Origin of the sequence: Bacillus sp. GMa5/1, from assembly GCF_050172015.1 — a bacterium.
Lineage (GTDB): Bacteria > Bacillota > Bacilli > Bacillales > Bacillaceae_G > Bacillus_A > Bacillus_A cereus.
Genome location: NZ_JBNLYC010000023.1, coordinates 1 through 48,904, shown reverse-complemented (window position 1 = coordinate 48,904; position 48,904 = coordinate 1). Strand labels below are relative to the sequence as shown.

Genomic DNA, 48,904 nt, shown 5'->3' with positions numbered 1-48,904 from the left:
CAAATAATCACTTCTAACTCTTTTTTAATTAACATTTTGATATAAAATAAACCTCTCACTAATTTTACATTAGATTAAAAGTTGAAAACTATTCTTATAATCATAAAATGTTAAATTTTTGTCCAATGAGATAGTAATACCCCTCCTAAAAACCTGCTTATTTCCCTAGGTCGGTCTTCTTAAATTCTTCAGCATCATGAAATCCTAAATCGAACGAATACAACGTTTCTAATGTCTCTGAAGCTCCAATATATTTCAAAATACTCTCTATATCTTTGTATGATTGAAAATATAAAATTTTTGCTTTTGGTATTTTCCCGTCAGTTTGTAATTTTTTCTTCTTAATACCTAATTCTTCAAACATAAAATTATTTAAATGCTCCAAGATATCTTCAGACCCATGAATACGAAAGCGTGGTCTAACATAAATTTTATTTTCAGATCGTTTAACTTTTATCGTGCCAAGTTCATGCCTCAATAAAACATATTTTTTAATGAATATTTTTTTATTAAACTCACCTTTAGGAAATAACCTAGATTTTCCTCGTATCGGTGTCCAACCAAATTCTTTTACCTTTGTAATAAATGGATGGTCACTATTCATAGACATATTCCATTCCACATACCCTTTATCTTCACAATATCTTGATCTTGTTTCTTTCCCAAAGAAATCAGCAAACTTTTTTACTATCACTTGTGACTTATGAGTGAATTGAAAATAACCTCCTGATTCATAACCATTACGCCATACCATACCTAAAGCCTCTGAAAATACATCTGTTTTAATAAAATCATCTATCCAATTCTTCTCTATAAGATTATTAGTCATAAAATATTCCCCTTAAATTTTATCCTTCTAATCAATTGTAAAATAATACTTAATTTCTATAAACAAGAAATTAACCTTATAAATTTCACGTACTATATCCGATGTGTAAAACCAAATCTTGCAATAAAACTTATTCTACCATCCGTCCCCTTATCCTCTAACCAAAAAAGTAGTAAATCCTCTATTTATTCCTCTATCTTAGTGATTCATTCCCCCATAAGTTAAACACTCTCATATTTTTCTGCTTTTCTTCGTAATTAAGCTTGACTGAAGGTCTTGAGGGTTTTTATCATGTGGGAACGATTATGGAATACGGCTGGAAGGCAGATTTATCCCCTACTTTGAAAGATCACAAAAAAGTAATCGATCAAAATAGATGGATAAGCGTCTTGTTTTCGCCATGCGGTCACTTATAAGGTATCCGTATGTATAGACCCTGTTCACTCAGCGATTTTCACCGCATACATCCTTTTTCTATGGCTTGTCCTTGTAATATCGTCCCTACACGACAAACTGAATGTATTCCCTAGCACCGTAATGCTAACGATAACCACCCGAACCTTTTAGGGATTCGTCCCTGGGCACGTTCTCGCCCACCCTCATCAGAAGAACAGGATTCCAATGAGAGGTGCTGTTTTTGTAGGCGCATACTCTGTACCCCCTGCACGACCAACAGCTAGCCACGCACGTAACACGTTCCCTCTATATAGAAGCACGGAATTACGGCTTATCAGTTTTTATTTACGTGGTATCAGGCAATTCCACGCGAACAAAAACAAAAAGGCATCCCAAGTTCCTAAATGGCCTGTAGATCCACAAGACTTCTAGGTTTAGAGATGCCCGCTATATATCTTTTGACTACAAAAAATACAATTCTAGCATTTACTAGTTGAATTTTAGTCAAACAATAGATAAAATGGGTATATCAAAGAAGCCTCGTGAAAAGGCATAGTTGTTTAAGGTTAGTGGTGGTACACTTCTTAAACGTTAACACTGTGGTTGAATACAGCTAATTTCTAGTCAAGTGGTGGTACACTTGCTAGAGCAAGTCATTCCCGCTAAAGGTTGGTAGCCATTAGCATATGGGAGTGGCTTTTTGTTTTGTGTTCATATTCAATTGTTCTATCGATCTTCGTATATGTAAAATATCAAATTATGTTTTGTTTTGTAGAATGTTGCTTGTTGTGTACTACGTTACAACAAGCTTTTTTGTTTGTAAACAGCGAAATGACAACTTAAAACTACGCACAAGTAGAAAAATATACCTACGAAAAAGTGTAAAAGTATACTTTTCTACCATACTTTTAAATTTGGTATACTGTTTCTAACTTACGCATAAGTAGAAATGTATACTTAAAGCCTCATATTTATAATTTATTCCTGCTTTAAAATTGCGATTAACCCTTTATTAACGGTATATATATATAACACCTCTAAACTACGCATAAGTAGAAATGTATACTTTTACACCTTTGAAATCACCTACTCTATAAACTACGTATAAGTAGAAAAGTAGAAAAGTATACTAAAAAATCTTACGCTTTAGTATACTTTTCTACTCTTTCGATAAATTTGTTAGAAAAACATAAACTTTTCTTCGGTATACTGTTGCGAATATTGTATATAGATGTTACATTTTACTCAAAGGTATACTTATTCGGAGTTTTATGGAGGAATGTCGAAAATGACTAGACAAGCAACTACATACGTAATCGGTAACTTTAAAGGCGGAGTTGGAAAAACTAAAACAGCTACAATGTTGGCTTATGAAGCAGCTACTGTATTTAATGAGAAATGTCTATTAGTGGATATGGATCCTCAGGGGAATGCTACAAGAGTCCTTGCTAAAACAGGTGACATTGAACAAATAGACAAGTCTATTACAGATGCATTTTTAAATCAAAATTTAGAGAATGAGATTATCCCAGTTATCGAGAATTTGGATATCGTTCCATCTAATACTTCATTTAGAAAACTTTCAAAAATCCTCTTTGATATGTTCCCAGAGGATGAACTTGCACAAATTACATATTTAAAGAAGTTACTAGAACCATTAAAAGATAAATATGATCGTATCTACATTGACGTACCACCAACAATCAGTGACTACTCAGATAACGCTATGATAGCAGCTGATTATTGTATCATCGTTCTACAAACACAAGAGTTATCTTTAGAAGGTGCTCAAACATACATCGCTTATATGCAGTTCTTAGCAGAAACATATGATGCAGACCTACAAGTTTTAGGCATTATCCCAATGATGTTACATCAAGGAAAACGAGTGGATAATAAAGTATTACAACAAGCCCAAGAAATGTATGGTGGAAACGTTCTAAATACAATCGTCAGATATCAAGAGCGCCTAAAAGTATACGATATTGAAGGTATTCATAAAAACGTAAACGTTAGCGGTAATATTGATATGTGGGATGAAAAAGCTCACCAACTATTCATCGATGTTCTTAGTGAACTTAATGAACATGAAAATTATTTTGCTACTATTAACGCTTAAGGAGGAAGTTCATAATGTCTAAAGCGCCATTTCAGCCTATAGTCACAAAACCTGGAAACACTTTAAATGACAAAGGTGTACAGATAAAAGGAACTAACGATTTTGGCCGTAATAGTGAGCCTGTTAAAAAACAAGTTATTAAGCCTATTATCAATAAAGGAAAAGTAGCAGCTCCTGAGAAGCCTGATCAACGTTTAGTTCCATCTAAAACGGCTAAAATTTCACCAGCTGTTTTATTAAAGCTAAATACACTTAAACCATTTATAAAAGAACAAGAAAGCATGGATAAAGCATCGATTAATAGTATTATTGATATGCTTCTTGAAAGTTATGTAAATACTAAACTAACAACGAGACAATCTGAAGGTTATAAAGGGATGTACAAGCACCTTTATGAAATGCTGGAAAAGAAATAACACGTGAAAAGTTTAAATAGGAGTGGTACCTGTGGAAAATAAAAATAATTCATTTGTAGTAACAGTTACGCCTATTACCAACAACTTAGATTTAAACACAGACAAGAATTTACAGGCGCCCGAGAAAAAGAAGTTTAAAAACCAACAAGGAAGTATTAAGGTTTCTAATGAATCGAAAGTAGAACTTGAAGCACTTATGAAAATTACCAACAAGAAATTCGCTCATGAAATAATCAATCTACTTATAGATAATTATGTAGAAAAAGAATTAACTGCAGAGCAGAAAATGAAATTCAAATTATTGACTGGAATATAAAAAGAAGTATCCCTGAATCTAATTAGGGATACTTCTTTTTTATGAGGTACCTTCAGTATTTCAGAAAAAAACAACGCTAAGAGTATACATAAATTTATACAATTTTTCGAGTAATCCAGTAACAAACAATAACCCTAAAAGCGCGCTAGAATAGGAATGTATAAGAAAATGTATAGATCCATAGAACAAAAAAAGGCGGATTCCCTGTGAGAGTAAGGGTCCGCCTTTTTCCTTGCTACCGATAATGATGAGTTATGTTAACCTGACGTGTATAGGATATACATAATGCATGACTATAATAATTTATTGTCATTTAAGAATTTAATGGTAAACTTAAACTAAGAGATGAGCGAAAGGGGAATTTATACTTTATGGCAACTAACCTATAATAATCGACTAATTAGATACGAAAAAATCCCATTTTTGAATACGGGATAAGTGTGTCTTTTTTACAATATTATAGGGATACAAGGTATAAAAGTTGATAAAGCCCTTTTGGTTAATTTAATATCATCTCTATTCACATATGCTGTTGTGTCTCTCCAAATTGGAGGAATAAAGTATGAAACCCTTATATAGAAAAATAGCTGTTGTAACAGGTGTTAGCCGTTCAACAGGAATTGGAACAGCAATTTGTCTTTCACTTGCGGATGCAGGAGCAGATATATTTTTTACACATTGGACACCTTTTGATAAGGTAGAAGGTAAAGGTGCAGAAGAATATTGGCCCAAGATTTTAAGGGGAAAGCTTGAAAAATTAGGGGTTCGCGTAGGTCATATGCAAATAGATTTAGAAGACGAGAAATCCCCTTCTAAACTTCTTGATATAGTTGAAAATAAGTTTGGAACTCCAAGTATATTAATAAATAATGCAACATATGAGTCACCATCAAACTTTCATTCATTAAATGCTGATATTTTAGATAAACATTATAAAATAAATAATCGGGGAACCATTATGCTTAGCCTAGAGTTTGCTCGAAGATTTGAGAAAAGATTTCCTGAGGGTAAGAATGGCCGGATTATAAATCTCGTTTCAGGAGGACCAGATCCTAATAATCTTGCTTATATAGCTACAAAGGGATTGCTTATATCTATAACTGAACCACTTGCAGTTGCCTTAGCACCTATTGGTATAACTGTCAATTGTGTAAATCCCGGTCCAACTGATTCAGGGTGGATGAATGATCCTATTAAAAAGCTTTTGCTTCCACTTTTCCCTACGGGACGTATTGGAATGCCAGAAGATGCAGCAAAGATCATTAAATTTTTAGCAAGTGAAGAATCTGGCTGGATTACAGGACAACTCATTCGATCTGATGGTGGTTTCATTGGTAGATAGAATAGCTTTTTAAACTTATAATCATCACTGATATAAAACCCAGTCAAAACATTGTATTACCGTTTTAGACTGGGTTTTTATTTATAATTACATGCCAAAATAAAACAAAAAACAACTTCCAATAACGATAATTATGTAAATAAGCTGCCTATATGGACAGCTTATTTTTTGCTTAGCGTTGTTTTTTCGAAATGCTGACTATACCCATTTATGTTAAAAATATAATAATAAATACATCTTCCAACAAAGTAGAAAAGTAGAAATGTATACTTTTCTACTTTTGCGTAGTTTATTCTAAATCCTTTACTAGAACCTCCACCACGGCTTTTTCTTCTCTTTCGATGCAGCAATCTCATCCCGTACTTCCAATGGTTTCCCCACTAGCACATTTACATAATTATCGATAGAGGAAATAGTTTTAAGCATCAGGTAACACAAATTCCATTTGCCGACTCTGTGTTTTAAATCCAAGTTTTTCGTAGAATCGTATAGCCTTCTTGTTAAATTCTAAAACATTTAATTCTACACTTGTTGCTTGTATTTCTTTAGCATACTCAAATACTTTTTGTACTAATATTTTTCCTATTCCTGTTCCTTGACATATTTCACTTACACCAATATTGCGGATAAAGATTACTTTTCGCTCAACTAACTTTGGATTTTCGGCTGGTTCTTTAATATCTAAGATTAAATAAGCAAGAATCTCTTTATTATTGTCCTCTACTACAAATATCTCTATGTTTTTATCATTAAGCCACTCTTCGTATGCATTGTGATCCAAAGAAGCTGAAGTATCAGAGTAAATATCTGGTCTTCCCTCTATATGTAACTGTTGAACTTGCTTGTTTATATTTGATATATTCCAAAAATCTTCTGGAGTAGCTAGTCTTACTGTGAAAGGCAAAACTTCATTAGACATAAGTCCATTCCTCCAAATGTTTTATTTAAATTGGTTTTAACAAAGCGCATCATTATCCGTAGCGAAGACAAAGAGGAACCTTACTCTCACAAGGGAACCGCCTTGTTTTCACCAGAACTTCCACCACGGCTTCCTCTCTTTCGCTGCAGCAACCTCATTTCGAAATTCTTGCATCACTCTCTTCGTTTCCTGCATTTCTCGTAATGTCTTCATCAAAGTCTCATCACGCGCTTCCAATCGTTTTTCCACTCGTTCATTATGTGCTTCTACGCTTGCTTTAATTTCTTCATTACTTTGCTTAGCCTGCTCACTTAATCGTTTCTCCATCGCTAACATATTCTGATTCATTTCTTGCGCCATAACGCTGTACTGTTCCTGTAGTTGCTGTTTAATATGGAATGGCACTAAATCCGTTTCCTCAGCCTCTTCTTGAATCAGATCAGGATTAACTTTCTCTATTTGCTGCGCAATCATCTTCGCCGCCTTCTCTAGCGTCATACCGTCATGCTTACTCAGTTCAATTAATTTCTCAATCACCATAATGTCATTGTCTGTGTACTGGCGTCTGCCACGGTTATCCTTCTTTACTGCGAATCCCTCACGTGACAATACTTCCATGTACTTTCTAAGGGTGCTATCGGAAATTTCTAGTCGTTTGTATACTTCACTAGCGGAATAGACAATTTCGTCCGTCATAACGTCACAACACCTCCTAGTGACAGTATTCCATGATGGGAAGGGAATTCCTGCAAAAAACCTCCTATAAATACAGGAGGTTCTACTCATTATTTATTACTCTTAAATTCACAATACCAAAACCAGCTTGCTCTTTCCCTTCAATTCCAGTTACATACCCCTCAGATATTGTAACTTCATTTTCAATTGCCTGTTCTTTGTTACCTGTTAACCAATTTCCATAATTCTTCATACCATCTCTGGTATTTTTGTACACAAGTTGTAAGTCAATTAGACCATGACCTGCTTGTTCTTTAGTCCTAATTCCAATTACTATTTCTTGCTCAGAAACATCATCTTGTCTTACCCAATTCACATTTTCATTATTAGTCAACCATCCTGTTTCACCAGCATCACCTGAATTAAAATCGCGATAAGAAAGACGTAGATCAATAATTCCATAGCCCGCTTGTTCTCTTACTTCAATCCTAGATATAACTTTCCCTTGAGGTACAAATATTGGCCCACGATCTTCCCCGGCTGGATTCGTACTAACCCAATCAGACTTACTCATATTAACCATCTCCTTTTAGTGTTTCAAATACCAATATTATTTTGAGGCTAAATAAGAAATCTTATTCAACTTTATATTTAGAATCAACAATGGAATTGCCTTCACATTAAAAATATCCTTGCAATATCTATAATTTTAAAACTAAATAGCTTTAGCAATCTCTACTAGCAGCCTCCTAAACAACGGAATCATTTGAACTACAATATACCCAATCCCTGCACGACTTATTAACGAGAATCCTCGTTCCTGACTACCAAACATAATGAACAAACCACCGCATAACGCTATAACGGATACAATTCCCACTAATAAAACTCTCCTTATTATGCTTTTACAGCAAGACTATCCATGAAATTGCTAATTGAAGACGCTTGAAAGATTCGTAAGTTAGGAGAATTAATATCATACTGTTTATCAGTAATAATAAGGATTGACGGGAAGTATTTAGTTCCTTTCGGTTGCCACGATTCGTTATGCCATTCCTGGCTGTGGAAATATAACTCATATCTGTTTACCTTATCTTGCATAATCTTTTTACTGTAAACTGACTTCTGGACTTCAATGAAGAATGGAGATCGGCGCCATATTGTAAATGCATCAGGTTCCATGAATTCTTTTCCGTATTTCGGTTCAACTTTAAATAGTTTCGGTTTTTCATAATGGATAAGCTGTTTATATACATCTACAATTCCAAGGAAGTGGGGAATCTTTTGGCTAGTTTTACGGAGTGTACTAGGTTGAGGAAAATATATAAATGGCTGCTGTGTGATATTGGCATCCACATGACCGTCTCTCCTTAATCGTTTCATCACCGTGTTACAGCAAGTAACCGCGTTTTTAACTCCTTGAAAATGCAAATCGATAATATCATCCCTAGACATACATCTGAAACGTTTCAAATCACCCAATATCGCTTTGTCTCTACTCTTCATAATCTAACACCCCAAACAGTTTAATATCTTCTTGTGGAGGATTCTGAAGCTTCATATCCTCTTTAGGAATGCGATAAGGTTCAACACTTTGTTTCGCTTTGCTTAATTCTAAATAAGGAGCTTGCACTTTCTTTAATCCATTCAATTTTAAAATCATTTGGCCTGACTGTTCCAAGTGTTCTGAACCAGGTGTACCCATGATATTACTGTTAATCGTACTATCACATTTAAAACCCATTCTTACCGTCATGTTGAGTTTTAACTTACCATCTAATACTTTTGCATCTGGGCGTTGCATGGAAAGCATGAGGAAGACTCCTAGCGCCCTGCCGACTGCTGATATCTTTTCAACTGTAGACATACATTCCTTTTCATCTTGCAACATAGCTACTTCATCTATAGCAAGTAAGATATACGGTTTCTGATTATCAGGATTCATTTTGTTGTATTCATCAATATGGTCTACTTCATACTCTTCCATTAATTTTCTACGTTCGCGTATTTCCTTCCACACTTTCTGCAGCATTATCTTCATTTCGATTTCTTCCATGCAAACCTCTTTTACGTGTTTGACTCTTCTCAAGAAATGAAACTCTGAATTCTTTAAATCTCCCAGGTACAAGTGTAATTTATCTGGGGACATGTATTGAATGAGTGTAGATAGAACACCACGTACCATGCTACTTTTACCGCTCCCTGTTTCTCCAGCTATGAGTAAATGAGGTGTATTCGAATCAACCATGTCATACGTAATCGTGTTTCCAAATTGGTCACGACCTACCACAACAGGTAGACGATGCTGTTTTAGTAACGGCTGCCATTTCTTATAACTGTAATTGTATGGTTGTAATCCGGCATCCGAATGAAACACATTGAGGACAAACTTTTTGATATCACCCTCAATTGCTACATTCCGTCCTAATATTTGTTGAAAGCAAAACCATTTCTTTTCAATTGTCTTTGGATCCAGACCGTTTGGAATGGTAAATACATATCGAATATTTTCTTTTGATGAGGAAATGGCATGTATCTTCGGATAGATTGGTACTTTCCCACCTCTCGTTTGATGGTCCACATATAAACCCGCTTTTCCAAATACCTCTATAAGTTGATGCTTCAAACTTTGTTTATGCAGCCAATCCTTTACAATCCCCATATGTTCACCCCTCAAAACATAATTACGAGCCTGATAAATACATAACCAATTAGACAAACTCCGCCTATTCGTGTTCCGTGATAAATCCCTTCACTTACAAGTTTAGCTGCGGATACATGGTCATTTTTCACTAGGTATTTTTCCAGCACTACTGCCCCAATTAAAACTGTTCCCATAATTCCGAGCGCAAGGTAAGTATTTATCATTTGGTCTGACATATGAAGAAACGCTAATGGACTAACAGAATTGTATTTTCTTATTTTTGGTGCTTTATCTTTGTATGAACCATCCATAAATGAACGAAAAGGGATTACTTGTTTTCTTGTAAACATAAATCCACCATCCTTTTATTATTTATCACATTCTGCACAAGACTCTGAACAATACTTCTTTCCATTCAGTCTCCAAAACAACCAATCGGATAAAAGGCATTTACAATACTCACAAGTTTCTTCTGATGACATCTTGATGTTCATTGTATTCTCCCCTTTATAAACAGAATTTAAAATCCTGATGATACTTAGGTTTATTGATTGAAAACCTTGGTATCGTTACTTTGATAGCTAACTTGATAGCTACTTTGATAGTACAAATCATTTTTACCTTGATAGCAATTAGGCTATTTACTTTGGTAGCTGCTTTGATAATAAGTTTAATAACTACTTTGGTAGCGACCTTGATAAAGCATATTGTGAACGGCTTGGACAATATTCAAACTTTCGTGAAGTTTAAAAAGTTTAATTTTTGTACAGACTTGTTACCAATCAAGCAAGCGAGGGAGAGAGGAAAGATGTTCGGACTAGGAAAACCACGTTCACGTTTTGGTAAATTTCTTGATAAAAATAATCTTTCACAACAGGATATAGTGAAGGAAAGTGGTGTTAACAGAGGAACGATAAGTCGAATATGCCAGGGAGATGCATTTCAACCTTCATTGAAGAATGGGAATAAGATTATAAGAGCTTTAAAAAAGTTAACAGGGAAAAATGTTGATTATAATGATTTTTGGATGTAGCTTCACTTAAACGAGTGAGGCTATTTTTATTTTTTTATAAAAACCTCTTCATAAAAGAACATACATTCGTATATAATAAGAACTAATGTTCTGTTATTTAGGGGGAATAACGGTGTATGACTATTCAATATTGCCAAATCGAATTGTTTTATGTGTAGATCTTCGTAGCTTCTATGCTTCAGTCAGTTGCATCAAGATGGGATTAGACCCACTCCATACTAAATTAGCTGTAGTCGGTGATGTGAATAGGAGTGGTTCAATTGTTTTGGCTGCAACACCACCATTAAAAGCGTTGGGTGTTAAGAAAATGGCAAGACTATACGAAATACCACGTCGCAAAGATATCCTTGTAGTAAACCCAATTATGAGCACTTATATAAAATGTTCTAATTTCATCACTAAGTTGGCTCTACAATACGTGCCTATTGAGGATTTTCACCAATATTCCATTGATGAGTTTTTTATGGATATTACGGATAGTATTCATTTGTTTGCTAATGATCCATACGACTTCGCATTAAAATTCAAACGTGAAATTTATGCAAAGACACGAATCGAATGCACGATAGGAATTGGTCCTAATCCTTTAATGAGCAAAGTAGCTTTAGATGTGGAAGCAAAGAAAACGAAAGATTGCATAGCATACTGGAAGTACGAAGATGTACCCATAAAATTATGGCCAATACGACCACTTAGTAAGTTTTGGGGGGGTTCGGGTAAAACAGAAGCGAAGTTAAACCGAAAAGGAATTCATTCAATCGGAGACTTGGCGCAATATCCACTCAAATACTTAAAGCAAAACTTCGGGGTTATTGGCGAAGAATTACACTTACATAGCAACGGCATAGATTTTAGCCGTATATCAGAGAAATACGTTCCAGTAACAACGTCTATTGGTAAGAGTCAAATACTTATGCGTGATTACACCATAGAAGAATTCCCAATTATTCTACTGGAGCATATTGAAGAAGTTTGTTATCGAATGCGAAGGCAAAACAAACTAGCTCAAACCATCCATTTTTCCATTGGTTACAGTAAAAATTACGCTGGTGGTTTCAGAAAAACTCACACTATGAACCGACCGACCAATTTAACAATGGATATATATAAGATTTGTACATATTTTTTACACGAGTTTTACACTGGAGAACCCATTAGATCCATCAATGTTTCTTTAACTAACTTAATCAATGAAGGCGAAGAACAAATCTCACTATTCGATAATGTAATACAACGAGAAAAAGAAATGCAATTAACTAAAGTAATGGATGAAATACGCACTAAATTTGGTAAGAACAGCATATTAAGAGGAATTTCGTATACAAATAGTGCAACAGCAAGATACAGAAACACATTGTTAGGGGGACATAAAGCATGAACAACGCTAATATGCCAAAAGGAAGAGGAATGGTTAAATGGACTCCGTTCGCAGCGATGCCGGAACAATTCGCAGGTATCCGTGAGATTATTAAAGACAAAACAAAAGTAGAACGCCCTACATTAACCCAGGATGAACAAGAACGTATTGAGAATACGCTATTATGTTCGCTACTTTCTGAAGAAGAAATATTGATTACATATTATGAAGATGGATTTTTACTTACTAGCTATATGACCGTCATTGATATTGATCCGTTGAATAAATCTATAATTTGTACGGATGCATTTTATAATAAAATAACGTTGAAATTTATTGATATTATTGATGCTAAATAAAAAATATTTTTACATTTCCCTCCTTAAATTGGTATGATTTACTTGTTTAAAAAAGGGGGGGAGATTTTTGAGTTTAAATATGTATTTAGGGGAAGTGCATACACAAACACAAGATATGAATGCTGTATGTACCGCTACCATTCAAGGTATGGAACAAGTTATTCAGTCGATTGATGCTTTTGCAATTGATACTGTTCTACAAGGACAAACATATAGTAGTGCCAAAGCATTTTTTGTACAAACCTTCCGTCCCTTAGCCCAAGGGATTATTTACTTGTGTGAAGAACTAATTCATCAGAATGATGCCTTTCCAAGTCAATTTCAATCACAGGTCGCTTCAACTGATGTAATTGAACAAGAAATATTAGAACAAATTCGAGAAATTGACCGAATGAAGGCAAGTATGGAAGCTATCAGTCAAGCTATGCCGATGCCAAGTATGGACGCTATGGCGAATCTTTTTACTGTCATGAGACACAAACTTCAAGAAAAGTTAAATCACCTATATGAATTTAATCAAGCGTCTAGCAATAACTATGCTACAGCACTTCAACTAGCTACGAGTATCGCACAAGGTCTTGCGGAAGTGCAAAGTGGCAAAGGATTTAGTCCTGCAAGCGGAACATTTAGTACGCAAGTGTTGAATATGGAGTGGACTACTTCTATTCAAGCGATTGAAGAAGATAGGAAGCGTCAGGCTGACAAATCAATCGAAGAAGATGCAATGTGTGGTAAACTTTCTTCGGAGGAAAAAGGATTTGATGGTAAAAAATTAGCTAGAGATATTGCTGGTGAAATAAGTGGTGAATACGATGTTCGTCGTGCTTGGGACGGTATCGATCCATCTACTGGCGAAAAACTTTCCACTTGGGAAAGGGTTTTTGCTGGAGGAATGGCTGTAGCTGGTCTTACACCAGTCGGAAAAATTGCCAAAGTTGGCAAAGGGGTAAAAATGACTGCGAATGCAGTTGAAGCTGCTAATACTATTAAAAAAGCTGATCGTGCCTCAGACATAAAAAAATATGCTACAAGTATCGATCATCAAGTAACTGAAATAGAAAAAGCGAATTTACCACCTTGGATTGGAGATTCATTTACAGATGGAGTATTTAGAACTGTAAAAACTAATGAAGAGGTAACATTATATCGTACATTTGGGCATAGTGCTGATGCAGGCGGTGGTTTCGCTACAACTGTCCCCGCTCAAAATCGAATACAAGCGAAACTAGATACAGCTCTTTTACCGGAATGGAAAAATAGTAGAATGTATGAGGCTACGATTAAAGTTCCGGAAGGCGAAACTCTTAATCTTGGAAAAGTAGCTGAACAATACACAATGAGCGGGACTACGTTGAAAGGTGGTGGAGATCAAGTTTTACTTCCACAAAACTGGCCTTTAGAATGGATTTCAGATGTACGAAAAGTACCAAATAAGTAATTGAAATGAAAATGGAGGTATTTAAATGCTTACACAGGACCAAAATATTACTGAATTAAAAAAACAAATGAATAACATCATTCAAACTCTTGAAAAAGAAAATCAAGTAAAAGGCAAAAGAATGATTGATGATATAATTAAACGCTATAAATCAGCTGTAACCATTTTAGAAACTAAAGAACATACTTCACTATCTAGAGTGGATTTCAAAATTTTTGGTGGAGTAAGAGCATATCTTGATTGTTCAAGTGACTATGACAACCCTGTATTAGGTGAAATGCATAAGGTAGAACAATCACTTCAAAGTATATTAAACGAAAGTAAATAATATTAGACCGCCCTTCCCGAAAAAAGGGCGGTCTTTTTCTTCTCACTTCACATACACATAGGCTTCATTTGCAGTAATATAGTATGTTTTCCCTTTGCTATTGTGAACTTTATATTGTGGTGATCCATTGACAAAAAAGGCCCCCCATTAAGGACAGCCTTTGTTTTTTACCAAACTATTCTTTCATTTTATTTCTTAATATACTCGTAAAACCATTTCCCTTCAGGTCTAGTATCCATCCACCAAGTAATTTTATCTAATTCAGAATTAGGTAATACCTCAGTTTGTAAGTACGCTATACCAGTTGATGGATCAGAGATAACTTGTCCTTTAGTTCCGCGTTCAGTCATAGCGTTTAACACTTCCGGAACCAATGAAACGCCAAATCCGCCAGATTTAACATATTGATAACCGCCATTAGAAACAGTTTGCTCTGGCTGCTTTTCTTCTGTAAACCAAGATAAAGATTTGCTACCAATCAATTCATTTAAATCACATTTACCAATACCAGGTACATTTCCTGTTTCAGTGTATTGCCAAATATCACACGGATAAGCTGGTTTATTTCCTCCATAACGAGGAATCCATACAAAGTCAGCTTTTACATTAGCCATGCCAAACGGAGCATACATATGATGGCCAACATATAAACCAACTTTTTGAGCACCTAATCTGCGTAATTCATCAATAAACGCTTGTGCACCGGCTCTCATATCATTCATTGTTTTCACTTCAACATCTGCAACCCAGACTTTCGCACTCTTGTCTCCGCGATTCCAAAAGTCTCTAGCTTCTATACGTGCATCATTTTCAGAAACGAAACGACAGAATGCATAGTTCCCAAAAGGAATACCGTGCTGCTTCATAGCTTGTACATACCCCTTATATAATGGATCTACATAATTCGAACCATCTTGTACACGAGCGATTATGAAATCAATGTGTTGTTTTGCTACAGGCCAATTAATATTACCATTCCATTTTGAAATATCTACAATGTACCCCATTATTGAACATCTCCCTTTTTCTCTTCTTGTTTTTGTTTACCACCTAAAATTTCAATTGCATTTGTCAAAGCTTGTGGCAACGGAATACCCATTCGACCAGCATTTTCTAAAAGTGAAAGTAATTCATTACCCATGAAGAAGAAAATTGTTGCTTCTCGAATAGCACTATTGCTTCCAAGTGCCACATCTAGCTGGGTCGCCACTCCAACCAAAAGAAAAAGCACCACCTTTTTGGCGATGCCTTTGAAGCCAACTTTACTTTTTAGCTCTCCGTTATATCCTGCTGCGACTACTCCTGTGATATAGTCGATAGCTGCCATGATTACTAGAACTTTCAATGTTGCATCCCATCCTCCCAAGAAATACCCACAGAAGCCACCAAAAGTGGCAATAAAGGTTTTTAATAATACATCAATACGATCCATCTTTTTCTCTCCTTTTTTAGATAATAAAAAAAGACCAGCTTATGGCTACTCTGATTTCTCGTCTATTAATTTTTGTACTAATTCTGTTAATGTGGACACATCGTTTGTTAGTTTCGTAACTTGCTCTTTTAGTTGTTTATTCTCACCTTTAACAGTAGTTAACTCTTCGTTAAATTGATGATACTGCTGTTGGAAAGCTGCAATAAAGATTGAAACAGTATTATATAAATTAATAGCCCGTTTCTCTTTATCTGTAAATATATCTTCCGTATCATCTGCAATCATACCAAAATACGTTTCAATTTCTTTTGTTGTATATGGTTCTGTTTGTTCTTCCGGTTTGTTCACACGCATTTGATACAGATCATACATGTCGTCCTTGAAGTTGTACTGTTTGATAGCTAAACTCATGATTTTATCAAGAGCGGAGAAAGGAATATCTTTTATATTTTCTTTCATATTCCTAGCTGATGTAGGATTAAATGCTTTCGCCCACATTTGACCATTAGCATTTACATTTTCTTGCGCTCGTAGCGTTCTTAATTCTATATCTTTCCATCCTTGGCCCATCATATCTTTAATCTGTAATCCGTTGTTATAACCTTGTACAAAACTTGATCTTATCATTGCATTACCCATGATTAAATCATGATCGGTGGCGCCGTTTATGAAATGTATTTTATAGTCACTGCCTTTTCTTTTGAAAGTAAACTGTCCCTTGTTATTGTTAAAAATATGCGGTTCAGTTGTAGTTACAGAGAAGTAACCATATCCTGGAGCCCATCCTTCAGATTCAAAAATAATATCATTCAAGTTTTGAAAACGAAATTGTCCATCTGAATATACGCTTAGATGTCCACCGTCATTCTGCATTTGAATATAATTTGACCAAATATTAGTTCCTTCTGCATTTTCTCCTTTAGAAACCCCAAATTTTGCATACGCTTTAGAAGGTTGATCGACTCCATTAATTCGCGGCATGACTTGATAAATATAAAATGATCCTGTACCAGCGTATTTTCTATTATCAGAACCAAGGACTAATGAAGGTTGAATACTCCCATCATTTGTCTCCATAAATCCTATATAACCACGTGGCTTATCTAAATCGAAAATCTTCATGTCTTGTTTATTTATTTCAACAAATCTATTTCCACTCGTTTTAAGTGTTACCCCTTCTAAAACTTTTCCTTTGATATGATTTGCTGTAATAAAACCTACTAAGTTAATTCTGTTTGCATTCAAAGTAATGTTTTCTTTACTCATATTGAAAGCTGCGATTACATCATTTTCTTTTACAGATATACTAACGCCCTTTTCAGTTAACTGGAGACGGGTTTCCATATCTCTTACGTAAGATGATGTGGCAAATTGCCCATTTGCTTGATCTTTTGTATATACCTCTGTCTTTTTGGCTGAAGCATTGATTCCCTGTTCATTGATAGTAAAGCGGTTATCAATCAAAGTCATTTTTTGATTAAATTGCTCAGTTGCAAGTTTGTTAGCTAATTCGCCCAACAAATCTTGTTTATTTTTATCAACGGTTTGCTTCAACTCAGGTATCTTAAATCCAGCAACATAATTCTCTACTTGTTTAAGCTCAACTTTCGCTCCAATTGCTGTTGCCTGTTGTTCGAGTTTTGAATTTGCTTCAGTAAGCTTTTTCCCTTGATCTGATACTACATTATTTAAATTGCTCACTGTGGAAGATAACCCCGTTGCTGTTTGCTCTACTGTAGTCATACGCTTTTCGAATCCAGCCTGGCTATTTTGAACACTGGTTACAGTGTTTTTTACGACATCCACACTTTTTTCAATCTCAGTTGTTTTCTTGGTAAATTCATCTGTTGTTACCTGCTCTTCAGGCGGTGTCGTCCAATCCTGCGGCTTATTCCCTTTATACAAGGCAACCCATTCCACAATAGATTTCGTAGTACTACTCGGATAGTTATATAAGCTTAACTTTCGTTCATTTCCACTTGTAGCCACAACAGCTTTAAAGGTTAGATAAGTTATTCCATTAGCGTAAACACTTGTTGCATATCCAACATTGCTAGACCCACCATTCTGCCAAATTCCAAATTTCTGCCCTTGTGGGACACTTCCTTTAATTACAAAGGTATATTCCTCACCCGCAAAGAAATTTTCAGTTAGAGAATATTGATTGATTAGATAGTCTGTTTTTTCATATTTAACATTTGATTTTAATAAAAGGTTACGTCCACCAGTTTTATCACTATTAACCTTTGTTTCTACACTCGTTAACTTCTCACTGATTTTCCCAGCTTTTTCTTCTATTTCAGTAGTTGTTTTCTTTAGTTCACTTGTTGTTTGTTGCACATCAGAAATAGCCCTTTTTGTACCTTCCGCATTTGATTCGACAGTATTTAATTTATTACTAATTTCAGTATCTTTTTTCGTTAATGATTCAATAGAAGTTTTAAATCCATTAGAATCCTGTTCAAACTTAGTTACTTTCTTATCAATTTCACCTTGTTTATTTTCAATATTAGAGATTGTACGGTTGACACCTTGTAAACTTTCCTTTATTTCGTTGAATTGTCCCGTCGCCTGATTTTGTGTCTCTTGAACCTTTTGATTTAATTCTGTTTTTGTTGATTCAATATCTTTATTAACCTGTTCAAGTGTTTCTTTTTTGACAGACTCTACATCGGGTACAACAGATTCCCAAGCTGTACCTGTCCATATTTTTAAGATACCAGGCTTACCATTGCTAATATCACGCCAAAGTGTTTTATAAGGCTTCAGTCCTGTTGTCGGTGGATTCTTAGCTTCAATTATTTCTACCGTGTTATTTTTAAGATTCTCTTGAACTTTTTCAGCCAATGTTTTCGCTGCTTCGGATTCTTTCTTAGCATTACTAGCTGTTTCGTTTGCATCTTTCACTAATTTATCTAACTGATCTATCAGCTCTTGTTTATTACCTAATGACCCCAAGATTCGATTGTAAATTTTTCGTAGTTCTTCGTTTGGATCAGTAATTTCGCGATAATCACCAAACACATATTTATCTTGTGTAGGGTCCGTAAAAGATTCATCACCAGCAATTACACGTGCTTCAAGGTATAACTTAGGTGTGAATCCTGTATCTTTGATTCGAATCGTATCGCCCTCATTAATTAGTTCATGTACTAGTCCAAAAATACGTCCAATCGATTGTGCTTCTACTTCATAAGAAACTGAAGAATTGACACGCTTCTTTAATTCCGTCTTCATCAAAGTCATTAATCGTTGCGGTGTCATATTTTGGTCTTCTGTTTCCGGAGTGTAGAAACCAATTTTATGCTTACCATGCGCATTCCATCGTTGAAAGGCATCACTATCTGTAATATAAAGAAGCCCGTTATTAATACTCTCAATCGTGATAAGTTTATCACCTTCGCCCCGTACAAATCCGATTAAGGCGGTACAAATATCCCTGGAATGTTCAATGCGTCTAATGCCTACTAAGTCTTTTCCCAAGGTTACTTCCTTCCCTGTTTCTCTCCCTCGTTTCTTTATCATATCGACGTACCATCCAGTAATTTGAGAACCGGATACCTCAACGCGATATTGGATTTCTAACTCAAACAAAGCCGCGATTTTCTTTAAAAAAGTGAGGGGATCGATGAATTCATCAATAGTCATCGTGTGGAATGAAGAATAATCCGTTATTCCACGTTGCCATTTTGAATCGGCAAGAGCCATATCAATAAACGTATTAACTGTTTCGCTCTCTATACGTTGAGGTTTAATAATCCCATCTTTGGCTATTTGAACCCAGGCACCAGAAGCATGTACAGTGAGCGATCTATCATCAGAGTCTTTTTCTACTTCATTATTAATAACATACGGAACAATTCGACCATCACGTACTTCCTTTAAAACCAAGTTCTGCTGTTGCAATGTAATCGCATGTGGGGTGCCGTCAAAAGTTTTGAACTCCAGCATATCAATATTATTCTTGATTTCCCAATGACGTTTATCTTCCCAGTAGTCCTTTGGTTGAATAGCGGATAGAATTTGATCTGTTTTGAAATCAACAACATGAAGTAATCCGCTTGGTGTTCTCATCTAAATCGCTCCCTATATTTAACCTTTGCTGTTCCGATATCAGAAGGCATGATTTCTAGTGTATTCATACCTTTATTAATGACAGGAAAATTACTGAAAATGTCCTTAATATTAATCGCATCCTTCCCTTCAATCGTTACATGACTATTTTCTGTATCAATTGCAACTTTATCGCCAATATCTACTATATAAGGCGGGGTATTTTGATTATTTAAATTCACTTTCCAAAATTTCAAATCAGAAACTGTCATCGCTTCTACTGGCGGTACATCTTGCCATTGCATGATACTAATCTGGATTTGAGCTGCTTTTTCCATGTGATAGTTATTTTCATCTGTCCACCGCACAAATCGTTCTGAATCATCTTTTTCAGTTCCTGGGAGGAATTTTGAAATATATGCTTCCCATACATTCCCTGTTCTAGCTATCCACAATCGCCCATAATATTGATTCCAAGTGTTTGGGTGATCTCCACTTTCATGAATTAAACTTCTTCTTCCTAGTTTATTATCATAACCGATTACCATTGTTCCGAAGTTTTGTTCAGCTTGCCAAAACACATCAGTCATAGCTATTTTCGAAAGCACTTTACTGTTTTCATCGAGTATCGCTATCTCAACCCGTCCCATTTCGTTAATCTTTTTACTCTTACATGTAACATAGGCTTGCATAATAAAATCTTGCACTGGGCCACCAGGGATACTTTTTTTAACAGCTGCACCGTGCCATCCTTTTCCCGTTCCAGTTCCAAAATCGGAACAATAAAATTGATATTTATCTGATTTCATTTCACCAACCGGTTCCCCATCTTCCATTGAGCTGACTTTACTCCATCCGACCGTAGTAGCCATTTCATCCCATAATATACGTTGATTCCTTTCTACAGGCTTTTCCACAGTTTTTAGTGGCATACCGATACGAAAATAATCTCGATCACTTAAAGATACCCCGCCGAACCATACGTCTAGAAAAGTATTTGGTTTCGTAATATCAATCTCAATGATAGGGTTAGAATGAACAGTTCCTTTATTTTGGACATTAGCAACTAACCCACTAACATCTTGTTTAAAGTCAACCGTTTGCTCTTTTCCTAACTTATATGGCATTGGACAAATGAAAGTTAAAGTACCTTCACCTAGATCAACTAACTGGTCTAAATCTAAAGTTTCATCTACGACAGCTAAAAACGTACGATCTTTTTCATCATCAAAAATAAGCTCGCACGGTTGATCCGTAACGAGCCAATCTGCTATTTCTTCTTTTAGTTTTTCAGCTTCTTCAGCTGAATCATATAATAGTGCAATAGGAATTAAAATCTTTCTCATTTTAGTTTGTGTGCGTAGTAACCTACCTCCTGGATAATGCGAGACTTCAAGAAACATATGATCCAAAGGAGCCCATGCAGGGCGCTTTTTACCCTGCAGTGGAATTACATTTGGATTCCTTTTCCCGTTAAAACTAAAGAAGCTAATTCCCGCCATATCATCACCTACCTAAAATACTTTGAGTCTTTCTTTCTCGCGTTCTTGAAATTCATTGACATCTGAGTAAATTTCCTTCGCTATTTCTCTTCCGTTTAAATTAATTTGTAAAACAGTTGGACCTTGTGATACATATTTGGCCCCTTGCTGTTGATTTAATGGTAATGAACCCATAATTCCATTCGCAATCGCGTCAAACGTTTGCTTACGTAAAGGTAACACCGTTTCATCGTATCCTCTTGCGTCACCACAATTGTTATGTTAAGGCTCTTTATCCTTAACTCTCCGGTTTTCACTGGAGTATCGGACTATATCATCACCCATTCTTCGGGTGTCGTGCGCTCTTGGGTATTTCGCCATATTCTCACTTAGGTTACTTTACCTAGTCTCTACACCTTCTTGTCGTTTCCGTACAGGCTTGGCTCGGGATTGCCATAGACAATTGTCCTTAGGTTTCCCCGAATTCACACGATATTTTATGCTGCCGATTTCTCGACAACCGGGCTAGATTTAACCCCAATTAATGTAGGATTACCGGGCTTAATTAAAGCTCCGTTCGCAGCCCATTTAATATCGAAAGATGGCAGACCTTCACTCGCCCAATTTACTGGGTTTAATGATCCATTTACACTAATCTTCGGAACAGGAATGTGAACGCCACTGAACATATTTGAAACACCTTTTTTAATTTTATCAATCCATTCCATAACACCTTCCCACGCATTTTTAAATGGGGTTGCGATTGCATCTTTCACTTTTCCGAATACTTCTTTTATCACTGTAAGGGTGTCTCCTGAGCTTTTAAAAATACCCTCGAACATGTCAGAAAATACTTTCTTTACACCTTCCCAAGCTTCTCCAAACAGTCCCTTCATTTTGCTGCCTATTTTGCCAATGATGCCAAGTACCTTTCCAACTCCCCATATTTGAATGAAATTCCAAATGAATTCCCATGCTCCTGATAAAATTTGTTTAATAGCATCCCAAACACCAGTCCAATCACCAGTTAGTAAGGAAGAAAATAGTTTAATTGTCCCTAAGATGATATCTAAGGCTCCATTTATAACACCTTTTATGTTTCCCCAGACATCTTCAATAATGAATAGAACAACAGGCATTACAAATTCAATAATGCCCTTTATAAGATCAAATGCATTTTTTACAGCTTGGACAATCTGATCCCCGTTTTCTTTCCAAAATGCTGCAATCTTTTCTATAATCCCGTTCACAAATGACATCACATCTGTTAATAAAGGCATTAAGTAAGGAGCTATTGTATTGAATACACCTTTAATAAAATCCCAAGTAGCCCCGATTATTCCCATAATTACAGGAGCAGCAGCTGAGATTAGAGATTGTACATTTTCTATAAAACTACTTAATTGGGCATGTACATCCTGAACGAACATGATAATATCCGCTTTTTGTTCTGGAGAAAACCCTAACTTATCCAATAAATTACTAGCAGCTCCCCAATCACCAGATACGAGAGCTTTCATAGTTTCTACACCATGCTGCACTGCCGCTGTAGTTTCTTGTATAAACTGAATTGAATTAGCAGAGAAACCAAGTTTAGTAAGAATGTCATATCCCTCAACCATGGCATTTCTATCACCAGAAGCCGCGAGCCAAAAATCTTGAATTGCTTTGGTTATTAACTGGATATTACCTATATAATTGTTTAAATCTACAAATCTTTTAATTGTACCGTCAACCCACCGGACCACCTGAGTTAATCCAAGGACAATAGCTGCTAATGCAGGAGCGATAAGTGTAAAAATCGTTATAGCTAAACCTTCTAGCGCAGATGTGAATTCAATCCACTTTCCTTTTAGATTGTCATTCATAGTTTTAGCCATTTTCGCAGCTGCACCATCAGCTTTTTCTAATGCTTTTGTATTTTTCTCTAATTTCTCGCTACCTTCTTGCATTAAAGCTGCCCAGTTTTTATATGCTTCTGCACCAAATAACGTTGTTAATGTAGCTGATTTTTGTTGGTTTGTCATACTACCTGTTTTATCTTCTAATTCTTTTATAATCGTTGGTAAAGGTTTAATTTTACCTTGCTGATCAAAGAAAGATAAATTCAACTCATCCATAACTTTTCGCATTTCTTTTGTCGGTTTAGCTAAACGCCCTAAAGATGTAGCGAAAGCTTGTCCTGCAACTGATCCTTGCAAACCACTATTTGCCATCGCCATAATTGCCGCTGATGTTTCTTCCATACTGAAACCGACAGTATGGGCAGTTCCAGCAGCGTATTTCATCGCTTCGCCCATTTGTGTTACATTTGTATTTGAGTTAGAAGCAGCCAACGCTAATACATCTGCTGTATGGGTCGCTTTATCAGCTGACAATCCAAAACCACTCATGATATTAGACGCTATATCTGCTGCTGTACCTAAATCAAGTGCACCTGCCGCTGCTAAATCTAACATGCCAGGCATTGCTTTCATAATATCGCCAGTTTTAAAACCAGCTTGCGCAAGGTACATCATCCCTTCCCCAGCTTGTGTAGCAGAGAATTGAGTTGTTGCACCTAATTCTTTAGCTTGAGCTTCCAATTGCTTCATTTCACTTCCGGAAGCACCGGAAACAGCTGCTACTTTTGACATGATTTGTTCAAAGTTAGCACCTGCGGAAACAATACCAACAAGTGCGGCTCCTGCCCCTAATGCCATACCTGCCATACCACCAATAGCTATAGCGGAAGTCCCGACAGCTGCCCCCATTGAACCAGCCATTCTACCGACGCTGCTAAAACCTCTATTTAAAATCCCGGTAGTTCGTTGACCGTGCTGTTCTGCTCGGTTCAATCCACCTCGTAATTCATCATCACGCAAGAATATTGAACCAAACATACGAAATAGTTCCATTTATTCACCCGCCTTTCCGCGGATTTTTTCAACTCGAGCAAACACTTCTTTTTTTGTAAATTTCTGCTTCGGTGTTTGTTCGATTGAATCGTTGTATTGTTTTACCTGTTCTTGCGTTGGATTTTCGCGCTTATGTTTAAATTGAGGAAATGTTTCATCGCAGTACGGTTGTAGGGCACACCATTCTTCCCATAACATGCGGTCCATCTGTTTCTTCTTTGCGGTGAGATACAAGTTAATAACTATCTCTGCATCCAAACTCCTTATATACTCCATATTTGGATAGCGAGAAGCTAACGTATCGATGAAGTCTATTTCATCAAGTTCACCGCATTGGAAAAAAGCTTAACCAGCCCAGCTTCTGAATCTTTAATTGCAATAAATAATCGAACCAACTCTTCTAGATTTAAAGTTCGAATGGTTTCCCAACCTGGTGATGTTTTTTTGCCACTTTCATCTTCATGAACTAAAAGTCCGGCTACAAACTCAAAAAATTCCTGTTCTGCTTCTTCTAATCCGAAGATAAACTTCATGATAATGTCATACCCGAAAGTCTCTTGTGCAGCTAATACATCAGCTTGAGTTGCTCCTTCTTTATTTCGTACGCCCATCATTAAATCTTTAAGTAAATTAATATCAACCTTGAATTTCGATTTCTTCAAAATACGAACTACAGAAAATAAATCTCCACCATGAATTTGTCTCACTTTATATTCTTTTTCTTGAATTGCAATAGTCATATTTATTCCTCCTTAAAATAAAAAGAGCAGGGATTATCCCTACTCTTTAACCTGCTGGTATTAATTTAGCTGCTTCTGTTGCTGTTAAAATACGTTTTTTCCATGGTACTTTTCGAATGTTTTCTGGATCACGATGTCCTGTGAATGTCACTTCTGGAACAACTTCACTTTCGTTTTCAAATCCTAGCTCTAATGAACCGTCAGATAATGCGTTATATACGATAATTTCAACGATATCTCCACCTAAAGTTTCGCCAACCCATGCTACGTTTTTAAGATAGCTATCTTTTGTTAGACGTTCTGTAGCTTCGATTACGTCGTACTTAATTGTTTTCCCGTCTTTTGTAATAGTCTCTTCTGATACTTTTAAACCAGCAATAAAGTTTTTGATTTTTTCTTTATCCAAAAATTCAAGTGTCTTAAAACTAATTTGAGTTTTTGATTTTGTAATACGTTTCATCCCCATAGTGTCACCAGGAGAACCATCATATTCAATTTCTTTAAACTCTGGTTCGTATTTAAATGAGCCACCGCCTTGTGTAGCACCTACAGGTAGTTCGTCTTTTTCTCCATAATTAAAGAAGAATGCACCCCAATCTCCGAATAGGACATTCTCTGGTTTTGGTTGTGGAGCTGCCATATAATCAACCCTTTCTATTGTTTAAAATAAGTTCTTAAAATGAACCGCACTTCTTTACGTCTGATATTCGGGTCTGGATCAGGTACTTTCTGACTCGAAAGATAAGAAATAGCAGCACCAAATTCAGCACTGCTTAACCTTTTTCTATGAAGATTGTTTTCTAGCTTCATAATCAGTTCATCTATTTTACTAAGATGAGCGGAAGTGCCGTAAATATCAATTGTAAGCATGATATTCTTTCGTCCCCATGGTTCTTTGTCATCATTTACCGTGAATACCTGATAAGGCATTTCAGCCGTTGTTTTAGCGATTTCATAATACGTTTCTTTATGAATCTGTTTTAATTCACTGTGTAATATATTTATAAAGTCATTCATGCTATCTACCTCATTAACGACGAATAGGTTCGCGTGCCAACTTGTGTAATTTGCGGTTTATTGCTCTCTACTGCTGGTCTAAGAAAAGGCTGTGCATGTTGCCCTTGAGTTTTAACCATCTTCCCTGTTTTAGGGTCACGGTACATCCAAGGAGTTTTACGCCCATCACCGTCTACAGCATAAATTCCTGTTCCTTTCTCAACATAAATTCCATGATCAGCAGAAGTACCGATAACAACTTTTTCTTGCTCTGCTTTAGAACTAATGCTTCTTCTTAGATTGCCAGTGTCTACAGCAGCAAGTAATTTAGCTTTAGAAGATACAAATTGACCAATAGCAGTATGAGCTGCTTTCTTTGCAGCCAAATGTCTCGCCATAACAGCGGCTCTATTGGATTGGAATTTCACGCTCATATGGCAACATCTCCAATTCTATTTGAAAGAATCTACCCGCATTCATTGGATCTCCCGGATAAGTAACGCTGTATACCTTCTTATCGATAACTAATCTATCTTGAATAGTTACGTCGAAAAGCATGCAGTAAAAGAAATGTGTGCTTTTCTCTTCTACTTTCTTATTGCGAGCATCCTTTGTCCCTTGGATAGCATCCAATACACCTTTAACAGTATTGATTTCTTTCCATTCTTCTGTTGGATATGGTCCATCATCAGAACCAGCGTTGCGAAGTACTGTAGCATCTTTTCCAAACTTGCGTATCATTGACTGAATCATCGAACACGTAACCTCACTTTCAGCCCCTTCGTGACGCTTGCTGGATAATCTACCACATCATCATAAGTAACAGAATAGTTGCCTAACGATTCACTTTTCTTTCCTTCTCTCTCTTGCTCCATATACTGATGAACCACCATTTTAGCGATGATACCAATATAAGCAGGAGGGAATTCAGGAATAGTTCTATTGGTGTACTCAGCAACCATTAACATTGTATCTTCAATGCTTATTAATAAATTTTCATCACTTATATTAGGTACTTGCAGTTTTACACGTTTTAAAATTTCTGCTTTCATATCTTCCATCTAATCACCTACTTACGTAAAAGAAAAAAATGGAGAAGGCTTATTAAGCCCCTCCACCTGGTTTTTCCGGAGTAATTGATGTAACTGTAGCTGTAAGTACCGCTATTGACTCTTGACGAAGGATATCTCCACCATAAACCATAAGACCACGAATACCATCTGCAAAGGAATTTTGCAGACGTTGTGCCTCTGTTTCAGTTAACTGTATCCCGTATCCAATGGCAGACTTATGAAGACCTAAAATTTTATACTTACCACCAGTACCGTGAATTTCTTCTGATACAACGATTTGTGATCCATTAATAATCTGTCCTTCAACAATACCATTTTCTAAAACAACAGGTTGCTTAGTAAAGCGATCATCTTTAGATAATAAACCTAAAACCTGAGAATTGATGATTGTGAATCGTTCAGTTTTAGGAACCTTTTTAATATTTAAAATCGTATTTAAGTCTACAATGTAATCATATGCATTTTTAGGTGATAACTCAATTGGACTAGAGTCACTCCCAATTGTATGAGTTTTATGAGCGCCTTTATAAAGCCCTAATACGAATGTATCAACGGTTTCCTGAAGTACCGCTCCTGCCTCTTGTGTATGTGGGTCGATTAAATCTCCAGCAGCCTGAACTGCATCTACATCATCAACTTTGAAAGCAAAATACTTTTGTTGATCCATATTAATTTCTACTTTAGAAGGGTTGGTATCATCCCATTCGATTGTACCATTATAATCTTTTACATTTACTGCGCCTACACGATTAAAGATAATCTTATTACCTTCGATTTTCGTTGGCGTTGTTGTAATTAAATCCGCAATAGAACGCTTGTGAAAGTTCGCCATCAAGCGCGCTTCCCAAATTGTTGGAATAAAAGTTGATACTGACATATATTAATTCCTCCTTAATGTTTTTCCATAACAAAAGAGATTACTAAACTAGCAATCTCTTTTGTTCGTTTTATATTTTTTTGACTGTACCATTCAAATCACTTAACTTTCCTAGTGCTACTTACCCCAATTGCGCATATCCTTCTGAATTTGTGGCCAGTTCGCATTAATTTCAGCTTGACTCATTGAATTTACTTGTTCTCTCGTAAATCCCCCTCCAGTTCCGCCACTAACATGGATTTCTCGGCCAGCAGCTTTAAACTTTTCAGCCACTTTTACTTCTAATGCAGTAGAGAATAAATCATTAAACTTTGACACCCTAACTTTTGTATCTTCTACATCTGAACCAATAACAAAATCTACAAATTTAAGATCCAATCCAACCGCTGATAAACCATCTGATGCAACACTCTGCATTTCTTTCTGATGAAGTACTCTTTCTCGCTCTTCTAGTTGTTCCTGAAGTTGCTTCATCTCATATTCAGCTTTCTCTTGTGCAGTCATAGAAGCGGTTTTATAGTTCTCTAATTCCTTTTTTGTTGCATTCAGTTCTTTCGAATATTTAGAGCGCACTCTATCTTCCGCTGATTGTACCATCTTCTCAATAAATGTTTTTGTTGCATCATCTAATTTCGGTTCTTTTTGTTCACCAACTGGCGGTTCTTTTTGCTCTTCAACTAGTGAATCTTTTATATCATCCGCAGGTGATGTTTGTTCATTCTGTAGTGTCTCATCTGCAGGTATTGCAGGATCAGAAAAGAATTGCAGATTTGATAAACGAAACGGTAACTTTGTTAGTTCTCTTTCTTTTAAAAACTGTACTTCCGCTTGCTTTTGTAATTGTTTCATTATTATTCCTCCTCTGAGTTCCTATGAATACACCCTATTTAGTTCGTATTTTATAAGCCCTCGTGTGTTTTATTATTCAAGAGAGTCTTTCCATTCCTCGTAACTAACTGCGCTAATCACCTCATTCTTACCTGTAGTTGGGTTTCTGGCCCTTCTCTCAATGAATGAGCTAACATCCGCTACCTCAGTAATGAAAGTACAGCGGCATCGTACAACTTCTTTAGCAGGTAAATTACTATTATGTGGATATTCGCAACTATAACCACCGACTTTAAATAATCCTTTAAACGGTACTTTTTGATGATCTGCTGCTTGGTGAGTAGGACGCGTACGTTTATCTAATGTAGAAATCCAAATCTTCTTCATTGATACACCTTCATCAAAAGCGTGAGAAGCACTGTCATAAGTACCTAAGTTTTGCACCCTAGCACTTTCTGTCCAAGCGACCATTTGGGCTTTCTTCGCATCACCATCAAGTATCGGCTTAATCCGATTTGCCATTGTTGCATATCCTTCGCCTTTTCTAAGACCGATAGATAACTCTCTGCGTATTCGGTTAACTATCTGTACTCGATGTGTACTTAACCTTTGATTGAGTGTCATTTTATCGATTGGCATTTGTACCGCTCGTTTAATGACGTTCGGGTCAAGAAGACCATACGAAAGAGCCACGCCGACTTCTTTCTCGATGAGATAACTCGTATAATAAAAAGACTCTCCATACTGATTGGAGAGCGTTTCATTGAGAGTTTTCTTTTTCTCATATGTTATTTCATTAATAACGTGTTGCAGTTCACTTTGCATACTCTTATATCGATTGAATCGGCGCATTTCCTGCATACTCAACTGCTCATTTACGGCATATTTGGCATAATAAAAAGCCAGTATTCCTCTGACTTCTTCTAAAGCATCTTTATACAGGTAGAGAATCGCCTTTTCCAGTTCGTCCTCTATCTTTTGGAGATGTTTCTGCTTCTTGTCCCATTCCACTAGGCTCACCTACCTTGTCGAGATTCATGGAATCCGCCTCTTCTTCCTGCATCTTCTGTATCTCCGCTTTCGGATCAGAAACAACAGATAACATAGATAATCGTGTTTCTTCGCTTACTAAACCTTGTAGTTTAGACTGCACATCAGCTTCATCAGCTAAGTTGGCTGGAAGGTTTCGCGTAAATTGAAACGTCATACAAAGGTAGTCTAGTTCTCCTTTATTTGAGCGTAAGTTCCAAGCGTCAAACAATAACTTAAATTGTTGTCGCAATGACTTAGTAAACTTCATTTCTAATGTTCCTGATTTAGTTTCTAAAGCTAATAACTTGTAACGAATAGCAACACCAGTAAGGTTACCACCAAATGATTCATCAGAAAGGTTCACATGCTTTGTGAAACGGCATATATTCTTTTCTAATCTGTCGAGATGGTGTTCTAAGATGTTGTCATTAAGGTCCTTAGTTAAAAAAGAAGCCTCACCATTCTCACCTACATCAAGAGCTCCTGTTTGTTTTAACTTCTCGATAGTATCATCATCTATATCAACGCCTTTAAAGATCATATAAGCCAGACGAAACTGTTCAATTTCACTGTTTACATCGGAAAACGAACGGTCGTAACCTTCAATAAGTGATATAGCTTTATCTACATCACCTTGTAATTCTTCATTATTAGGAAACCCAATAAGTGGCACACCTTTAAATAAGTTTGGAATACGGTCAGTCTCTGTTAACTTATCTAAACCTTCACCAGTGTACTCAATAATGTTTGTTTCATTGTAAAACTCTACTTTGTAACCATCCTTGAAATCATCACCATCAATTACTTTGATTGGATAGCAGCGTATAGCGTATTTAGGTTCTGCAATACTTGAATTCGTAAGAAATATAGCTTCGTAAGGTTTGATATTCATAACCTTTTCGATACCTTCTTTATCGTGATACAGTAGTCTCGCTCCGTATCCACAAATAGAAGCGAACTTCCCTGTTTCTGCGTCAGCATCCTCAGTATGATTCGCTTTTAAAAAGTCCTGAATACGTTTCAATACTTCATCATCTTCATGATCTAAGCTGTATGAGATAGGCAACCCAAACATATAACCGATTTTTGTATCGATAATTTCAGAAAAGAAGTCATTGTTTAGCTTATTGTTAACCTTATCTTTATTACCATCACCTTTAAACTCGCGAGTAAAGATAGGCACACCCTTTTCACTTGCTTTGTATCGCTCGTACCTGTTAATCATGCGTTGTTTTAATGGTTCAAACTCATCAATAATTTTTTTTAGTAACTTTGATGTAGGCTCGCCATTTTGTTCATCCAGCAACGGAATATAGTGTTCAAACATCGTCTCACCTCCTTAATAGATTGACTTAACAGCCTTAGCTTTGTTATTAGTTACAACAACTGTATTTACAAAGTAACGATCACCATCCATTTGGTGGTCATTCTCTTTATTTGGTTTATCTTCACCACGAGCTGTAGCTTTTTCATCCCAAGTATAAGAAGCATATTCACGGAATGTTTCTTTACAGCAGTCGTTGTATTTTATCTTCTCTTCATTAAGAAGTCGCGCTACATTTCTTATGCCATCTATAACTTCATTCTTAGCTTTAAGCACTTTGAATCGATTCTTTTTCAATAAAGCAATAAATGAAGCTGCTGATGGGTCAACTATAATCCCGCGAATAGAAATATCTCCGATGAATTCTTTTAGGTCGTCAAGATACTCATCATCTGTCTTTTGCCGTGAATTTTTACGACCATCATAATGGTACTCTTTTGTTTTGTACCATATACCTTTACACAATCCCCATAGTCCATATGTCATAGGGTTCTGTGTACCATAGTCACAAGATACATAATACTTCTCGTATTCTCTTTCTACTGTTTTTACAACATGCTTTTCTTTGTTAAACATGTCATATACAATACCTTCTGCAAGCACCCATAAACCTAAAATGAAGCGTTGAAAGAAGACTCCATTATACATACGATAGTATCTTTGCTTCACTTTTTCAGATAAAGAAAGATTATCGTCCATTGTAAAATGAATATGTAGCAGGTTCTTGTCTTCCTTATTATCTATCCATTCAAGTTTGAACCAATGATACGGGCCGGCAGGGTTACAGTTAAACCAATACTTTGAGCCTTCAATAGAACAACGTCCTGTCGCTTGGTTCACAAAGCTTTGTGGCATAAGAGCAACTTCATCAAAAAACATACCAGCTAATGTAATACCTTGGATAAGTTCTTGTGATGATTCGTCCTTACCACCAAATATATAGAAATGATTCGTATGGCCATCTTTACTAATGGTAAGCATGTTCTCTGATAGATGGTCTTTCACTTTATATTTACGTGATTTTAACATCTTTTTTAATGGAGTAATTACGTTGCGTCGCAGTGATCCAATTGTTTTACCTGCCATACCTAGGTTTTCACCATTAAATGTTTCAGTTCCCCACATAACATAAGAAAGAGCCATCGAAACAGTTTTGCCAGCACGAATAGAACCATCGCATATAATGCCGTCATGGTCCTTCACAGGTGAATCTTTTCTCCACCAAGTGAGTACTTGTAATTGTTTCTTTGAGAATGGTCTAAATTTAAAAGGGGCAGGTTTAAGTTTCATCTTCCCACACCTCTGCTGTTTTACCTTCTAACGCATCGATGAAACCGTCATCTTCATACTCTTCACCTTCATCACCTTTAATACGAGAAGTATCTGCTTTAATTTTATCAATTTGAGCTTTCTGCACTTCCATCTGCATTTTGTGGCGTTCTTCTTCGATTTTACGTTTGAAATTGTCAGGTACTAAGTCAAAGTACTGAGATAGTTTGTCCAGTGCTTTCATCTTGTCAGCAAGTTTTACTGACACGCCATCTTTTCCGAGTTTTACTTCGGTTATTATAGAACCATCAACCATGTCAGCCTCGTGTAAATCTACATAATTTATGATACGAGTTATTTCTTTACCGGATTCATCTTTCATCGGGCCAAACATCCCCATTACAGGTACTTCCTTCTGTCCAAAGGTTACATAGTTAGTAATATCAGCAAAAGCAATCTTAATGTACTCTTTAAGCACATCCATCGCTTCCACAAATACATTCTCGATTAACTCACCTTTAAGCTCTTTTATATAGGAAGAAACTCGTTCACGTCTTAGCAATCGACTAGCCTGTACATGAGCGCCGTCTTTGGAGTATCCAGCCTTCAGTGCAGCTTGTGTACCATTGAAGTATTTCACATAATACAAACAAAAGAGCCTTTCCTTTTCGGTCAACTCTTCATCTTCTAAAATCTCTTTCAGTTTTTCTTTCGTTTTGGGATTTTTAACATTAGTAACGCTCCTTTTCGCAATAGTAACGTTACCATTCATTTGTTCATCCCATTTGTCTTGTGATTTCCACTTTCTGATTTGCGAAGGCTTAAGGTTTAACTCAGCAGCAATATCAATTAATGGCTTCTCACCTTTACTTACTTTATATATTTCAAATGCTTTATCTCTGTCCGGGCTACGTTGTCTAGCCATAACCACCACCTCACGATAGGCTCTATTAGTTTTTTAAGCTTTTAGGAATTCTTCCATTGTTTTATTGAGCAAACTAACCATTGCTTCTCTCTTTTGCTTTGGTGTTGTGTTATCTTCTAACTCATTAAAGATTGGAATTGCACTTTCTAATTTCTGTTTATCGATGCGCTCATTTACAAGGTCCTGTCCCAACATCGAAATGAATGTACCAATTGCAACTGCTTGTTCTTGTTTAGTTAGTTTCATTATTCATCATCCTCCAAAATCACTCTAATTTATTCTTGAAATTCTCTAAAACTCGATGTATTATATTTTTGTGTTTTTCTCAGTTCCCAAGCCGAGAATACATCATCACTTCTGAAAGGACCCGAACTCCAGCGGGTTCTTTTTATTTACTTGAACTCATTTTCGAATTATTGTATTATATTTTCGGGTCTTGCTCCATAAATCATTATCAGGAGAATCTGCAGGTTTGCAGGTTCTCTTTATCAAATAAAAAACATCCATTATATGAACACTTCATGTTATTATGATTAAATTGTTTTAATTCAGATTGATATGCAGGTGAAACGAATGGAAAATAAAGAACATGAACAAAAATACGATTTAAGCAAAATATACACATACGAAGAGCATCCTGATAAAATCAGTGGTCGCTGTGATAATTGCGGTAATTCCACATTCAAAAGTTCCATTAAAAATTTCATCTTCTTAAGAGAATGCCGTCAATGTGGTATGAAGAAAATCATATAGCCCCAGGTAGGGCTTTTTTCCTTATTAAATAAAAAAAGCAGCGGATTCGCTACTTTAACTGATTACTTATATTTCAAAATTCCTGCCGTAGCTGTTCATATTCCTCCATCATAATTCCTCCTCTTTTAATTCTTTTGCTTTAGCATAAATAGTAGAACGCGGAACTCCCGTCATTTTTGAAATATCATTTACACTTAAACCATTCTCTTTCCTATTAAAGAATAAATTCATAGCCTGCTTCACCTGTTTTTCATCCTGTCCCCTACGTCCCATATGTTTGCCCATTGCTTTAGCTCTTTCTCTTCCTTCAGCTGTTCTTTCGTTAATTAAATCCCTTTCAAACTCAGCAATAGCCCCTAACATAGTAAACATCAATTTACCTGCTGGTGTAGAGAAATCAATTTGTTCTTTAAGAAATACCACCGCTATTCCTCGATCAGCTAATTGATTTACAATCTTATGCAAATCAAATATTGATCTAGCTAAACGATCTATTTTACAAACAACAAATTTATCCCCTTCTCTCATATACTCTAATGCCTTTTGCAATTCTTCCCGATCACTATTAGCTCCACTGTACTTTTCAGAATATATCTTTTCACATCCATATTCTGTTAACCTTTCAATTTGTGCATCTAAGTTTTGATCTTTTGTACTCACCCTTGCATAACCAACGATAGCCATCCAAATCACCTCAAAATAGTCTAAAAGTCTTAAGAATTATATACTTTTATTTTAGACTATCTTTTAGACATTAACAACTATCTGTTTACAAAGTTTTTACCCTATACATTTCAATTGTACAAAAGGGTCAACTTTTAGACAGGTACGCAGGACATTTCTTTTCGTTCGTTGTGTTCGCTTGTTTTGTAAAATGTTAAATCCAATTGAAACTGCGTCCTTCGGGTTAATAAGTACTAATTAAAAACATAATAAAAAAGAGTGCGTTTTTTCATCGCACTCTTTCAAAAGGCTTTACCAATCTCGATGCTCACCATGTCCATGTTCATGCTCACGATCGCGGTCATGATTACGTCTACGACGACACTCATCACAATCGCAGTCACGTCTACAATGACAGTCGTTAAAATCGTTTCTTCTTCGTCTACGGCCACAACCGCAAAATACTAAATCATCCCAAAATCTATTACAATCTCGAGAATGTCCAAAATTATTATCCCATCCCATAGATATGATTCCCTCCTCTAAAATAGAATTCATCATATTCTATGATTAAAAGATAGAAATAGTTTGTTTACTAGTCTATGTTTCAAACTAATAATATTTCAATTTGCAAATCTATCTCACGTCTTATCTTTCCTTAACAACAAACAAGACGCCACCCAGATCACGGCAGCGCCTACGATAATTGCTATAAACTTAATCAAATTTATTTATCCTCACATTATTTATTTCTTTGCTTCCATACCCCATTCTCTTTACGATAAGTATTCTTGCCATCCATGAATTCAGCTGTATTACCAGGAATGCTATATTTCTTATTCTTATTCTTTTTCTTAGCCTTCTTCTTCAATCTCTTCTCTTCTTGAACAGCTTGCAAATCCGCCTTCCATTGTTTCAACAAATCCTTTTCACGTCGCATCGAATTTGTACCCCTTGGATTAAAATATAAACCAAATAATTACATTCTACCTATTTACATAAGAATCCTTTAATTCAAATGCCCATTTTGTGCAAAATAAAAAGAGTACCCGTCATTAGGTACCCTTCAGCAAATAAGTATGGCGCTCCAAGTTTCATCTCATATGATAACTCGTCCCACGAATTCATCATATGCTCGTCTTATTAGAATGCTCACTAGTTTAATGTGTAATTTCTATATAACAAAGAAAAAAGCACCCGTTATGGATGCTTAATTCGTTGGCAAAGGTATATATACTCTCTCAATATTATTTACGTACTCATCAATGAGTGTTGCAATTGCTGTTAAATCTGATGCGTTAATCACATCAGACACAATTGAATTCATTCTTTGCGAATCCTGTGGATTAACATCTGTATTCTGCTGAATATAAGCGTTAAACGTTAACATTGCATAACCAGTCGTCGCCTTCACTTCATTAAAGTGATGATCTGAAAAATAATCTGTATTCGCCATTTTAGCTGGGTCTCCCCATCGTTCTAACATTTCTCCGTCTTGAGCACCAAAAGCCCGACGAATAAAAGTTTCATAACGTAGTGCTACTGTCATATCCTTCTCCTCCTTTCAACTTTATATTTATATAATATAATTATTATCTATTTTACGCTAGTAAATTACTTATAAAAAAAAGAAACCGCTACAATTAAGTAACGGCTCTTTTACGTCTTATAAAAATATTAAAGGGCTGAGAGAAGACTAAGAATCTTCTCGTTTATACTCCGTAGAGCTGGTCAATACATCGGGTGTCGCGGCCCTTAGCTGACCAATATCGAATTATAAAGGATTTATATCCAAGGCGTATATGGTTCTTCCGACGCCTTGTTTGAACCAATACACTAGAGGGATGGAAGGGGAATGTTTCCGCTGTATTGGCTCAAACAAAGAGTGGAACTCTTTGCCCTCGTTTTGGTCATTAATAAGAATCATGGGTAATTACTAATGTACGAGATACGTATACTTTTTAGCTTTTTAGAATGCAAGTGTTACTCATTTAAGAGCAACCACCCCCATTCCATCTTCAAGAACCAACATATTAGAGGGAATAGACTTATATTTATTATCAACCCAGAGGACGCATTCCGAGCTGATTGATAAATACAATAGAAACAGCATGACGAATGCAAATTATCTCACACCCGCCACACTGGAATATGTCATTGTAATACATTCATTGGTCTTTTCGTCTTAACGCGGGTTCGTACCGCCTTGCCCGCCCTACTATGCGGTATACGTTACCGTGACATTCTCGCATAAGAACGTTTCACTTATAGGTGTACTAATCCTCTTCGATATGCGGTTGTCAAAGAACTGTCCAAAAGCTCTTGAATGAGCTTGTATATTAAGAATATCGTTGATTTCATTATCAAAATTCCCCCTATTTAGTCCCCATTTTTATCGGCATTTTGTCGAAGTTTTTAAAAACATAAACATTCCAATTTATTATATTTTTTCTTTTTTTGATAATATTTGTATCCAGTTCAGGTAATAATATCATATAATTAAGCTATTATAATTTTATAAAAAGCAAGGATGGTTAGACATGACGGTACAACAAGAAAAAGTAACAAAGCGCGTGGTTTGTAGGAAATGCAAATCAGATCAAATAGTCGGTAATAAGCGTGGTTATAATTTCAAAAGAGCGTTTTTTATTCTGTTTCTTCTGTTAGGTACACTTATAACTATTGGAATAGTTTCTAATTTTTTATATGTTATAGTTCCTGAAAATTCTATGGATGGAGTTGTTGGACTTTCTGCAATTGTTGGTCTTCTTATTGTACTTCTAGGACCACCGATAATTTTATTCAGTGGATTTGTTGGTAGAAAAAATATTGTTAATGGTTGCATGAATTGCGGACATACATGGATGCCTAAAAAATAAAACATAAAAAGCCAAATGGATAGTTAATTAAAAACTGTTAATTTGGCTTTTTTTGTATTATTAAATCATCCCTAAAGATGTAGCGATCAATCGAATCGCATTTTTCTTCTTATAGTAGAAGTGATCTTTCTTCATCGATAATTCAGTGTAAATAAAGCTGTCTTTTGGCTTATCTGCATTTAAGTATTTCCTCTTGATGATTTCTGCCTCGTCATAGTCTAAAACGTACTGTAAAGCCTTATCGATCTGCTTAAACTTGATATTGCTAATATATCTTGTGTCTCTAATCTCCGGGAACAAACTGATTCCTTCGTGTTTTAACTCCACTTCATTTTCAAAACGCGTTTTCAATGCGCGGTATTCCTTTAGTATTTTCACTACTTCTTTCTGAACCTGTTTTTCTGTCTCTCTATCAATAGCTGGTAATAAAGTTAATTGTCTCTCCATGAAGGAATCCCCCTATTTCTGAATTTATCTTTTTAACATCACATCAGGTACGTGAAATTTTACTATCTCTTTGTTGAATAAGGGAAACATGCATAACGAGTAGCCCCCACTATACACTCTGCATTGTTCCGTTATTCATTAAGCCTTTAATAATCTATGTTTCTTGTTGGCCATTTTCTCTTTTGCTGCTTCAATGTTATTTGCTACTTTCTTATGATCCAAATCAAATTGAATCATTCCATCAAATATAGCTGGTGCTACTGCTTCATCAACATATTGTAAATAATCCACCGGCGCTCGTTCTGTTTGTTCTACTAAGTACCCATAAATATCAAAGTCTGCTCTTGGTATAGACTTCTTGCCCTTCGGTTGATGAGATATCCTTACATAAGATTGAATGACTGATAGTGGCACTGCGAATACTGACTTATCCTTACTGAATTCTATAAGGAAGAAGCATATCGCTCCCATCTTCTCCGCTTTCTCCAGGTAATCCAATTGATGCTGTGCAATGTTCTTTAAATCAAAACGTGTATCTTTCTCTGTAGACTTCGCTTCAAATGCTACAGCTCGTCCCTTATACACCCCGTCATAGTCAACTGTACTTTTAGCTTCATAGAATCCATTGATTACTTGGCTACCTCTACTCTTAATCACCTTCACAGGAGTTGGACGCTTGTTAATAAGCGCCACTCCTCCTCTTTGATACATTTCATTCGCTAGATTGATAAGCATTTCAAATGCCATCCCACGGTTTCCTAGTCCCATTGTTATTCCTCACTTTCTATTAAAAAGATTATTTTGTTGAATTTTTTATTACCAATCATTAAAAATATCTTATAATCGTTATATGCAAACTTATTTTTAGGAGTAGATAGAATGCCAGTTACACTCGAACTTATTCTTTTCATTCTTATAGCAATTAGTGCTGTTGGCTATTTGATAAAAGAATCTCAAAAAACTAAAAAAAGAATCCTTGGAATTTCACTAGAACTTTTAGTTCTTTTCTGGTCAATATGGAGAATATCGACTATCATAATTCAAATTTCAGAATATAATCTCTCGTGAATAAAACTCAATATTCCGTCAATACTGTAGACAACCCATTAAGTTACTTTCTCCTCGTTCCCCCTTGGAGAACCGAGCAGTTAGCTTTTGCTAGCTGCTCTTTATTTGTAAGAAGCATTCAATTAACTGGACTCACATATAATATTCTGAGTTCCTTTCTTTATAAAATAGTCGTTATAAAATGAGACTCGTCACGAGAGCACTTTACTAAGTGCTCTTTTTATATTCCAACCTAATACAAAATGAAATTTTTATATAAAGTTTTCTCAATATCTACAACATGGAAATAAATTACCTTTTATGGTAACCTATTGGTAATCCCATAAAGTTCTATTGTTCCATTAAAAAGGACCCCTACCCCTTTTCCGGGTCCTTTTTCAACGTTTTCTACTAAAATAGCATTTTTTATTCAAATTGATGCCCTGCTTATTTGGGTACATTTACCAGTATTTTTACCAAAAAATTCATGATATTGTTAATTAGTCGAGTACGTCATTACTTGACGATTACCCTTAGGGGCTCCCCAGACAAATGGGGCTCCTTTTATTCAAATAACGATTTTGTTTAAATTTCATTAACCTTATTGATTCCTTTACATACAGTATTATCACAAGAAATTCAATAAGTGCTCCGGTCTAGTTACCTTGAATTTCTTGCAAATCTTGTGGGAAGAATCCGTTTATAACAAACGGGTTCTTTTATTTATTCATCATAAAATAACTATTTTGTTCACTTTTTTGATACATTTACGAAACATTCATATGTTATCTTCAGTAAGTTCTTTTCTTTTCATAACATTGTGTGAGTTATACCGACACAAGAAGCCCTAGATCCCTAAATCTAGGGCTCCTTCGTTTTAATAACCATTTTTTTAACTTAATGTATAGACAACTATATATTTAGATGTTAAAATATTATTGTGATTCCTACTTGGTTTCACATACGACTCTTTTTCTGCGATTATGGGGTTCTTACGTAATAGTAAGGACCATTTTTTTATTTAGTGCCCATAGCCAGTAAATCCGAAGCCCATATTTCTCCTTTCTGATTCCAATAATCCCAACGTTTCTACTAACGCTATGACGCCTACGGGTGCCTCGTTTAATCAAATGAGTTTCTACCCTTTAAATACGTCATAACGCTATGTCTCCTAATCTAAATTCATTATCTCTTCTAAGGTTCTATCGGAAATATACGTGGTAATAATCTGTATTTTTCCGTATTTTCTTTTAGCCATTTCTATAGCTTCGCTCTCGGACTTCGCCTCAAACCAACGAAGCTTCCACTTCTCGTCTTTGTCGTAAAACTCTACTGAATACGTCATAACGCTATTACGCTTCAAGAATTTGTTCACGGTACTTGTTGCGGTATAATCAAAACTTCCGACTACATCCTCCAGTGTTAGTTGTTTCATGCTCCTAACCCCATTGGACGCGATTTGATTTTGTTCTTATCGGCCTGATCCATAATTAATGCGGCGATTTCTAGTTGATTCCTTCCTAACTCTTTTGCTATTTCAAGAATATCTTTATCCTCATCCCACATTTCTCGTAATTGAATCACTTCACTTTCATCGAACACTAAGTCCAACTCTTCTAGAGCAATATATAAGTTACGACGCGACTTCTTCATGTACTTTCCCTGCTGCAACGCCATTGTGTAATTCTCCTTTTCCAAATCCGTTCCAAGTCGTGGCATCCCATTTCCCCTCCAGTTGTAATTGATGAATTTCTCGTAACTCCGCCATAACGGCATGACGTCTTCTATCCACTTCTTCAAGACTGCAATTCCCTGCTTCGCAAATACACGGTGCAAATTGATAGCAGCCATTCCCCATGCCGTTGCTAATTACTCCCGTTCCTTCACATACACACATCGGTTATTCCCCCTTTTAAAATGGCAATGTCTTTCTTCTGTAATCCTTTGTTTCTTCGAATTTTATTGTTCTAAAATTATTAAGAATTCGTGATACGATTCGCTCGTCATATGCCTCATCTAAACGCTTTCCTGTGAGGTTTGTCGTGAAGATAGTAGATTTACCTTGCCTACCATCGAAAACATCGAATAGTACCCTATTAATGAAGTTTGTTGCTTTCGTATTGGCATCTAATGCGCCTAACTCTGCTCCTAAATCATCGACTATTAATACTTGTGCTCTTACTAAACTTTGAATTATTGCGTCCTCAGTTAAGGAGGAATCTTTATTGAACGTACTTTTTATTTTCCGTAGCAATTCACCTACTGTAACGAAGACAACTGATTTCCCTGCTCCTGCAAGCTGATCCGCTATAGCGTAAGCAAGATGTGTTTTCCCTGCTCCGCAATTTCCTGCCATAATCGTGTTAAACACTTTTCCATTGAGATAATCCGTAGCGATGACCTTTGCGAGTCCAAGGTTCTTCGCTCCTTCCTTGCTAGTAGGTTTGTAATTATCAAAGTTAGCTTTCTTAATGTTGCTATCGGCTATCATGCTTTGTTGGTGAAACATGAATTTCTTCTCGTTCGCTTTATCCGCATCGTATTTCGCTTGTTCCTGTTGCTGAAGCTTCTTACTATCGTTTTCAAGGAAGCATCGAGGGCAAACAACTTGTCCACCGAACTTCATCTTATTCATGCCATGTGTATCACACACATCAGAATCCATAGTCATATTCACCTTTTTGGCTATATCGTTTGGTATTGCTGCCGCTGCTCTCTGCATTGCTCTTCGCTCCTTTTTTAGGTTGTTGGTTTAAGTATTCTTCAAATTTATTACCGAATAATGTTGATGGTCTTAAATACTGGTTATACTCTTCATCTGTTAACCAGTGAGAAGCCTTGATTTCTATTACTTTCTTAAAATCATTTACATTAAAACCTTGATTAAATCTCGCTTTAATTAGGCCTTTAGTTTTTTTAGTAGATGAGCGATAGGATGTAGAGCATCTGTCGTTAAGATAGGTAACTATCTCGACAATAGATTTATTAATATCTTTATCTTTTTCTAGTTCTAATTCTTTTTCTTCTTCTTTGTCCGTTTCATTTGCGTTACCATATTCGTTACCTGTAACGTTACATCCGTTACCTTCGTTTAAAAGACTACTTTTTTTTCGTTCACGGTACGCTGCTACTCGTTTTTTAGTATCTTCACGAATCTTATCTAATCCATTTAAACTCTGATGTTTCCCCCAATTCGAGACGCTAATAAACTGATTGCTATCAACTTCAATCATTCCAAACTGTTTAAATGTTTGTAGAGCAAGTCGCACAACTGCTATTGGTCTATTAAAGATTGTCGCGAGCATATCTTCGGTATATGGAATATTTTCATTCAAGAAAATGTAACCATTGGCATTAGTTTTCCCAGCTTGAGCAAGCAATTTAATCCAAATAATTAGCAATGTATCTGCTTCTGGCATACTTTCAATTAATCGAATCTTTTCATCTTCAAACATATTAGTAGTTAACTTAATCCATTTAACATCTGCCATTTAATTCACCTTCTTCATCCAACATTCATAACTCACATTGTCTTCCATGCCAGTAAAACGAACCTTGTCTTTCCCCCTGAATTTACCTTCGTGATGGAAAGTTCTTTCTGCTCTATATACCCGCTTAATTGGTGTTACATAGTCATAACCTCGTTTTTCTAAATCACGAACTGCTATTAACATCTCTTTCATCGATCCACGCCTTACAGGTATCTTAAACATCACACATTCGCCCTTTCGCATACCGCTATGTCGCCTTGAACCTTAATTACTTTGTATCCTGGATAGCGATCGGGAGTGATGTACTCAATCGCCTTTACTCTTGCTTCTTTTTCATTCCGTGCGCCCTTCCACACCCACTTCGGAAGGACGACTTTAGATTGATTTTTGTCTAACATAGGCTTAGCATCTCCTTAGTTTGTTTGTTCTATTTTTTCTACTTGTTCTTGCTCTTCAATTTCAGAAGTTTCTTTTTCAGCCTGTTTAACCCACTTTGTTAATTTCTTAAGTACTTCTCCAGCTTGTTTTAATGTCAATTCGCCAACTTCTTTAATACTTAAGTGTCCTTTAATCGTGTCTTCATCCACTTTTCGAAGGGTAGCTAATTTTTTTATGTTTAATTTAATTGCTCCAACTTGTTGAGCAGTAATCATTTCCTCTTGAATCTCTGGTAAATCTTCACCTGCATAGATGTATAATCCTAATCCGTGAAGTGCAATTGCTTTTACTAGGCAACGTTGGATACTTGTGTTAATGTCAAAGCTGTTAGGCTCCGCAATCGGCTTGTTCTGATTGTTAAGTATCGGGTGAATCTGACTTAGTGGTATTCCTTGTACAGTTACTTCAACTTCTACAAAGTAACCACAATCTGTTTTGAGGTAAGGCACTCCATCAAATCGTTTTACTTCCCATGTGGCTGTTGGATCTACTTCACGAAGCTTTTTAACCGCCCATGCCCATGATAAGTAGTTAAAGCGACCTTTCTTTTCAACGTGTTCCGTGCAATCTATTTGAGCTAATTTAGAAAAGTAATTTTCAGTTATCATATAAATCTTCCTCTCTTTTAAAATGGTGATATTTCCGTTTGTTTACTAGCTTCATACACTTCCATAAGCGACTGCAATCCGTATTCATAAGCTACAACCATTGATGTAGCATTAGGCTCATCGCTTTGCCTATATCGTTCAACTAGACTCTTCATAATTTGAATTTCAGCTTCAATTTTGTTTTGTAGCATCACCTTATTCACCTGCTACTTTCTTCATCGAATGTTCTTCAACGTACTGTTTGATGCATTCGGATTCGGTATGGATTGGATCACCACTAAAATCAAGGTACCCTTCTCCGTAGAAGATTTCTCCACCACACCCTTGGCAATAATCCATGAAGTCTCTTGCTGATGAATCATGATGGTTTCCGTAAGTAATTGGATTTTCAATCATTTTTTTGAATTCCTCCTTATTTACTGAGAGAAAACTTATGGTATAATATAGGTAGCTAATTTTAGGGAATGTTTTCTCTACATCGCTCGTTGCCATCGAGCGTTTTTTATTTTTCAATAGCTAACTTTCTGAAAGTTTGTTAAAATTTAGTTACCGATATGTGTAACAACTGGCCTGTGCTTCTGTACGGGCTTTTTTGATGCTTTCACGCATCAAAATATCCAGGAATCCTTTTACTAGATGGGGAACATCATTGAATTACTGAATATTACGACAAGTTAATGCGCGTCTTATCTTTGTAGGATTTTCCTCCTTTTTGTCGAATTAATCAGACGGAAGGAGGTGTTTTTATGCAATTCGTTGGTATTAAAACTAATGAGCTAACAGCTTTAGGGTTATTGGAGTACTCTACAGCTCGTTCGAAACTTGCAACTGATTTATCAACTGGTAATTTCCCCGCAGAACTTCAAGCCATTTTAGATAATTTACCTAAAGATAAACAATTAGAAATCATGTCTCAGGAAGCGTTGATTGTAGCTGTTGCAAAGATGATTGAAGCAAACAATCAAGCTCTTGTAGAGCAGTTTCAGTCTTTGGGTGTAATTCAGAAGTAGTTAATCTTTTCTTTGCCGACATCGAAAAGTAGTTAATAGATTCTATTTCATTTTTAAAAAGCTGAGCCTCTGTTACCGCAGGGTCTTGATTCTTGTTTTCTTCCACATGAATCACTCCTTTTATCAAATTTTATTGTGTTCATAAATCTGTAAAATCTTTATATAAAAATTTAATGAACTATGTGTTAAACTTATTACATTCCAAGAAGTCCTTTACTTTTAGAATCGACAATTCTTCAATACCCTTAGTCTTGCCCTGCATCCCCTTGCAGGGCTTTTATCATTTAGCTAGAGTGATATACCTCTTGTATGTTTCCTCAACCTTATCTGCGCTGTTATGTATCCCTCTATTTCGTAAATCACGTATCATTTTGATGATGTTTACTTTGTCTTCCTTATCCTTCTGCTGTTTATCCATCAATTTTCATCCCTTATATACCGTCTATCTATCCAATCCATTAAACGAATGAATCCGGCAAGTAAAATGAATAGAATCAGAATCATTAGATGTGATAATGTGCTTTCTTCCGCCATTTAAACTGCCTCCTGCTCTTGCTCTTTCTTTAGTCGGTCTATGATGTAGGCTTGTCCTTTTGGTGTTACGTATGTTGTTGTCCATGTGAATGCTTCACCATTCGGTTTCTGTTTAACACCTTGTGCGATTTCAAAGTATCCTTTTTCAACTGCTAGCTGAGTTGGTTCAGTGGATCTTTTGAACATTAACTCCCATTCTCGAAGCTTTGCGAATAACTGGCGTTGGCCAATTTTTACTCCTTGTTTTGTTGCTAACTTTGCAACTTCACTTACTTTCAGTGTTTGCTCTGACTGCATACACGCTTCAGCGAAGACTACTAATGGTTGTTGCTGAACAATTTGTTGTTGTGCTGCTGCAAGCCTTTCTTTTTCTTCTTTTAATTTAGTGAGAAGACCAATTACGAAGTCTGGATTTGTTACTGCTTGTTCCAGGACTTGATCTGTCATGTATGCTCCGTGTTTTCTAATAGAAGGAAGTACTTCGCTTGTAACCCATTTTCGAAATTCTTTTGCTTTCTGAGTTTCTGATTCGAAAATCAGCTCATACAATCCATCTTCGGTAATGTATGGTTGTCCATCGTGGACAATTACTGATATATCAGCTTTTTGGATGACTTTCTCGATACGATCTTTTCGAAGATAAGTTTTCCCTTTTGCCACTTTCGTATATCCAAGTGACCACGCTACATTTTCAAGATTAAACATTTCCTTACGATTAAGGTGTATAACCTCTAACGCTCCAAATTCTTGATGATTGAAAACCTGTAACTGCTTCATTTTCTTTCCTCCTCTTAGTTCACAAAAAGTGAACGTTTAGTTAAAAATAATAGTTAACTTTTCGTTAACTTTCTACTAATTCATCAACTGTAACATCATACAATTTAGACAACAAACCCAATCTGTATATACTTGGCTGTCTCTTGCCAGATTCAAGTTGTGAATAAGCGGATTTTGTTGAGTAACCAAGATAATCACCTACATAAGCCTGACTATAACCACGTTTCTTGCGTAACGATTTGGCCTTTTCGATATTTAGTTTCATGTTTATCACCTTTGTTCTTTTCGTTAATTTGATAATAACACAACGTTCACTTTTTGTGAACAGTAAAATTTATTTTTTTCTATAAACTTAAAAAGGTTGTCTTTGAGTGAACTTTCCTGTTAAATTTTATATATATTGACTATAGTTAATGAAAAAAAGTAAAAGATAATAGTAGACGGGACTTCTATAAAGGAGAGAAAACTGATGAATCATCAATTGATTAGTAAAAGGGTTAAAGAAATCAGAACGGAAATACTCAAAATGAGCCAATCTGAATTCATTAACGCACTAGGACTAAAAAGTAAATCTGCTGTATCTATGTGGGAGAACGAAGAAATAGATAAATGTCCATCGAGAAAAACTTCTTTAGATATAGCTAAACTCGCAAATGTATCCGTTTCTTATGTATTAGGTGAATCCGATGAGAAGAATCCTGAATTAACAGCTAAGGATGACTTAGAACAAGTAATGATAGATATTCGATCTAAGAATCCTGATAAACAAAAAGAACTTATTGAAATGATAAAACAACTAGTTAAAATATCAGGCGATTGATAGCGTTAAATGCTACCGATCGCCTCTTTTATTTTCAAAAGAATTTCATAAGACTCAGCATCCCCATTATGAGCCGCATTAAAGATTCCTTGTAGATTGCTTTCAACTTCAATTAACTCTTTTTCGATTGTATTTTGTTCCATCACCAACATCCTCCGATATTTTTATAGTATTTTGTGAATTTATCACAATGTATAACTAATATTTAATTTTGAAATTTAGTTAATCCCCCTATAAACAGCGAATGCGATTGCCCCATTAAGAGACAATCGCATTCAATCTATTTATATCGGACCCTTAACCAGAAAATTATCCCATTCCTGTCCCTGGGTCCATTCTAAGCATAATTTGAGTTTGAGCATCCTTTGCTACTTGTTTAGGCTGCTCCTTTTGACCTTTAACAGGAGATACATATAATACTCCGACTAAAGCCAAAGTTGTTACTAAAGCTAGTACTTTTTTCATTTAGCATCACCCTTGTATATTATACTATTTTTATTAATATCTACCAATATTTTTCGAGGTAAATAACTATAAAATTTACACCCTTGCGAGTAGAATAACTCAATTGATTTTTCTAGTAATTTTCTATCTTCCAATGCCATTCCTAAATAACATAATTTCATTGGAGACAGACTACCATTCTCTTTTTCGTACTTTCTTAATATAGTGGCAGCTTTTTCTTTTTCTCCTGTTACTATATATAGAAGCGCTTTCTCGCCCACATCAAAAATTTGTAAATCATACATATCCTTTTGATGGATTATTCTAATGTAAGACCTCATATTTAAAAACTCTTTTTTTCGGTTTTCTGCTTTCTCATAAGATAGTTGGTCTAGCATCTCAATCCCTTTATTTAAATACCATAAAGATTGTTCATAATTTTCAACGTATGATTCACCTAAATATCCTAATGCAGAAATTTTTAATAACCTTAAATAACCTAATTCATCATTAACATTCAATATACTATGGCATAGTTCTCTTGATTTTTCTATTTGCTCGTCCATTAGCAATGCATACGCATACCATTCCTTTACACGGCTACTGTATATATCTTTTATAAATTGGCTAGAAAGTTCAGATATTTTTTCCTGCAATGTTTGTATATACCCATCTAAAAGTTTAAAATCCCTACAATCATACATAGAATATAATGTTAAAATATCAAACATTATTTTAGTTTCTTCATTTTTAAGAACTTTACTCTTTTTCCTATTCTCAGTCTCCGTTAAAAGTTTTTCAGCTGTAAAAAATTTCTTAGCTCTTAACCAAACGAGTTCATATATATATGCCCATTCGTAAGTTTTAGAGTTATTAGATTCAAAGCCTCTTTGAATCGCGATTCTAAGGAGTTCCAAATCCCCTAAAGCATTTCCATACTCCATAGCTATTCTTAAATTCTTTTTACTTTTAGTTTTTTTACAAAATTCATGGATCATATAATTCTTTTCAAGCGGATCTTCATATAATAATTCAACTAACTTTACTACATTTAAAAAATTCAATTCACTTTTCCCTGATAAATTCTTTGAAAACGCAGGGCCACTTATTCCAAGTTCTTTTGAAATACTCTCTTGGCTCTTTTTTTGAAAATCAATTTGATCAACAACTTTAAATAACCAATATTTCATTTTGCTCCTCCTTGCCGGAACAAAAGACACGTAAACCCCATAAAGGAAAACGTGCCACCCTCAATCTATGGTGTGTTATAATTATATGTATAAGATCCGCGACAATGTTCCCTAGGGTAGTAGGGGCAGTGTAAGAGTGTTACCAGCACTACTTGCACCGTGGGTCTTTTTTACGTCCGTTTATTTTATTATTTTCATAATATCATATTTTTGCCAAAATTCAGTCGTGTGGTTATCAGAAAAATGTTGAGAAAGTTTGAAAATAGCTTTATATCAATGGTTTCTCACACTTACGGATAAAGATATGCAATAGTGCATCTTTCTGCATGAAGTACTCTTATGCATGTTTTACCGTATTAACCATGAGAGCTATGACTCTCTTTTTTCATTCGTAATTTTGGATCCAATTGAAATAATTAAGAAGTGTATAGGGTAACGTGGCCGATCTTAACTGTTGAAGAAAAAGAACTGATTGAGAACATGTTGTTATGTTCCTTATTATCTGAAGAAGAAATACTAATTACATACTACGAAGACGGTTATTTACTCTCTATCTATATGACTGTTGTTGGTATTGACCAGCAAAATAGTGCTGTCATATGTACCGATGCTTTTTATAATAAAATGAAACTTCAATTTTCTAATATAATAGATGTAAAATAGAACAGAGTGTAAAAGTCCAAGGGAATCAGATAAAAAAGAATT

The 48,904-nt window shown here is 35.7% G+C and carries 65 protein-coding genes and 1 pseudogene; 15 read left to right on the top strand and 51 right to left on the bottom strand.

The genetic code is table 11. The annotated features are described in order from the left end of the window. Positions 1–157: 157 nt before the first annotated feature. Complete coding sequence (locus tag ACQGSG_RS08725) at positions 158–829, bottom strand: hypothetical protein (protein ID WP_426947227.1); 672 nt, start codon at positions 827–829, stop codon at positions 158–160. A gap of 1,684 nt (positions 830–2,513) precedes the next feature. On the opposite strand from ACQGSG_RS08725, the gene ACQGSG_RS08720 reads away from it, so the two are divergent. From ACQGSG_RS08720 to ACQGSG_RS08705, 4 genes are all read left to right on the top strand, one after another. Next, positions 2,514–3,344, top strand: a complete 831-nt coding sequence (locus tag ACQGSG_RS08720) for a ParA family protein (RefSeq protein WP_000198084.1) — start codon at positions 2,514–2,516, stop codon at positions 3,342–3,344. 14 nt (positions 3,345–3,358) lie between these two features. Next, positions 3,359–3,760, top strand: a complete 402-nt coding sequence (locus tag ACQGSG_RS08715) for a hypothetical protein (RefSeq protein ID WP_000030443.1) — start codon at positions 3,359–3,361, stop codon at positions 3,758–3,760. 31 nt (positions 3,761–3,791) lie between these two features. After that, positions 3,792–4,076, top strand: coding sequence for a hypothetical protein (locus tag ACQGSG_RS08710; protein ID WP_025967154.1), 285 nt, complete (start codon positions 3,792–3,794; stop codon positions 4,074–4,076). Between the two features lie 562 nt (positions 4,077–4,638). Next, the gene (locus ACQGSG_RS08705) at positions 4,639–5,418 is read left to right on the top strand and encodes an SDR family oxidoreductase (protein WP_086390276.1); all 780 of its coding nucleotides are present in this window, start codon (positions 4,639–4,641) and stop codon (positions 5,416–5,418) included. Between the two features lie 418 nt (positions 5,419–5,836). On the opposite strand, the gene ACQGSG_RS08700 is transcribed toward ACQGSG_RS08705, so the two are convergent. The 8 genes from ACQGSG_RS08700 to ACQGSG_RS08665 form a co-directional block, all read right to left on the bottom strand. Next, positions 5,837–6,337, bottom strand: coding sequence for a GNAT family N-acetyltransferase (locus ACQGSG_RS08700; RefSeq protein ID WP_098877380.1), 501 nt, complete (start codon positions 6,335–6,337; stop codon positions 5,837–5,839). A gap of 108 nt (positions 6,338–6,445) precedes the next feature. After that, positions 6,446–7,033, bottom strand: a complete 588-nt coding sequence (locus tag ACQGSG_RS08695) for a DUF3967 domain-containing protein (protein ID WP_325842350.1) — start codon at positions 7,031–7,033, stop codon at positions 6,446–6,448. Positions 7,034–7,115: 82 nt separating this feature from the next. Next, positions 7,116–7,586: a hypothetical protein gene (locus tag ACQGSG_RS08690; RefSeq protein WP_325842349.1), complete on the bottom strand. Its 471-nt coding sequence runs from the start codon at positions 7,584–7,586 to the stop codon at positions 7,116–7,118. 141 nt (positions 7,587–7,727) lie between these two features. Continuing rightward, positions 7,728–7,892, bottom strand: coding sequence for a hypothetical protein (locus ACQGSG_RS08685; protein ID WP_325842358.1), 165 nt, complete (start codon positions 7,890–7,892; stop codon positions 7,728–7,730). Between the two features lie 17 nt (positions 7,893–7,909). Next, complete coding sequence (locus ACQGSG_RS08680) at positions 7,910–8,518, bottom strand: replication-relaxation family protein (protein WP_325842348.1); 609 nt, start codon at positions 8,516–8,518, stop codon at positions 7,910–7,912. After that, complete coding sequence (locus ACQGSG_RS08675; protein ID WP_325842347.1) at positions 8,508–9,674, bottom strand: FtsK/SpoIIIE domain-containing protein; 1,167 nt, start codon at positions 9,672–9,674, stop codon at positions 8,508–8,510. Before ACQGSG_RS08675 ends, ACQGSG_RS08680 begins: the two co-directional genes overlap by 11 nt. Positions 9,675–9,685: 11 nt before the next feature. Next, positions 9,686–10,006 carry a hypothetical protein gene (locus ACQGSG_RS08670; RefSeq protein ID WP_098205000.1) on the bottom strand — a complete coding sequence of 107 codons (321 nt, stop codon included), beginning with the start codon at positions 10,004–10,006 and terminating at the stop codon, positions 9,686–9,688. An 18-nt stretch (positions 10,007–10,024) separates the two neighbouring features. Further along, positions 10,025–10,150 carry a hypothetical protein gene (locus ACQGSG_RS08665; RefSeq protein WP_255288280.1) on the bottom strand — a complete coding sequence of 42 codons (126 nt, stop codon included), beginning with the start codon at positions 10,148–10,150 and terminating at the stop codon, positions 10,025–10,027. Between the two features lie 314 nt (positions 10,151–10,464). On the opposite strand from ACQGSG_RS08665, the gene ACQGSG_RS08660 reads away from it, so the two are divergent. The 5 genes from ACQGSG_RS08660 to ACQGSG_RS08640 all read left to right on the top strand — a co-directional run bounded on the left by ACQGSG_RS08660 (position 10,465) and on the right by ACQGSG_RS08640 (position 14,171). Beyond that, entirely contained in the window at positions 10,465–10,689 is a 225-nt protein-coding gene (locus ACQGSG_RS08660; protein WP_016513776.1) for a helix-turn-helix transcriptional regulator, read from the top strand. 112 nt (positions 10,690–10,801) lie between these two features. Then, the gene (locus ACQGSG_RS08655; protein ID WP_098604939.1) at positions 10,802–12,067 is read left to right on the top strand and encodes a Y-family DNA polymerase; all 1,266 of its coding nucleotides are present in this window, start codon (positions 10,802–10,804) and stop codon (positions 12,065–12,067) included. Beyond that, positions 12,064–12,405 (top strand): YolD-like family protein, encoded by a 342-nt coding sequence (locus ACQGSG_RS08650; RefSeq protein WP_098377737.1) that lies wholly within the window; start codon positions 12,064–12,066, stop codon positions 12,403–12,405. The genes ACQGSG_RS08655 and ACQGSG_RS08650 overlap by 4 nt, the downstream gene beginning before the upstream one ends. Before the next feature lie 67 nt (positions 12,406–12,472). Continuing rightward, positions 12,473–13,843 (top strand): pre-toxin TG domain-containing protein, encoded by a 1,371-nt coding sequence (locus ACQGSG_RS08645; protein WP_426947222.1) that lies wholly within the window; start codon positions 12,473–12,475, stop codon positions 13,841–13,843. Between the two features lie 25 nt (positions 13,844–13,868). Next, positions 13,869–14,171, top strand: a complete 303-nt coding sequence (locus ACQGSG_RS08640) for a hypothetical protein (RefSeq protein WP_000957442.1) — start codon at positions 13,869–13,871, stop codon at positions 14,169–14,171. A 42-nt stretch (positions 14,172–14,213) separates the two neighbouring features. Here the strand turns inward: ACQGSG_RS08640 and ACQGSG_RS08635 are convergent. The 21 genes and pseudogenes from ACQGSG_RS08635 to ACQGSG_RS08535 all read right to left on the bottom strand — a co-directional run. Further along, a pseudogene (locus ACQGSG_RS08635) lies at positions 14,214–14,303 on the bottom strand (N-acetylmuramoyl-L-alanine amidase); the annotation flags it as partial. A gap of 56 nt (positions 14,304–14,359) precedes the next feature. Then, entirely contained in the window at positions 14,360–15,178 is an 819-nt protein-coding gene (locus ACQGSG_RS08630) for a GH25 family lysozyme (RefSeq protein WP_000540645.1), read from the bottom strand. Then, on the bottom strand, positions 15,178–15,603 hold the full coding sequence (locus ACQGSG_RS08625) for a phage holin family protein (protein ID WP_098377735.1): 426 nt from the start codon (positions 15,601–15,603) through the stop codon (positions 15,178–15,180). Before ACQGSG_RS08625 ends, ACQGSG_RS08630 begins: the two co-directional genes overlap by 1 nt. A gap of 45 nt (positions 15,604–15,648) precedes the next feature. Further along, positions 15,649–19,677, bottom strand: a complete 4,029-nt coding sequence (locus ACQGSG_RS08620) for a phage tail spike protein (protein WP_325842344.1) — start codon at positions 19,675–19,677, stop codon at positions 15,649–15,651. Continuing rightward, positions 19,674–21,158, bottom strand: coding sequence for a distal tail protein Dit (locus ACQGSG_RS08615; protein ID WP_098619435.1), 1,485 nt, complete (start codon positions 21,156–21,158; stop codon positions 19,674–19,676). Before ACQGSG_RS08615 ends, ACQGSG_RS08620 begins: the two co-directional genes overlap by 4 nt. A gap of 12 nt (positions 21,159–21,170) precedes the next feature. Further along, complete coding sequence (locus tag ACQGSG_RS08610; protein ID WP_426947219.1) at positions 21,171–21,380, bottom strand: hypothetical protein; 210 nt, start codon at positions 21,378–21,380, stop codon at positions 21,171–21,173. A 254-nt stretch (positions 21,381–21,634) separates the two neighbouring features. Continuing rightward, the gene (locus ACQGSG_RS08605; protein ID WP_240514376.1) at positions 21,635–24,034 is read right to left on the bottom strand and encodes a phage tail tape measure protein; all 2,400 of its coding nucleotides are present in this window, start codon (positions 24,032–24,034) and stop codon (positions 21,635–21,637) included. Then, positions 24,035–24,292: a hypothetical protein gene (locus ACQGSG_RS08600; RefSeq protein ID WP_325842343.1), complete on the bottom strand. Its 258-nt coding sequence runs from the start codon at positions 24,290–24,292 to the stop codon at positions 24,035–24,037. A gap of 53 nt (positions 24,293–24,345) precedes the next feature. Beyond that, positions 24,346–24,774, bottom strand: coding sequence for a hypothetical protein (locus ACQGSG_RS08595; RefSeq protein ID WP_098604945.1), 429 nt, complete (start codon positions 24,772–24,774; stop codon positions 24,346–24,348). Positions 24,775–24,820: 46 nt separating this feature from the next. Beyond that, positions 24,821–25,414, bottom strand: coding sequence for a hypothetical protein (locus ACQGSG_RS08590; protein ID WP_098604946.1), 594 nt, complete (start codon positions 25,412–25,414; stop codon positions 24,821–24,823). Between the two features lie 14 nt (positions 25,415–25,428). Next, positions 25,429–25,791, bottom strand: coding sequence for a hypothetical protein (locus ACQGSG_RS08585; protein WP_098604947.1), 363 nt, complete (start codon positions 25,789–25,791; stop codon positions 25,429–25,431). Positions 25,792–25,796: 5 nt separating this feature from the next. Then, positions 25,797–26,204, bottom strand: a complete 408-nt coding sequence (locus ACQGSG_RS08580; RefSeq protein ID WP_098604948.1) for an HK97-gp10 family putative phage morphogenesis protein — start codon at positions 26,202–26,204, stop codon at positions 25,797–25,799. Further along, entirely contained in the window at positions 26,179–26,523 is a 345-nt protein-coding gene (locus ACQGSG_RS08575; RefSeq protein ID WP_016513764.1) for a head-tail adaptor protein, read from the bottom strand. Before ACQGSG_RS08575 ends, ACQGSG_RS08580 begins: the two co-directional genes overlap by 26 nt. Next, on the bottom strand, positions 26,520–26,831 hold the full coding sequence (locus ACQGSG_RS08570) for a hypothetical protein (RefSeq protein WP_016513763.1): 312 nt from the start codon (positions 26,829–26,831) through the stop codon (positions 26,520–26,522). Before ACQGSG_RS08570 ends, ACQGSG_RS08575 begins: the two co-directional genes overlap by 4 nt. 43 nt (positions 26,832–26,874) lie before the next feature. Then, positions 26,875–27,720: a hypothetical protein gene (locus tag ACQGSG_RS08565; protein ID WP_325842341.1), complete on the bottom strand. Its 846-nt coding sequence runs from the start codon at positions 27,718–27,720 to the stop codon at positions 26,875–26,877. 117 nt (positions 27,721–27,837) lie between these two features. Then, positions 27,838–28,569 carry a DUF4355 domain-containing protein gene (locus tag ACQGSG_RS08560; protein ID WP_000811673.1) on the bottom strand — a complete coding sequence of 244 codons (732 nt, stop codon included), beginning with the start codon at positions 28,567–28,569 and terminating at the stop codon, positions 27,838–27,840. A 72-nt stretch (positions 28,570–28,641) separates the two neighbouring features. After that, positions 28,642–29,409, bottom strand: a complete 768-nt coding sequence (locus ACQGSG_RS08555; RefSeq protein WP_325842355.1) for a phage minor head protein — start codon at positions 29,407–29,409, stop codon at positions 28,642–28,644. 73 nt (positions 29,410–29,482) lie between these two features. After that, complete coding sequence (locus ACQGSG_RS08550; RefSeq protein ID WP_016513761.1) at positions 29,483–30,907, bottom strand: phage portal protein; 1,425 nt, start codon at positions 30,905–30,907, stop codon at positions 29,483–29,485. 12 nt (positions 30,908–30,919) lie between these two features. After that, the gene (locus ACQGSG_RS08545) at positions 30,920–32,194 is read right to left on the bottom strand and encodes a PBSX family phage terminase large subunit (protein ID WP_325842338.1); all 1,275 of its coding nucleotides are present in this window, start codon (positions 32,192–32,194) and stop codon (positions 30,920–30,922) included. Further along, positions 32,184–33,098: a terminase small subunit gene (locus ACQGSG_RS08540; protein ID WP_016513760.1), complete on the bottom strand. Its 915-nt coding sequence runs from the start codon at positions 33,096–33,098 to the stop codon at positions 32,184–32,186. The genes ACQGSG_RS08545 and ACQGSG_RS08540 overlap by 11 nt, the downstream gene beginning before the upstream one ends. Positions 33,099–33,131: 33 nt before the next feature. Further along, complete coding sequence (locus ACQGSG_RS08535) at positions 33,132–33,344, bottom strand: hypothetical protein (protein WP_325842336.1); 213 nt, start codon at positions 33,342–33,344, stop codon at positions 33,132–33,134. Positions 33,345–33,671: 327 nt separating this feature from the next. On the opposite strand from ACQGSG_RS08535, the gene ACQGSG_RS08530 reads away from it, so the two are divergent. Continuing rightward, the gene (locus ACQGSG_RS08530; RefSeq protein ID WP_079004510.1) at positions 33,672–33,851 is read left to right on the top strand and encodes a hypothetical protein; all 180 of its coding nucleotides are present in this window, start codon (positions 33,672–33,674) and stop codon (positions 33,849–33,851) included. Positions 33,852–33,959: 108 nt separating this feature from the next. On the opposite strand, the gene ACQGSG_RS08525 is transcribed toward ACQGSG_RS08530, so the two are convergent. The 4 genes from ACQGSG_RS08525 to ACQGSG_RS08510 all read right to left on the bottom strand — a co-directional run bounded on the left by ACQGSG_RS08525 (position 33,960) and on the right by ACQGSG_RS08510 (position 36,063). Next, complete coding sequence (locus ACQGSG_RS08525; protein WP_098360992.1) at positions 33,960–34,535, bottom strand: recombinase family protein; 576 nt, start codon at positions 34,533–34,535, stop codon at positions 33,960–33,962. 291 nt (positions 34,536–34,826) lie between these two features. Then, positions 34,827–35,039 (bottom strand): hypothetical protein, encoded by a 213-nt coding sequence (locus ACQGSG_RS08520; protein ID WP_080451094.1) that lies wholly within the window; start codon positions 35,037–35,039, stop codon positions 34,827–34,829. A gap of 217 nt (positions 35,040–35,256) precedes the next feature. Next, a complete protein-coding gene (locus ACQGSG_RS08515; RefSeq protein ID WP_098213109.1) occupies positions 35,257–35,454 on the bottom strand; it encodes a hypothetical protein in 198 nt (65 codons plus the stop codon). A gap of 270 nt (positions 35,455–35,724) precedes the next feature. Beyond that, complete coding sequence (locus tag ACQGSG_RS08510) at positions 35,725–36,063, bottom strand: hypothetical protein (protein ID WP_098877390.1); 339 nt, start codon at positions 36,061–36,063, stop codon at positions 35,725–35,727. Positions 36,064–37,054: 991 nt separating this feature from the next. Here ACQGSG_RS08510 and ACQGSG_RS08505 point away from each other — a divergent pair. Then, on the top strand, positions 37,055–37,393 hold the full coding sequence (locus tag ACQGSG_RS08505; protein ID WP_000218072.1) for a hypothetical protein: 339 nt from the start codon (positions 37,055–37,057) through the stop codon (positions 37,391–37,393). A 60-nt stretch (positions 37,394–37,453) separates the two neighbouring features. Here ACQGSG_RS08505 and ACQGSG_RS08500 read toward each other — a convergent pair whose 3' ends face one another. Then, a complete protein-coding gene (locus ACQGSG_RS08500; RefSeq protein WP_098205031.1) occupies positions 37,454–37,840 on the bottom strand; it encodes an ArpU family phage packaging/lysis transcriptional regulator in 387 nt (128 codons plus the stop codon). Between the two features lie 138 nt (positions 37,841–37,978). After that, positions 37,979–38,608, bottom strand: a complete 630-nt coding sequence (locus ACQGSG_RS08495; RefSeq protein ID WP_325842335.1) for a Holliday junction resolvase RecU — start codon at positions 38,606–38,608, stop codon at positions 37,979–37,981. 111 nt (positions 38,609–38,719) lie between these two features. On the opposite strand from ACQGSG_RS08495, the gene ACQGSG_RS08490 reads away from it, so the two are divergent. Beyond that, the gene (locus ACQGSG_RS08490; protein WP_325842334.1) at positions 38,720–38,908 is read left to right on the top strand and encodes a hypothetical protein; all 189 of its coding nucleotides are present in this window, start codon (positions 38,720–38,722) and stop codon (positions 38,906–38,908) included. A 1,150-nt stretch (positions 38,909–40,058) separates the two neighbouring features. On the opposite strand, the gene ACQGSG_RS08485 is transcribed toward ACQGSG_RS08490, so the two are convergent. The 10 genes from ACQGSG_RS08485 to ACQGSG_RS08440 are packed head-to-tail and all read right to left on the bottom strand — an operon-like array spanning position 40,059 to position 43,820. Further along, entirely contained in the window at positions 40,059–40,322 is a 264-nt protein-coding gene (locus ACQGSG_RS08485) for a hypothetical protein (RefSeq protein ID WP_086404367.1), read from the bottom strand. Next, on the bottom strand, positions 40,319–40,564 hold the full coding sequence (locus ACQGSG_RS08480) for a helix-turn-helix domain containing protein (protein WP_149288029.1): 246 nt from the start codon (positions 40,562–40,564) through the stop codon (positions 40,319–40,321). Before ACQGSG_RS08480 ends, ACQGSG_RS08485 begins: the two co-directional genes overlap by 4 nt. After that, on the bottom strand, positions 40,521–40,784 hold the full coding sequence (locus tag ACQGSG_RS08475; RefSeq protein ID WP_325842333.1) for a hypothetical protein: 264 nt from the start codon (positions 40,782–40,784) through the stop codon (positions 40,521–40,523). The genes ACQGSG_RS08480 and ACQGSG_RS08475 overlap by 44 nt, the downstream gene beginning before the upstream one ends. Positions 40,785–40,799: 15 nt before the next feature. Then, on the bottom strand, positions 40,800–41,558 hold the full coding sequence (locus tag ACQGSG_RS08470) for an ATP-binding protein (RefSeq protein ID WP_325842353.1): 759 nt from the start codon (positions 41,556–41,558) through the stop codon (positions 40,800–40,802). Beyond that, a complete protein-coding gene (locus tag ACQGSG_RS08465; RefSeq protein ID WP_325842332.1) occupies positions 41,542–42,378 on the bottom strand; it encodes a phage replisome organizer N-terminal domain-containing protein in 837 nt (278 codons plus the stop codon). The genes ACQGSG_RS08470 and ACQGSG_RS08465 overlap by 17 nt, the downstream gene beginning before the upstream one ends. Further along, the gene (locus tag ACQGSG_RS08460; protein WP_325842330.1) at positions 42,379–42,600 is read right to left on the bottom strand and encodes a hypothetical protein; all 222 of its coding nucleotides are present in this window, start codon (positions 42,598–42,600) and stop codon (positions 42,379–42,381) included. It abuts the gene before it with no gap. Beyond that, the gene (locus ACQGSG_RS08455; protein ID WP_325842329.1) at positions 42,600–42,776 is read right to left on the bottom strand and encodes a hypothetical protein; all 177 of its coding nucleotides are present in this window, start codon (positions 42,774–42,776) and stop codon (positions 42,600–42,602) included. The genes ACQGSG_RS08460 and ACQGSG_RS08455 overlap by 1 nt, the downstream gene beginning before the upstream one ends. A 15-nt stretch (positions 42,777–42,791) precedes the next feature. Then, positions 42,792–43,424 carry a DUF1071 domain-containing protein gene (locus ACQGSG_RS08450; RefSeq protein WP_098829617.1) on the bottom strand — a complete coding sequence of 211 codons (633 nt, stop codon included), beginning with the start codon at positions 43,422–43,424 and terminating at the stop codon, positions 42,792–42,794. Between the two features lie 17 nt (positions 43,425–43,441). Then, positions 43,442–43,615: a hypothetical protein gene (locus ACQGSG_RS08445; RefSeq protein WP_325842357.1), complete on the bottom strand. Its 174-nt coding sequence runs from the start codon at positions 43,613–43,615 to the stop codon at positions 43,442–43,444. A 4-nt stretch (positions 43,616–43,619) separates the two neighbouring features. Continuing rightward, positions 43,620–43,820: a hypothetical protein gene (locus tag ACQGSG_RS08440; protein WP_000572098.1), complete on the bottom strand. Its 201-nt coding sequence runs from the start codon at positions 43,818–43,820 to the stop codon at positions 43,620–43,622. 350 nt (positions 43,821–44,170) lie between these two features. Between ACQGSG_RS08440 and ACQGSG_RS08435 the strand changes: the two genes are divergently transcribed. After that, positions 44,171–44,434 (top strand): hypothetical protein, encoded by a 264-nt coding sequence (locus tag ACQGSG_RS08435; protein WP_325842328.1) that lies wholly within the window; start codon positions 44,171–44,173, stop codon positions 44,432–44,434. A 534-nt stretch (positions 44,435–44,968) separates the two neighbouring features. Here ACQGSG_RS08435 and ACQGSG_RS08430 read toward each other — a convergent pair. Both ACQGSG_RS08430 and ACQGSG_RS08425 read right to left on the bottom strand, forming a co-directional pair. Further along, positions 44,969–45,745: a phage antirepressor gene (locus tag ACQGSG_RS08430; RefSeq protein WP_152122281.1), complete on the bottom strand. Its 777-nt coding sequence runs from the start codon at positions 45,743–45,745 to the stop codon at positions 44,969–44,971. Between the two features lie 64 nt (positions 45,746–45,809). Beyond that, on the bottom strand, positions 45,810–46,010 hold the full coding sequence (locus tag ACQGSG_RS08425) for a helix-turn-helix domain-containing protein (RefSeq protein ID WP_000773131.1): 201 nt from the start codon (positions 46,008–46,010) through the stop codon (positions 45,810–45,812). 204 nt (positions 46,011–46,214) lie between these two features. Between ACQGSG_RS08425 and ACQGSG_RS08420 the strand changes: the two genes are divergently transcribed. After that, positions 46,215–46,565 (top strand): helix-turn-helix domain-containing protein, encoded by a 351-nt coding sequence (locus ACQGSG_RS08420; RefSeq protein ID WP_001016404.1) that lies wholly within the window; start codon positions 46,215–46,217, stop codon positions 46,563–46,565. A 5-nt stretch (positions 46,566–46,570) separates the two neighbouring features. Here the strand turns inward: ACQGSG_RS08420 and ACQGSG_RS08415 are convergent, their stop codons facing one another. The 3 genes from ACQGSG_RS08415 to ACQGSG_RS08405 form a co-directional block, all read right to left on the bottom strand. After that, complete coding sequence (locus ACQGSG_RS08415) at positions 46,571–46,708, bottom strand: hypothetical protein (RefSeq protein WP_000437474.1); 138 nt, start codon at positions 46,706–46,708, stop codon at positions 46,571–46,573. A 166-nt stretch (positions 46,709–46,874) separates the two neighbouring features. Beyond that, the gene (locus tag ACQGSG_RS08410) at positions 46,875–47,030 is read right to left on the bottom strand and encodes a hypothetical protein (protein WP_000756311.1); all 156 of its coding nucleotides are present in this window, start codon (positions 47,028–47,030) and stop codon (positions 46,875–46,877) included. Then, entirely contained in the window at positions 47,027–48,199 is a 1,173-nt protein-coding gene (locus ACQGSG_RS08405) for an AimR family lysis-lysogeny pheromone receptor (protein ID WP_000878552.1), read from the bottom strand. Before ACQGSG_RS08405 ends, ACQGSG_RS08410 begins: the two co-directional genes overlap by 4 nt. 423 nt (positions 48,200–48,622) lie before the next feature. On the opposite strand from ACQGSG_RS08405, the gene ACQGSG_RS08400 reads away from it, so the two are divergent. Further along, positions 48,623–48,862: a YolD-like family protein gene (locus ACQGSG_RS08400; protein WP_325842327.1), complete on the top strand. Its 240-nt coding sequence runs from the start codon at positions 48,623–48,625 to the stop codon at positions 48,860–48,862. Positions 48,863–48,904: the final 42 nt, after the last annotated feature.

Coding starts and splice junctions, on each gene's coding strand:
- ACQGSG_RS08725 (WP_426947227.1), bottom strand. CDS start 829: ATGACTAATAATCTTATAGAGAAGAATTGGATAGATGATTTTATTAAA.
- ACQGSG_RS08720 (WP_000198084.1), top strand. CDS start 2,514: ATGACTAGACAAGCAACTACATACGTAATCGGTAACTTTAAAGGCGGA.
- ACQGSG_RS08715 (WP_000030443.1), top strand. CDS start 3,359: ATGTCTAAAGCGCCATTTCAGCCTATAGTCACAAAACCTGGAAACACT.
- ACQGSG_RS08705 (WP_086390276.1), top strand. CDS start 4,639: ATGAAACCCTTATATAGAAAAATAGCTGTTGTAACAGGTGTTAGCCGT.
- ACQGSG_RS08700 (WP_098877380.1), bottom strand. CDS start 6,337: ATGTCTAATGAAGTTTTGCCTTTCACAGTAAGACTAGCTACTCCAGAA.
- ACQGSG_RS08695 (WP_325842350.1), bottom strand. CDS start 7,033: ATGACGGACGAAATTGTCTATTCCGCTAGTGAAGTATACAAACGACTA.
- ACQGSG_RS08690 (WP_325842349.1), bottom strand. CDS start 7,586: ATGAGTAAGTCTGATTGGGTTAGTACGAATCCAGCCGGGGAAGATCGT.
- ACQGSG_RS08680 (WP_325842348.1), bottom strand. CDS start 8,518: ATGAAGAGTAGAGACAAAGCGATATTGGGTGATTTGAAACGTTTCAGA.
- ACQGSG_RS08675 (WP_325842347.1), bottom strand. CDS start 9,674: ATGGGGATTGTAAAGGATTGGCTGCATAAACAAAGTTTGAAGCATCAA.
- ACQGSG_RS08670 (WP_098205000.1), bottom strand. CDS start 10,006: ATGTTTACAAGAAAACAAGTAATCCCTTTTCGTTCATTTATGGATGGT.
- ACQGSG_RS08665 (WP_255288280.1), bottom strand. CDS start 10,150: ATGAACATCAAGATGTCATCAGAAGAAACTTGTGAGTATTGTAAATGC.
- ACQGSG_RS08660 (WP_016513776.1), top strand. CDS start 10,465: ATGTTCGGACTAGGAAAACCACGTTCACGTTTTGGTAAATTTCTTGAT.
- ACQGSG_RS08650 (WP_098377737.1), top strand. CDS start 12,064: ATGAACAACGCTAATATGCCAAAAGGAAGAGGAATGGTTAAATGGACT.
- ACQGSG_RS08640 (WP_000957442.1), top strand. CDS start 13,869: ATGCTTACACAGGACCAAAATATTACTGAATTAAAAAAACAAATGAAT.
- ACQGSG_RS08630 (WP_000540645.1), bottom strand. CDS start 15,178: ATGGGGTACATTGTAGATATTTCAAAATGGAATGGTAATATTAATTGG.
- ACQGSG_RS08625 (WP_098377735.1), bottom strand. CDS start 15,603: ATGGATCGTATTGATGTATTATTAAAAACCTTTATTGCCACTTTTGGT.
- ACQGSG_RS08620 (WP_325842344.1), bottom strand. CDS start 19,677: ATGAGAACACCAAGCGGATTACTTCATGTTGTTGATTTCAAAACAGAT.
- ACQGSG_RS08615 (WP_098619435.1), bottom strand. CDS start 21,158: ATGGCGGGAATTAGCTTCTTTAGTTTTAACGGGAAAAGGAATCCAAAT.
- ACQGSG_RS08605 (WP_240514376.1), bottom strand. CDS start 24,034: ATGGAACTATTTCGTATGTTTGGTTCAATATTCTTGCGTGATGATGAA.
- ACQGSG_RS08595 (WP_098604945.1), bottom strand. CDS start 24,774: ATGACTATTGCAATTCAAGAAAAAGAATATAAAGTGAGACAAATTCAT.
- ACQGSG_RS08590 (WP_098604946.1), bottom strand. CDS start 25,414: ATGGCAGCTCCACAACCAAAACCAGAGAATGTCCTATTCGGAGATTGG.
- ACQGSG_RS08585 (WP_098604947.1), bottom strand. CDS start 25,791: ATGAATGACTTTATAAATATATTACACAGTGAATTAAAACAGATTCAT.
- ACQGSG_RS08580 (WP_098604948.1), bottom strand. CDS start 26,204: ATGAGCGTGAAATTCCAATCCAATAGAGCCGCTGTTATGGCGAGACAT.
- ACQGSG_RS08575 (WP_016513764.1), bottom strand. CDS start 26,523: ATGATTCAGTCAATGATACGCAAGTTTGGAAAAGATGCTACAGTACTT.
- ACQGSG_RS08570 (WP_016513763.1), bottom strand. CDS start 26,831: ATGGAAGATATGAAAGCAGAAATTTTAAAACGTGTAAAACTGCAAGTA.
- ACQGSG_RS08565 (WP_325842341.1), bottom strand. CDS start 27,720: ATGTCAGTATCAACTTTTATTCCAACAATTTGGGAAGCGCGCTTGATG.
- ACQGSG_RS08560 (WP_000811673.1), bottom strand. CDS start 28,569: ATGAAACAATTACAAAAGCAAGCGGAAGTACAGTTTTTAAAAGAAAGA.
- ACQGSG_RS08555 (WP_325842355.1), bottom strand. CDS start 29,409: ATGCAGGAAATGCGCCGATTCAATCGATATAAGAGTATGCAAAGTGAA.
- ACQGSG_RS08550 (WP_016513761.1), bottom strand. CDS start 30,907: ATGTTTGAACACTATATTCCGTTGCTGGATGAACAAAATGGCGAGCCT.
- ACQGSG_RS08545 (WP_325842338.1), bottom strand. CDS start 32,194: ATGAAACTTAAACCTGCCCCTTTTAAATTTAGACCATTCTCAAAGAAA.
- ACQGSG_RS08540 (WP_016513760.1), bottom strand. CDS start 33,098: ATGGCTAGACAACGTAGCCCGGACAGAGATAAAGCATTTGAAATATAT.
- ACQGSG_RS08535 (WP_325842336.1), bottom strand. CDS start 33,344: ATGAAACTAACTAAACAAGAACAAGCAGTTGCAATTGGTACATTCATT.
- ACQGSG_RS08530 (WP_079004510.1), top strand. CDS start 33,672: ATGGAAAATAAAGAACATGAACAAAAATACGATTTAAGCAAAATATAC.
- ACQGSG_RS08525 (WP_098360992.1), bottom strand. CDS start 34,535: ATGGCTATCGTTGGTTATGCAAGGGTGAGTACAAAAGATCAAAACTTA.
- ACQGSG_RS08520 (WP_080451094.1), bottom strand. CDS start 35,039: ATGGGATGGGATAATAATTTTGGACATTCTCGAGATTGTAATAGATTT.
- ACQGSG_RS08515 (WP_098213109.1), bottom strand. CDS start 35,454: ATGCGACGTGAAAAGGATTTGTTGAAACAATGGAAGGCGGATTTGCAA.
- ACQGSG_RS08510 (WP_098877390.1), bottom strand. CDS start 36,063: ATGACAGTAGCACTACGTTATGAAACTTTTATTCGTCGGGCTTTTGGT.
- ACQGSG_RS08505 (WP_000218072.1), top strand. CDS start 37,055: ATGACGGTACAACAAGAAAAAGTAACAAAGCGCGTGGTTTGTAGGAAA.
- ACQGSG_RS08500 (WP_098205031.1), bottom strand. CDS start 37,840: ATGGAGAGACAATTAACTTTATTACCAGCTATTGATAGAGAGACAGAA.
- ACQGSG_RS08495 (WP_325842335.1), bottom strand. CDS start 38,608: ATGGGACTAGGAAACCGTGGGATGGCATTTGAAATGCTTATCAATCTA.
- ACQGSG_RS08490 (WP_325842334.1), top strand. CDS start 38,720: ATGCCAGTTACACTCGAACTTATTCTTTTCATTCTTATAGCAATTAGT.
- ACQGSG_RS08485 (WP_086404367.1), bottom strand. CDS start 40,322: ATGAAACAACTAACACTGGAGGATGTAGTCGGAAGTTTTGATTATACC.
- ACQGSG_RS08480 (WP_149288029.1), bottom strand. CDS start 40,564: ATGGCGTTGCAGCAGGGAAAGTACATGAAGAAGTCGCGTCGTAACTTA.
- ACQGSG_RS08475 (WP_325842333.1), bottom strand. CDS start 40,784: ATGTGTGTATGTGAAGGAACGGGAGTAATTAGCAACGGCATGGGGAAT.
- ACQGSG_RS08470 (WP_325842353.1), bottom strand. CDS start 41,558: ATGACTATGGATTCTGATGTGTGTGATACACATGGCATGAATAAGATG.
- ACQGSG_RS08465 (WP_325842332.1), bottom strand. CDS start 42,378: ATGGCAGATGTTAAATGGATTAAGTTAACTACTAATATGTTTGAAGAT.
- ACQGSG_RS08460 (WP_325842330.1), bottom strand. CDS start 42,600: ATGTTTAAGATACCTGTAAGGCGTGGATCGATGAAAGAGATGTTAATA.
- ACQGSG_RS08455 (WP_325842329.1), bottom strand. CDS start 42,776: ATGTTAGACAAAAATCAATCTAAAGTCGTCCTTCCGAAGTGGGTGTGG.
- ACQGSG_RS08450 (WP_098829617.1), bottom strand. CDS start 43,424: ATGATAACTGAAAATTACTTTTCTAAATTAGCTCAAATAGATTGCACG.
- ACQGSG_RS08445 (WP_325842357.1), bottom strand. CDS start 43,615: ATGCTACAAAACAAAATTGAAGCTGAAATTCAAATTATGAAGAGTCTA.
- ACQGSG_RS08440 (WP_000572098.1), bottom strand. CDS start 43,820: ATGATTGAAAATCCAATTACTTACGGAAACCATCATGATTCATCAGCA.
- ACQGSG_RS08435 (WP_325842328.1), top strand. CDS start 44,171: ATGCAATTCGTTGGTATTAAAACTAATGAGCTAACAGCTTTAGGGTTA.
- ACQGSG_RS08430 (WP_152122281.1), bottom strand. CDS start 45,745: ATGAAGCAGTTACAGGTTTTCAATCATCAAGAATTTGGAGCGTTAGAG.
- ACQGSG_RS08425 (WP_000773131.1), bottom strand. CDS start 46,010: ATGAAACTAAATATCGAAAAGGCCAAATCGTTACGCAAGAAACGTGGT.
- ACQGSG_RS08420 (WP_001016404.1), top strand. CDS start 46,215: ATGAATCATCAATTGATTAGTAAAAGGGTTAAAGAAATCAGAACGGAA.
- ACQGSG_RS08415 (WP_000437474.1), bottom strand. CDS start 46,708: ATGGAACAAAATACAATCGAAAAAGAGTTAATTGAAGTTGAAAGCAAT.
- ACQGSG_RS08410 (WP_000756311.1), bottom strand. CDS start 47,030: ATGAAAAAAGTACTAGCTTTAGTAACAACTTTGGCTTTAGTCGGAGTA.
- ACQGSG_RS08405 (WP_000878552.1), bottom strand. CDS start 48,199: ATGAAATATTGGTTATTTAAAGTTGTTGATCAAATTGATTTTCAAAAA.